At 50.6% G+C, this 57671-nt stretch carries 49 protein-coding genes (1 of these 49 running past the window's edge); 20 read left to right on the forward strand and 29 right to left on the reverse strand.

The features are described 5' to 3' along the window. Nucleotides 1-159, forward strand: the end of a protein-coding gene (locus M0L20_RS16375) for a PPC domain-containing DNA-binding protein (RefSeq protein ID WP_248477987.1). The gene continues 309 nt to the left of window position 1, outside the view; 159 of the gene's 468 nt are visible here — the last part of the coding sequence; its start codon lies off the left edge, out of view; its stop codon occupies nucleotides 157-159. Between the two features lie 62 nt (nucleotides 160-221). Here the strand turns inward: M0L20_RS16375 and M0L20_RS16380 are convergent, their stop codons facing one another. The 3 genes from M0L20_RS16380 to M0L20_RS16390 all read right to left on the reverse strand — a co-directional run bounded on the left by M0L20_RS16380 (nucleotide 222) and on the right by M0L20_RS16390 (nucleotide 2705). Beyond that, nucleotides 222-818, reverse strand: coding sequence for a bifunctional nuclease family protein (locus tag M0L20_RS16380; RefSeq protein ID WP_232561987.1), 597 nt, complete (start codon nucleotides 816-818; stop codon nucleotides 222-224). Between the two features lie 110 nt (nucleotides 819-928). Beyond that, nucleotides 929-1891 carry an electron transfer flavoprotein subunit alpha/FixB family protein gene (locus tag M0L20_RS16385; RefSeq protein WP_232561988.1) on the reverse strand — a complete coding sequence of 321 codons (963 nt, stop codon included), beginning with the start codon at nucleotides 1889-1891 and terminating at the stop codon, nucleotides 929-931. 76 nt (nucleotides 1892-1967) lie between these two features. Continuing rightward, nucleotides 1968-2705, reverse strand: a complete 738-nt coding sequence (locus M0L20_RS16390; protein WP_232561989.1) for an electron transfer flavoprotein subunit beta/FixA family protein — start codon at nucleotides 2703-2705, stop codon at nucleotides 1968-1970. A 162-nt stretch (nucleotides 2706-2867) separates the two neighbouring features. On the opposite strand from M0L20_RS16390, the gene M0L20_RS16395 reads away from it, so the two are divergent. Next, on the forward strand, nucleotides 2868-3197 hold the full coding sequence (locus M0L20_RS16395; protein WP_248477988.1) for a tetratricopeptide repeat protein: 330 nt from the start codon (nucleotides 2868-2870) through the stop codon (nucleotides 3195-3197). A gap of 48 nt (nucleotides 3198-3245) precedes the next feature. Here the strand turns inward: M0L20_RS16395 and M0L20_RS16400 are convergent, their stop codons facing one another. After that, complete coding sequence (locus tag M0L20_RS16400; RefSeq protein WP_248477989.1) at nucleotides 3246-4049, reverse strand: hypothetical protein; 804 nt, start codon at nucleotides 4047-4049, stop codon at nucleotides 3246-3248. Nucleotides 4050-4263: 214 nt separating this feature from the next. Between M0L20_RS16400 and M0L20_RS16405 the strand changes: the two genes are divergently transcribed. Next, a complete protein-coding gene (locus M0L20_RS16405; RefSeq protein ID WP_248477991.1) occupies nucleotides 4264-5283 on the forward strand; it encodes a hypothetical protein in 1020 nt (339 codons plus the stop codon). A gap of 94 nt (nucleotides 5284-5377) precedes the next feature. On the opposite strand, the gene M0L20_RS16410 is transcribed toward M0L20_RS16405, so the two are convergent. The 3 genes from M0L20_RS16410 to M0L20_RS16420 form a co-directional block, all read right to left on the reverse strand. Then, entirely contained in the window at nucleotides 5378-6568 is a 1191-nt protein-coding gene (locus M0L20_RS16410; RefSeq protein WP_248477993.1) for an Nramp family divalent metal transporter, read from the reverse strand. Between the two features lie 88 nt (nucleotides 6569-6656). Beyond that, a complete protein-coding gene (locus M0L20_RS16415) occupies nucleotides 6657-7130 on the reverse strand; it encodes a Dps family protein (RefSeq protein ID WP_232561993.1) in 474 nt (157 codons plus the stop codon). A 93-nt stretch (nucleotides 7131-7223) separates the two neighbouring features. Beyond that, a complete protein-coding gene (locus tag M0L20_RS16420) occupies nucleotides 7224-8162 on the reverse strand; it encodes a sugar phosphate isomerase/epimerase family protein (protein ID WP_248477994.1) in 939 nt (312 codons plus the stop codon). Nucleotides 8163-8506: 344 nt separating this feature from the next. On the opposite strand from M0L20_RS16420, the gene M0L20_RS16425 reads away from it, so the two are divergent. Next, the gene (locus M0L20_RS16425; protein ID WP_248477995.1) at nucleotides 8507-9655 is read left to right on the forward strand and encodes a hypothetical protein; all 1149 of its coding nucleotides are present in this window, start codon (nucleotides 8507-8509) and stop codon (nucleotides 9653-9655) included. Nucleotides 9656-9667: 12 nt separating this feature from the next. On the opposite strand, the gene M0L20_RS16430 is transcribed toward M0L20_RS16425, so the two are convergent. From M0L20_RS16430 to M0L20_RS16440, 3 genes are read right to left on the reverse strand one after another with little or no spacing between them, the layout of a single operon-like run. Further along, complete coding sequence (locus M0L20_RS16430) at nucleotides 9668-10414, reverse strand: class I SAM-dependent methyltransferase (protein WP_248477996.1); 747 nt, start codon at nucleotides 10412-10414, stop codon at nucleotides 9668-9670. A 6-nt stretch (nucleotides 10415-10420) separates the two neighbouring features. Next, a complete protein-coding gene (locus tag M0L20_RS16435; RefSeq protein WP_248477997.1) occupies nucleotides 10421-14248 on the reverse strand; it encodes a hydantoinase B/oxoprolinase family protein in 3828 nt (1275 codons plus the stop codon). 3 nt (nucleotides 14249-14251) lie between these two features. Beyond that, complete coding sequence (locus tag M0L20_RS16440) at nucleotides 14252-15004, reverse strand: DeoR/GlpR family DNA-binding transcription regulator (RefSeq protein ID WP_232561998.1); 753 nt, start codon at nucleotides 15002-15004, stop codon at nucleotides 14252-14254. A 45-nt stretch (nucleotides 15005-15049) separates the two neighbouring features. On the opposite strand from M0L20_RS16440, the gene nudK reads away from it, so the two are divergent. From nudK to M0L20_RS16455, 3 genes are all read left to right on the forward strand, one after another. After that, nucleotides 15050-15661 (forward strand): GDP-mannose pyrophosphatase NudK, encoded by a 612-nt coding sequence (nudK, locus tag M0L20_RS16445; protein WP_248477998.1) that lies wholly within the window; start codon nucleotides 15050-15052, stop codon nucleotides 15659-15661. A 1-nt stretch (nucleotide 15662) separates the two neighbouring features. Further along, nucleotides 15663-16010 carry a DUF4406 domain-containing protein gene (locus tag M0L20_RS16450; RefSeq protein WP_248478000.1) on the forward strand — a complete coding sequence of 116 codons (348 nt, stop codon included), beginning with the start codon at nucleotides 15663-15665 and terminating at the stop codon, nucleotides 16008-16010. A gap of 155 nt (nucleotides 16011-16165) precedes the next feature. Beyond that, nucleotides 16166-16702, forward strand: coding sequence for an REP-associated tyrosine transposase (locus M0L20_RS16455; RefSeq protein ID WP_248478002.1), 537 nt, complete (start codon nucleotides 16166-16168; stop codon nucleotides 16700-16702). Between the two features lie 91 nt (nucleotides 16703-16793). Here the strand turns inward: M0L20_RS16455 and M0L20_RS16460 are convergent, their stop codons facing one another. Then, the gene (locus M0L20_RS16460; RefSeq protein WP_248478003.1) at nucleotides 16794-19328 is read right to left on the reverse strand and encodes a PIG-L family deacetylase; all 2535 of its coding nucleotides are present in this window, start codon (nucleotides 19326-19328) and stop codon (nucleotides 16794-16796) included. 223 nt (nucleotides 19329-19551) lie between these two features. Between M0L20_RS16460 and M0L20_RS16465 the strand changes: the two genes are divergently transcribed. Both M0L20_RS16465 and M0L20_RS16470 read left to right on the forward strand, forming a co-directional pair. Further along, entirely contained in the window at nucleotides 19552-21432 is a 1881-nt protein-coding gene (locus M0L20_RS16465; protein WP_248478004.1) for a beta-N-acetylhexosaminidase, read from the forward strand. A gap of 448 nt (nucleotides 21433-21880) precedes the next feature. Next, nucleotides 21881-24562, forward strand: coding sequence for a sodium-translocating pyrophosphatase (locus tag M0L20_RS16470; RefSeq protein WP_248478005.1), 2682 nt, complete (start codon nucleotides 21881-21883; stop codon nucleotides 24560-24562). Between the two features lie 100 nt (nucleotides 24563-24662). On the opposite strand, the gene M0L20_RS16475 is transcribed toward M0L20_RS16470, so the two are convergent. Both M0L20_RS16475 and M0L20_RS16480 read right to left on the reverse strand, forming a co-directional pair. Beyond that, the gene (locus M0L20_RS16475; RefSeq protein WP_232562005.1) at nucleotides 24663-25232 is read right to left on the reverse strand and encodes a 50S ribosomal protein L25/general stress protein Ctc; all 570 of its coding nucleotides are present in this window, start codon (nucleotides 25230-25232) and stop codon (nucleotides 24663-24665) included. 55 nt (nucleotides 25233-25287) lie between these two features. After that, nucleotides 25288-26229, reverse strand: coding sequence for a ribose-phosphate pyrophosphokinase (locus M0L20_RS16480; protein ID WP_232562006.1), 942 nt, complete (start codon nucleotides 26227-26229; stop codon nucleotides 25288-25290). A 205-nt stretch (nucleotides 26230-26434) separates the two neighbouring features. On the opposite strand from M0L20_RS16480, the gene M0L20_RS16485 reads away from it, so the two are divergent. Genes M0L20_RS16485 through M0L20_RS16495 form a run of 3 tightly spaced genes read left to right on the forward strand, consistent with a single transcriptional unit; the run spans nucleotide 26435 to nucleotide 28963 of the window. Beyond that, complete coding sequence (locus M0L20_RS16485) at nucleotides 26435-27592, forward strand: acyl-CoA dehydrogenase family protein (RefSeq protein ID WP_248478006.1); 1158 nt, start codon at nucleotides 26435-26437, stop codon at nucleotides 27590-27592. Further along, complete coding sequence (locus M0L20_RS16490; protein ID WP_248478007.1) at nucleotides 27576-28337, forward strand: PIG-L deacetylase family protein; 762 nt, start codon at nucleotides 27576-27578, stop codon at nucleotides 28335-28337. Before M0L20_RS16485 ends, M0L20_RS16490 begins: the two co-directional genes overlap by 17 nt. A 44-nt stretch (nucleotides 28338-28381) precedes the next feature. Further along, the gene (locus tag M0L20_RS16495; RefSeq protein WP_248478008.1) at nucleotides 28382-28963 is read left to right on the forward strand and encodes a class I SAM-dependent DNA methyltransferase; all 582 of its coding nucleotides are present in this window, start codon (nucleotides 28382-28384) and stop codon (nucleotides 28961-28963) included. Between the two features lie 42 nt (nucleotides 28964-29005). Here the strand turns inward: M0L20_RS16495 and M0L20_RS16500 are convergent, their stop codons facing one another. The 6 genes from M0L20_RS16500 to M0L20_RS16525 form a co-directional block, all read right to left on the reverse strand. Continuing rightward, nucleotides 29006-30172: a glycosyltransferase family 2 protein gene (locus M0L20_RS16500; protein ID WP_248478009.1), complete on the reverse strand. Its 1167-nt coding sequence runs from the start codon at nucleotides 30170-30172 to the stop codon at nucleotides 29006-29008. Nucleotides 30173-30312: 140 nt separating this feature from the next. Then, nucleotides 30313-30888 carry a phosphatase PAP2 family protein gene (locus M0L20_RS16505; RefSeq protein ID WP_248478011.1) on the reverse strand — a complete coding sequence of 192 codons (576 nt, stop codon included), beginning with the start codon at nucleotides 30886-30888 and terminating at the stop codon, nucleotides 30313-30315. Between the two features lie 67 nt (nucleotides 30889-30955). Continuing rightward, nucleotides 30956-31870 (reverse strand): sugar phosphate isomerase/epimerase family protein, encoded by a 915-nt coding sequence (locus M0L20_RS16510; protein WP_248478013.1) that lies wholly within the window; start codon nucleotides 31868-31870, stop codon nucleotides 30956-30958. 121 nt (nucleotides 31871-31991) lie between these two features. After that, nucleotides 31992-32234 carry a response regulator transcription factor gene (locus M0L20_RS16515; RefSeq protein ID WP_232562013.1) on the reverse strand — a complete coding sequence of 81 codons (243 nt, stop codon included), beginning with the start codon at nucleotides 32232-32234 and terminating at the stop codon, nucleotides 31992-31994. A 316-nt stretch (nucleotides 32235-32550) separates the two neighbouring features. After that, nucleotides 32551-32745 carry a hypothetical protein gene (locus M0L20_RS16520; protein ID WP_232562014.1) on the reverse strand — a complete coding sequence of 65 codons (195 nt, stop codon included), beginning with the start codon at nucleotides 32743-32745 and terminating at the stop codon, nucleotides 32551-32553. A 139-nt stretch (nucleotides 32746-32884) separates the two neighbouring features. Then, nucleotides 32885-33742 carry a dienelactone hydrolase family protein gene (locus M0L20_RS16525; protein ID WP_248478015.1) on the reverse strand — a complete coding sequence of 286 codons (858 nt, stop codon included), beginning with the start codon at nucleotides 33740-33742 and terminating at the stop codon, nucleotides 32885-32887. A 321-nt stretch (nucleotides 33743-34063) separates the two neighbouring features. Between M0L20_RS16525 and fumC the strand changes: the two genes are divergently transcribed. Continuing rightward, on the forward strand, nucleotides 34064-35464 hold the full coding sequence (fumC, locus tag M0L20_RS16530) for a class II fumarate hydratase (RefSeq protein ID WP_232562016.1): 1401 nt from the start codon (nucleotides 34064-34066) through the stop codon (nucleotides 35462-35464). Nucleotides 35465-35571: 107 nt separating this feature from the next. Here fumC and M0L20_RS16535 read toward each other — a convergent pair whose 3' ends face one another. Beyond that, on the reverse strand, nucleotides 35572-37911 hold the full coding sequence (locus M0L20_RS16535) for a glycoside hydrolase family 3 protein (RefSeq protein ID WP_248478017.1): 2340 nt from the start codon (nucleotides 37909-37911) through the stop codon (nucleotides 35572-35574). 456 nt (nucleotides 37912-38367) lie between these two features. Here M0L20_RS16535 and ygiD point away from each other — a divergent pair, with 456 nt between their 5' ends. The 5 genes from ygiD to M0L20_RS16560 all read left to right on the forward strand — a co-directional run bounded on the left by ygiD (nucleotide 38368) and on the right by M0L20_RS16560 (nucleotide 44153). Further along, nucleotides 38368-39249 carry a 4,5-DOPA-extradiol-dioxygenase gene (gene ygiD / locus M0L20_RS16540; protein ID WP_248478019.1) on the forward strand — a complete coding sequence of 294 codons (882 nt, stop codon included), beginning with the start codon at nucleotides 38368-38370 and terminating at the stop codon, nucleotides 39247-39249. A 346-nt stretch (nucleotides 39250-39595) separates the two neighbouring features. After that, on the forward strand, nucleotides 39596-40033 hold the full coding sequence (locus tag M0L20_RS16545; RefSeq protein ID WP_232562019.1) for a MarR family winged helix-turn-helix transcriptional regulator: 438 nt from the start codon (nucleotides 39596-39598) through the stop codon (nucleotides 40031-40033). Further along, nucleotides 40030-41352, forward strand: coding sequence for a TolC family protein (locus M0L20_RS16550; RefSeq protein ID WP_248478021.1), 1323 nt, complete (start codon nucleotides 40030-40032; stop codon nucleotides 41350-41352). The genes M0L20_RS16545 and M0L20_RS16550 overlap by 4 nt, the downstream gene beginning before the upstream one ends. Before the next feature lie 20 nt (nucleotides 41353-41372). Further along, on the forward strand, nucleotides 41373-42482 hold the full coding sequence (locus M0L20_RS16555) for an HlyD family secretion protein (protein WP_232562021.1): 1110 nt from the start codon (nucleotides 41373-41375) through the stop codon (nucleotides 42480-42482). 114 nt (nucleotides 42483-42596) lie between these two features. Next, nucleotides 42597-44153 (forward strand): DHA2 family efflux MFS transporter permease subunit, encoded by a 1557-nt coding sequence (locus tag M0L20_RS16560; protein WP_248478023.1) that lies wholly within the window; start codon nucleotides 42597-42599, stop codon nucleotides 44151-44153. Between the two features lie 179 nt (nucleotides 44154-44332). On the opposite strand, the gene M0L20_RS16565 is transcribed toward M0L20_RS16560, so the two are convergent. Both M0L20_RS16565 and M0L20_RS16570 read right to left on the reverse strand, forming a co-directional pair. Further along, nucleotides 44333-45016, reverse strand: coding sequence for a DUF3667 domain-containing protein (locus M0L20_RS16565; RefSeq protein WP_232562023.1), 684 nt, complete (start codon nucleotides 45014-45016; stop codon nucleotides 44333-44335). Nucleotides 45017-45187: 171 nt separating this feature from the next. Further along, nucleotides 45188-45841: a hypothetical protein gene (locus M0L20_RS16570; RefSeq protein ID WP_248478025.1), complete on the reverse strand. Its 654-nt coding sequence runs from the start codon at nucleotides 45839-45841 to the stop codon at nucleotides 45188-45190. A gap of 158 nt (nucleotides 45842-45999) precedes the next feature. Here M0L20_RS16570 and M0L20_RS16575 point away from each other — a divergent pair, with 158 nt between their 5' ends. After that, nucleotides 46000-46752, forward strand: a complete 753-nt coding sequence (locus tag M0L20_RS16575) for a LytR/AlgR family response regulator transcription factor (RefSeq protein WP_248478027.1) — start codon at nucleotides 46000-46002, stop codon at nucleotides 46750-46752. A gap of 70 nt (nucleotides 46753-46822) precedes the next feature. Here the strand turns inward: M0L20_RS16575 and M0L20_RS16580 are convergent, their stop codons facing one another. From M0L20_RS16580 to M0L20_RS16590, 3 genes are all read right to left on the reverse strand, one after another. Next, on the reverse strand, nucleotides 46823-48352 hold the full coding sequence (locus M0L20_RS16580) for a malate:quinone oxidoreductase (protein WP_232562026.1): 1530 nt from the start codon (nucleotides 48350-48352) through the stop codon (nucleotides 46823-46825). A 506-nt stretch (nucleotides 48353-48858) separates the two neighbouring features. Beyond that, a complete protein-coding gene (locus tag M0L20_RS16585) occupies nucleotides 48859-50814 on the reverse strand; it encodes a heparinase II/III domain-containing protein (RefSeq protein WP_248478029.1) in 1956 nt (651 codons plus the stop codon). A gap of 117 nt (nucleotides 50815-50931) precedes the next feature. Next, a complete protein-coding gene (locus M0L20_RS16590) occupies nucleotides 50932-51081 on the reverse strand; it encodes a hypothetical protein (protein ID WP_248478031.1) in 150 nt (49 codons plus the stop codon). Between the two features lie 70 nt (nucleotides 51082-51151). Between M0L20_RS16590 and M0L20_RS16595 the strand changes: the two genes are divergently transcribed. Continuing rightward, nucleotides 51152-52225: an alginate lyase family protein gene (locus M0L20_RS16595; protein ID WP_248478033.1), complete on the forward strand. Its 1074-nt coding sequence runs from the start codon at nucleotides 51152-51154 to the stop codon at nucleotides 52223-52225. Nucleotides 52226-52257: 32 nt separating this feature from the next. Here M0L20_RS16595 and M0L20_RS16600 read toward each other — a convergent pair whose 3' ends face one another. The 4 genes from M0L20_RS16600 to M0L20_RS16615 form a co-directional block, all read right to left on the reverse strand. Then, nucleotides 52258-53562, reverse strand: a complete 1305-nt coding sequence (locus M0L20_RS16600; RefSeq protein ID WP_248478035.1) for an MFS transporter — start codon at nucleotides 53560-53562, stop codon at nucleotides 52258-52260. A 178-nt stretch (nucleotides 53563-53740) separates the two neighbouring features. Further along, entirely contained in the window at nucleotides 53741-54400 is a 660-nt protein-coding gene (locus M0L20_RS16605) for a bifunctional 4-hydroxy-2-oxoglutarate aldolase/2-dehydro-3-deoxy-phosphogluconate aldolase (RefSeq protein ID WP_435531832.1), read from the reverse strand. After that, nucleotides 54397-55404 carry a 2-dehydro-3-deoxygalactonokinase gene (locus tag M0L20_RS16610; RefSeq protein ID WP_248478037.1) on the reverse strand — a complete coding sequence of 336 codons (1008 nt, stop codon included), beginning with the start codon at nucleotides 55402-55404 and terminating at the stop codon, nucleotides 54397-54399. Before M0L20_RS16610 ends, M0L20_RS16605 begins: the two co-directional genes overlap by 4 nt. Before the next feature lie 21 nt (nucleotides 55405-55425). Further along, nucleotides 55426-57660, reverse strand: coding sequence for an outer membrane protein assembly factor BamB family protein (locus tag M0L20_RS16615; RefSeq protein ID WP_248478038.1), 2235 nt, complete (start codon nucleotides 57658-57660; stop codon nucleotides 55426-55428). Between the last annotated feature and the right edge of the window lie 11 nt (nucleotides 57661-57671).

Here is a 57671-nt window from a genome sequence, read left to right on the forward strand (position 1 = left end):
ACGGGCCGTACGCTCGGAGGGCATTTGGTGGAAGGCTGTAAGATTTATACGACTGCTGAGTTGGTAATTGGAGTTATGCCTGATCTGGATTACGTTCGGGAGCCTGATCCAACCTTTGGCTACCGTGAGTTAGTCGTTCGAAAGCGTAAACGAAAATAAGGCTGTCTATAAAAAACAAAAGCCACCCGGTAGGATGGCTTTTGGTGTATAGTAGAAATAACTTAGTTGCGCTTACTCATTTCGTCACGAATCTTGGCGGCACGCTCGTATTCTTCGTTGCCAAGCGCTTCTTCGAGCATGCGCTGTAGCTCTTCAGAAGAAGCATTTTTTAACTGATCGCCAAACGACCGGGCGGTCGAACGACTGGATGAGCGAACCAACTCTTCCTGCTCTTCTTCTTCGTCATTCGAGCTGGCCGTGATACCTGCTTCCGACAGGATCGATTCATTGGTGTAAATCGGTACATCAAAGCGAATACCTATAGCAATAGCGTCGGATGGACGAGCGTCAATAACGGATTCCCGAACACCGTCAAAGCAAACGATCTTAGCAAAGAATATACCTTCGCGCAAATCAGAAATGACGATTTCTCGTACCGTAAACTTGAATTGTTCGGCAAATTGCTTGAACAAGTCGTGCGTCATTGGCCGATTCGGTACAATCTTTTCGATCTCGATGGCAATTGCTTGAGCCTCAAACATGCCGATAATAATTGGTAGCCGACGGTTACCGTATTCTTCTCCCAATACCAGTGCAAACGAACCCGATTGCGACTGACTGGGCGATAGTCCTAATATTTCCAGTTTAATCTTGTCCACGGCGCGAATTTAGCAATTTTTAGTCGTCAGTCGTTAGTCAACAGGCGTCAGTAATCGTAAGTTTTTAATAAAAAAACGGCTTCCAACGACTATTTTCCAACGACTCCGGACTATAAAGCCTTCACCGCTTTTGTCAGACGTGGCAATACGTCGAAAACGTCGCCGACGATGCCATAATCAGCTGATTTAAAAAACGGTGCATCAGGGTCTTTGTTAATAACAACAATTACCTTCGAGGAGTTTACTCCTGCCAGATGTTGTATAGCACCAGAAATCCCACAGGCGATGTAAAGATTTGGACTAATCTTTAAGCCTGTCTGACCGACGTGTTCAGAATGGGGACGCCAATCCAAATCGGACACGGGTTTTGAGCAAGCAGTTGCCGCATGAAGTGTGTTGGCTAACTCCTCGACAATACCCCAGTTTTCCGGGCCTTTTAAACCTCTGCCCGCCGATACAACCAGATCCGCTTCGGGTAAAAGCACGTCGCCAGATGCTTTCTCGGTACTTTTCACCGAAATTACAAAATCGGCATCGCTTAGTGAAGGATTAAAAGCCTCAACAGGAGCCGTTGCCTCAGATTCTACAGGAGAAACCGTATTTTTCTTGATTGCCAGGATTTTAACGTCGGCTTTCAGGTCGTTGTACGCGAACGCTTTGCCCGTATAGATACTGCTTTTAACCCGGAACCCATTCGAAAGATCGGGTAGCTCGATTACGTTAGCGGCCAAGCCTGCTTTTAATTTACCCGCTAGTCGTGCCGTCATCGCATCAGCTAATGAGGATTTGGCCAGCACGATTACTTTTGAACCCTCCTGTTGAGCTGCCGCAGCGACGGCTGTAGCATAGGCCATTCCGTTGGGTTCGTTCAGTTTCGCATCTGCCGCATGCAGCACTTTGCCCGCACCAAAGCGGCCCGCTGACGCCAGTTCGCTGTCGTCAGCCTGACCAATGACAATTGCCGTTGCTTGCGTTCCTAGCTTTTCGGCAACTTGAGCACCGTAGAAAATAGCTTCCTGAGACGACTTTCTGATTTTGCCTTCGTCTAATTCGGCGAATATGAGAACAGACATAAATCTTGATTTTTAGTGTAAGGGTTTCGCTTTATCGACATTTTCAGTAAACCACTGGACGTCGATAAGTCGAATACTAAATTACTTTTGCTTCGTTATGGAGCAGCTGAATTAGCGTTTCGGCTTCCTCGGCCTTGATCATCTTTACAGCGCCACGGGGAGCTGGTAATTCGTAACTGGCAACGGTCGTTAGTTTGTCCGTACCCGTTGGTTCAACGAGTTTAAGGGGCTTTGTCCGGGCGGTCATAATACCACGCATATTCGGAATTTTCCATTCGGCGATGGGTTCCTGACAGCCTAATATCAACGGTAATTTAGCTTCCAGTTGCTCTTTCCCCCCTTCAATTTCGCGAGTTATTTTTGCTGTATCACCGTCTATGTCGAGTTGCATTACGGGTGATATGGAGGGGAGGCCAAGCATTTCGCCAACAATACCGTGAACCTGACCACCGTTGTAGTCGATAGACTCACGACCCATCAGGATCAAGTCGTAGCTGTTTTCTTTGGCTATGGCCGCAATCTGCTCAGCAACGAAATAAGCGTCGGTTGGTTCGGCGTTTACCCGAATGGCATCGTCAGCTCCGATCGCCAGACACTTACGAATGACAGGCTCGGCATCGGCTTCGCCTACATTGAGTACTGTTACGGAGGCTCCTGTTTTCTCTTTTAATTCGACCGCCCTAGCCAGTGCATAGTCATCGTAGGGGCCAGTAATAAATGTCACCCCTGCCTTGTTCAGCTTCGTATTATTATCCGTAAAGGCAATCTTGGTAGTGGTGTCGGGCACACTCGTCACGCACACTAAAATTTTCATGCTTATTGGGGTTTTGTTTGCGTAATCCGGTAAATCAAGGCATTTAACCTAATTGCGTATGTCAAGCGCACCACATTGATAGAAGTCAAATCCTTAACTTGGCGGCTAAATTACAAACTGTCTTAAATAAAAGTATGCAAGCATACTATTTTTTATCAGCAAATGAATAACGAACGTATCCAACAATTAATTCGATTTGTACAGGAAGAACCCAACGAGCCGTTCAATGTTTACGCGTTGGCTATGGAGTTTTTGGCTAGTCAGCCTGAGCAGGCTAGTATTTATTTTAACCAGTTACTAACTGAGCACCCGGATTATTTGCCAACGTATTATCACGCAGCAGCGCTGTACGCTAATCGTAATGAGCGTAGTAAGGCCGCCGATTTGTACGAAAAAGGCATAGAGCTGGCGCACGTGCAGAAAAATCAGAAGACGCTTCTAGAGTTGCAACGAGCTAAGCAGGCGTTCGAGGATGATGAGGATGAATGGTAGGCTCCTGCCAGCGAATCGATAGCTGGACGGTAGCCTTTGCGCAAGACGTTACCGGCGTTGTTTCTTCTGCTGGACATACTCCTGCTTAAACAGCACAGGTATAACTGCTTGTTCAGGAACGGTATAGGTCATGGCCAGATAAGTAGCGTTGGCCAGCTTGGGGACGTAGACAAAACCGCGTACGGATTCACCGGGAGCTAGCGTATTTGCGCGCAGTGCCAATTCACGCCAACGATACTCTTCATAATCGTAGCGTTGCATCCGGTCGGCGAAAGTGCTGTGATCAATAGCGCGCTTAACGGCAATACCCTGGTAAGCCAGGTAATGCGCAGCTTGTTTGTTCGCGTATTCATGGTATGAACGGCTGTTGCCTGATGAGGATACGTCGGAAGCGATAGCTGCTACCATCAGAACGGTATTGAAAATTTTCGCCCGTTTCAAGCGCTTCTCTTCCTGTTTTCGTTTCAGCTTGACACGTCCGGCTTCGTAGTTTGGATCGGCAGCGGATCGTTGTAAGGCAAGCGCCGTATTGGTAGGCTCGGATAGGGTATCTTGGCTGGCACCGAGGGCGACAAAATGAAAATCGGCTGGATTAACCTCGATGGAATGATCAGTTCGATTTTTTACCTCGATGTCCAACGTAATAAACTCCATATCTTCCCGCTCAAACGAAGCGACAACACCGATGCCATTTTGCTCGGCTTTAGTGACCGGACGACCGTCAATCGTGATCACATCACCCGTGACGGGTTCGAGTCGGTAGGAGGAAGTAACGGAAGGTGCACAACCAATCAGCGTACCTGCCAGCATACCAACAGCGAGGATCGCTTTTAGAGAGGAAAAAGATTTCATACGCACAACTATTAGCTGTCAAACCATCACGTTAACCGACGTAAAGGTAGATATTTCAATGATTCTAATCAGCTGATATACGGTTAGTTTCGTAGACGGTATTTTATTTTCTGCCATTCTCCTTTACTTTTCGAAAGGAGATAAAACTTAGGAATGCATAGAATGTTCCGAAAGTTGTATCTTTATTCGCCACATAACAAAACCATTCTAAGGTATGAAGATTTTTACAAGTAGTTTGTTGATTACGACACTAGGGTTAACGGTTAACGCCTTAGCCCAGAGCCAGATCGTTACACCGGACAATCAGGTTGTTAGCTTTCAATCGGCGAATGGAACCAACAATCTCTTCATTGGCCAAAGCACAAGCGCTATTATCGGAGGCACCTATAACACATTTATGGGTAGTCAGTCTGGCCAAAGTAATACGACGGGTTCTTATAACACCTATTTTGGCTACAAAGCGGGTTATCCGAACACAACGGGAAGCCACAATACATTTGTTGGTTACGAAGCGGGTAAACTGAATACAGATGGCGACGACAACGTTTTTATCGGATACAACGCCGGGCAGACCAACCAACGTGGCCGTCGCAATCTGATTATTGGTCCCAATGCTGGATTTGGAGCCGCTGATGGCGATGACAATACCCTTATTGGGGCTAATGCAATTGGCGGGGGCGTAGGCTTATCGAATGCAACGGCTATCGGCGCCAACGCTCGGGTACTTACCAGCAATGCGATGGTGTTAGGTAATAACGTCAATGTGGGTATTGGTACGTCAACGCCTAGCAACCGACTCGAACTGACGGCGGGCGTCGATGGGCGCAGCGGTCTGCGATTAACGAATATGACGGCTAATTCGCCAGCCTCTGAAACGAGTGTCGGTAAGTTCTTAACCGTTGATGCCAAAGGCGATGTCACATTAGCGGGACGGCTCTCGGCAGTTGCGATGCAGGTACAACCTACTTCAGAGCGTCAATGGGCGGATTACGTTTTTGCGCCCAGCTACCAGCTTCAGCCACTGGCGGAAGTGGAGCAGTATGTTCAGCGGAATAAACACTTACCGGGTATTCCAAGTGCCCAAGAGATGGTAAAACAAGGTGTTGACTTAACAACATTATTGGCTACGCTGGTGCAGAAAAACGAAGAGCTAACCCTGCACCTGATCGATCAGCAGAAGCGTATTGAGCGATTAGAAAGACAAAACCGGCAACTGCTGAAAAAGAAGAAATAAAGCGTAGTCTGTCATCAAAAACGGAAAGGGCGGTCGAAATTCACTATTGGAGAATTTCGACCGCCCTTTCCGTTTGGGGAGCATAAGAAGACAACTACTGACCGGCTTGAACCGCCAGCCAGATGTTCCAGATGCCTAGTACGGCAGTAACCAGAACAACCAGCCCCATGGCCAGATTCTGCGCCGGCGAATTACGGTGATCGCCTAATAACGACCGATTGTTAACGGCGGCAAACAAAAAGATCGTTACGAAAGGGAGTAAAATGCCGTTGATCGCCTGCACCGCTACGATTACCGGGATCGGTGTCACGTTAAGCAAGCCAAAGGTTAATCCAGTTGCCATGACAGCAATCCAGATGCCTCGGTAAGCAACCGAATTTTTACGGATTCCCAGTAAACTCTGCGCCGTTACCGAAGCCGCCAAAGGAGCCGTCAGCGATGACGCAAATCCAGCGGCAAATAAACCAAAAGCAAATAACAAGCCCGCCCAGGAGCCAAGACGGTCGGTCAAGACCTGCGCCATGTGCGGATAGGAAAAATCGTTGGGGATAAGCAGCCCCGCCAGTAGCAATACGACCGAAATAATACCACCTAATACCACCGCAACCCAAATGCCGAGCCGCATCTCACTCAATGATTGACCCGGTACAATACTGGAGCCGAAGAACAGGTTATAAGGAACAATGGTTGTGCCGATTAAGCCGTTGATCAGCAATAATGAGCCATCCGGAAGAGCGGGAGTTACTAACGCTTTAGTCAGTTCGATAGGGGTAACCGGCGTACCGAAGGCAACATATACGAAAGCGCCCCCCATGGCAAAGACAATCAAACCCAAAAAATTGGCCAGGCTCTGCGTTGATCCGATCCAAAGGAGAGCGATACAGACTAGCCCAACCACGACTGTCAGTGTCGGAATTGGGAAACCCGTAAGCAAGGCTAGCCCCGATACCGCGCCGAGAATATTACCTGCCTGATAAGCTGCACAGCCCAAAAAAATGGCTAGAAACAAAGCCCACGCGATCCGGCGACCTTTTGCGCCCGCGTAGGTTTGTGTAATGACCTGCCCCAGATCGCTACCGGTAGCAATTGTGATACGGGCGGCTGCTTCCTGCAACCAGACGGTACCTAGCGTAGCGAAAGTTAAAACCCATAGTAACTGAAGCCCGTATTTTGATCCGGCAATAGCACAGGCAGTGACGGAGCCAGGACCAATAAAAGCAGCTGAAATAACGGACCAGAACAATACGCTGCCAAGGCCAGCACGCAGGGAAAGGGATTTGGGCACGGGGGTATAAAAAGTGATGACTGCGCAAAATGCCAATTTTTTCGGCACTTTACACAGTCATCACCTGACAAAATTTGGCCGTGCCGGACTACGACAGGTATTTGCGTAGCATCCAGGCCATAGCTTCGTGGGCTTCCATCAGACCGGTCAGGAAGTCAGCAGTACCCGCGTCATTCAATTCTTCGTCGCATTTGTCTACGTCTTCACGGAGTTCGCGAACGATTTGCTCGTGGTCAGCTAGCAGATTTTTGAACATATCAGGTGTGCCGTTTGGCGTACCCGTATCTTCTTTCAGACTGGTGTTGTGGATAAATTCAGCCATCGTTGCCAACGGCTTGCCACCTAACTGACGGATACGTTCAGCTACCTCGTCGATTTCGGCTTCAATCGCTTTGTACTGCTTCTCGAAAAACTTATGGTACTCCATGAAGTTCGGGCCAGCAACATTCCAATGATATTTGCGGGTTTTGATGTACAGGACGTGTAGATCAGACAGGAAGTCGTTCAGTAATATATTGTCCTGTTTGAGGACATCTTCTTCTAAACCGATATTGGGCTGCATAATAACGTGAGTTGGTTGTGTTGTTAAGTTCGTTGCAGAATGCGTGATGCAAACTACTTAGCAGAATAACTGACAAGTAAACGGTTTGTTTTGTTATTCGAGTAAACCAGCAAACACCGCTTTGGCATGGATCAAATCCTGCTTGTGAGCGTCAAGCGCCTGCATAGTGTTGGGTGATTCTTTTTCTAAACACTGTTCCAGAACTAAATTGGGCCGAACGTTCAGCGTTTCCAAATCAGCAGCCAACCGTTGGTAATCAATGTCGCCACTACCGAACGTTTCCTGCCAGACTCCGTTTCTTGACTGCCGGATGTGTAGCTCAACAATGCGTTTCCCGTATAGCTTTACTACATCGAACAACGCTACTTGTGAGTTACCTGAGCCCCGATACACCCAATGCGCGTCCAGGCATAACGATACGTTTTTGGGATCCGATGCTAACAGCATATGGTGAAATTCGCGGGCTCCCTGGCGATGTTCGGGCGCGTGTGTATGATAAGCCAGTGTGATGCCACGCTTACGGAGTTCGGCTCCTAGTCGGTCAAGGTTTTTGGCTTGTTCGGTGAGCTGAGCATCGGTTTTGTCGTCGTTACTTCCCCACTGGATTGGGCTGGGATTGGTCACGAAAATGGTTGTGCCAGCCGATTTTGCGGCATCCGCGATAGCCAGTACGGAATCAATCGATTGCTGCGCTTCGTTCGCTTTGTGAAGGGTACTATTTACGTACAGCGAATGCATCGACAGCTTGTACTTCCGAAGCAAAGGTATCAGCCGGGTTACTTCCTCGGCTGCGTTGATGCTTGGCTCATAAGCTGTTATGCCTGATTGAGCCAACTCAGCCAGCGATGCGTCGGGGTTGGCCATCCAGTTTTTTCCCTGACGCTCGTAGAAGGTCAGCCAGCTATACGAGTTGCAGGCAATCGGAAACGATTTTACCATCGGATGGGCCTGGGTTAGCGGGTGGCCAACTAGGGTTGCGGCTCCGGAACCAGCGAGTAAAGAGCCAATAAAACGACGACGGGACGAGGGCATATTTTGAGTCAGACTTGCGATTCTATAAGTAGCCTCAAGTCTCTTTTCTACCGTTTAAAAAATAATCTATTTTGGTAGGCCTATGGTCGCGTTCTATCGTATTTCTTGCGCGAAGAATGATCCATTGGTTAGGTACCTGTTGTTGAAAAAGGTATCTGACAGAAAATTTGTTTTAGATATACATGCGAAAACGTTTACTCTTCATTTTTACCCTTCTTTCTTTCTACCAAGTCTACGCTCAATCATTTATTCCGGCTTCAATAGTATTGCTTAACGGTGATAGCCTATCGGGTTGCATACGGCCTGACTATTCAAATGATGACTTTTATTTCAGACGTGATTGTATGGCTAAGGCTATACGGTATTCTGCTGCTACTGTAAAACAGTTACGAGTGGGCAGCCTGATCTATGACCGCAGTGAGGTTGACGATAAAATGATTTTCATTCAAAAGGTCGTTGGAGGTAGTGCTACGCTGTATACGTTGGAACATAAGCCATTGGGAAAGACGCGCTATTTTCTGAAAACAGGGAATGCGTTTGAAGAACTGGTGTACACGAAGGAGGAAGTCGTAAATAACGGCCAACGGTACCAGCAAACGGATCCTAAGTTTCTGAAAACGTTCGCCAGACTTCTTTCCGACTGTAACGAATTTACCAATTCAAAATGGGAAGCAGCCTTTACGACTAAAACATTAGCCAAGATGGTAGACGCCTACAATAGGTGTAAACAGCAAGATGGATCAGGAATACAATCGGTTGTCTACCCGGTGTCGGCCAAGATACCGGCTAAGTTCTTTATTCGTTTGGGCATTAACTCAGCCTTAGTACCATCACCCGTTGTTCGCGAAACAAAAGAGCTTTATACCAGGCATATAATTGGAGACAGTAGAGTCTTTGGTACACCTACGTACGCATTTGAGGACCAAGGTAGTCGTACATCGACAAACTTAGGATGGACAGCTACTGCTGGCTTAGAGCAGAAGATACTGGGGGGTAGATATGCCTGGGGAGGTCAATTGTCATATAGTTCGTCGTACTACAAGCGTCAATTACTAACAGGTGGCACAACGGACGCTTATACCGATCAATACAACTACATGACCCCGCAAAATTATGAATTGAGCATACCTAGTCAACAGCCAGTACGCTTTGATGGAATTGTGAAGGAGCAGACATCCATAGCTGAACTCAGTATTTTCGCCAGGAAATATCTATTTACCAACCAATCAATTTGGTACCTTGGGATAGGTTTGGGGTATGGACTGGTCCAGTCAGACTATACCTCATCGATAAAACTATCTACTACCGATAAGACAGCTCCCGTTTATCTGGGAGAGATCGTTCGCTATGCTCAACCGCATACAATTCAACGTGGGCAGCTAGGAGGATTTGGCGAAATCGGCTGGCAAAAAAGCCCGAAATTTGGCGTTGTAGCCCAATTCAACTGGCTGTACACCGGCTTGTTAAATCTTCAGGTAAATCACTATTTTTAACGTCGGTCTATATTAAGTAATCGGCTTCTCACCGACAATCCCCGACGCGCATCCGAAAAAGTAGTTTGTTTGGCGGCAGATCAGACCAGCATTTTCGAAAAGTTGTAACGCCTGATTGGTGTTTTTGAACTGGGCGCAGTAAATACCAAGCATCCGATAGGTCTGCGGATTACCCAGAAACAACGCGCCTAGAATCGGAATAATCCGACGTAAGTAGAACAGGTAAAAAGCGCGTAACAAAGCGGGTTTGGGAACAGATACTTCTACACACGAAAATTGTCCGCCGGGCTTTAAGATGCGATAAATTTCTTTGGCTAACTGACTAATTTGATCATCGTTGAACGTTTTTAGCCCGAATGCGACAACCACATGGTCGGCGCATTGATCGGGTAGAGTGCTGGCTAGTACGTTCTGTTTATGAATGGTGATGGCATAGGACGCGTATTGTTTTCGCTGTCGTTTCTGATTGGCATAATGAAGCATTCCCTCGCTGAAATCAACGCCCAGTAAAGCTCCGTTCGTCTTGATTTTCGGGCAAATGTATCCCCACGTTTCGCCCATGCCCGACATTAAATCAACGACGGTCTGACCGGGCTGTATGTCGATTTCAAATACGCATTGCCGACGCCAGCGGTTCGAGAAGCCGAACGACGTGATCGTGTTCATCCGTTCGTAGGTCAAACTCATCTCGTTGAAAAGCGCCTGGACAAACTCCGGCTCGTAAATAGACTGCGTAGCTTTTGGCCGTTGAAATGCCATACATGATTACGGTTTGTCGTTAGCACCTCCACCGCCCGGCGTTTCCAGCCGTATCCGTTCGCCCGCTTCCATCGCCCGCGTAAAAATACCGGGCAGTGCTTCTTGCTGGCCGTCTGCGTAAATCAACGTTTGCCGCCCCACAGCTCCCGACGCTCCTCCGTTCAACCCATAAGGAGCCGCGACGCGATGCTGACTGACGAGTGTTGCCTGTACCGGCTCTAAAAACTCAATCTCGCGAACGATACCGTCGCCACCCTGCCGCTGTCCCAAACCGCCGGAACCCTGCCGAATCGCAAAGCGGTGCAATCGAACCGGGTAACGTCGTTCGAGTTCTTCCGGGTCAGTCAGTTTCGTGTTGGTCATGTGCTGATGCACTGCCGAACGTCCGTCAGCGCCAACCGTAGCACCCGTGCCTCCGCCAATGGTTTCGTAATACCCGAAACCACCCAGTGCGGATGATCGGCCAAATAGAAAATTGTTCATGGTACCCTGGCTACACGCGGCTAATCCCAGCGCTTTGAGCAGAGTATCCACCAATCGTTGGCTGACTTCGGTATTACCTCCGACAACGGCCGGGCACTGCGCCGGGTCATCCGGAAAGATCGGGTTGAGGAATGATTCGTCGGGTAAAATCAGATTAACAGGTATCATCAGCCCTTCATTCAGAGGAATGTCTTTCTGGCACCAGAGTCGGAGAACATACAGCACAGCGCTGTACAGGATAGAAATATTAGCGTTGAGATTATGCGGATGGACGCCTGATGTACCCGAAAAGTCGAAGGTAATCTGTCCGTCGTTTATCGCCAGATTGACCCGAATGACATGACCGTCGTCAAGGGCTTCCTCGGCGTAGAAATGCTTTCCGTCGAGTGGTCGCAAGACGGCAAGGATGGCATCGGTAGCGGACGCTTGCAGTCGGTTCATGTACTGGTGTACAGTTGGTAAACCGTGTTGCCGGACAAGGTTTTGCAGCGCTGTTTCGCCCGCTCTCAGCGAGGCAAGGGCTGCTTCGATGTCCGCCCGGTTTTCAGCCAGCGCGCGCGTTGGGTAAGGTGCTGTCGTAAAGCGTTCCTGCAATCCGTCTGGCTGGTCCCATTGGAAAACGTCTTTCCGGACAACATACTGAGGTTCCAGTACAACGCCTTCTTCAACCAACGATACCGCATCGGGAGGCATCGAACCCGGTACTTTACCGCCAATTTCGGCGTGGTGGGCTCGGTTGATTACGTAACCAATCAACTCGTCTTCATCGGTGAAAACGCCACTGAGTAACGTCACGTCCGGCAAATGCGACCCGCCGTATTTTGGGTGATTCGTAATAAGCACGTCGCCTGGTTCGAGTCGGATGTTGGCGAGAACCAGCCGCGCACAAATACCCAGGCTACCCAGATGCACCGGAATGTGGGGAGCGTTGGCGACGAGTTCGGCGTTCGCGTTCAAAAGTGCGCAGGAGAAATCGAGTCGTTCCTTAACGTTGACCGAAAAAGCCGTTCGCTGCAATTGAGCACCCATTTCTTCGGCAATTGCCCGGAACCGCTGCGTAAACAGTTCAAGCTGAATAACGTCCTGGCTTTCGGGATCAACGCCATTGGCCGATTGCAGCGGCAATGTGTCAACATCCTCAATGTAATCAACAAGTACGTTTTTGTCGGACTGCACAATTACCCGCCACCCCGGTTCGATAAAGGCCGATGAGGTCGTATTCAGTAGCAAAGCAGGGCCGCGAAACGTATCGCCTTCCTGTAGCTGTGTCCAGTCGTAAGCGGGGTATGCATCCGTTTCAAACGAAGCCACTGCGTGACGATGACTGTTGGGCGGACCACTCACGGCCGTTTCGGTAGTCTCAGTGCTGGCAATGACCCGGATGCTTTCGACTTCGATAGGGCGCGGCTGACCGTTGGAATCGGTGGGGAAGTGGCCGTATAGCTGTCTGTACCGATGTTGAAAAGCCATAGCTAAACGTTGCCTCTTGGACCAATAGTCCACTTCGACGGACGACTCCTGACCTTGCAGCCGTAGGTAGATCAATGCCGACGATATTCGAACCGGTGCTTCTGAACCAACGTCCGTTTGTAAGGCCGTAATAGCCTGTGTGCTTAGTTCGTCGAAAAGTGATGGTAGGGTGTCATTGACACCGGTAAGCGGTTTCAGCACGGATTGCGATGCTATTCGCTCGATCTGCGCCTTGCCGATTCCGTAGGCACTGAGCAGACCACCGTCGAACGGCAGGATCAGGCGCTCCATGTTGAGCAAACGGGCAATGGCGCAACCGTGTAAGCCACCCGCCCCGCCAAATACCAGCAGGCTATATTCTGTCGGATCGAAGCCACGCGCTACCGAAATCTTACGAATCGCACCGGCCATCGTTTCGTCCGCAATGCGTTCGAAGCCGCGCAGCACGTCGAGCAGATCGGGGCGGTTGCCGGTTCGAGCTTCGATTTGGCGAATGATTTCCTGTAAGGCTAGCTGCGCTTTTTCCGGAAAAACGGGAATGCCGAACTGCTTGGGGTGCAGCTTTCCCAGCAACAGGTTTACGTCAGTAATTGTGAGCAAAAGCGGTTGGTCAGGGGCACTCGCACCGTAGCATGCCGGACCGGGATTAGCTCCTGCACTTTGCGGACCAACCCGCAACTGACCGGAAGCGGTACCGTGCTCCTCGAACCAGCATACCGACCCGCCACCGGCGGCTACGGTTTCGATAGCCAGCGAGGGCAACTGCAAATCAAATGGTCCAATCCTGGTTGTGAACCGGTAATCCAGATTGTGCTGGATGCGGGCAACGTCGGTACTTGTGCCGCCCATATCAAGGGTCAATGTGCGGGCAACGGAAAGGCTATTTGCAATGCTCGCTGCCCCGATAACACCCCCCGCCGGGCCACTCAACAAACTGTCTTTGGGACCAAACAGATCAGCGCGAACCAGTCCACCTGCGCTGGTCATGATGCGGACGGTTTGCTGCGGTGCTTCACCATTTGCCAGTTGCTTCTGTACATTGTCCAGGTACGACCGCATCACCGGCGTCAGGTACGCATCGACAACCGCTGTTTGCGTACGAGGCACATAGTGCGGAGCGACCGAAACTGCCGTCGAGCGGGTGATGTACCGGAATCCTGCCGCAGTCAGCGCATCCTGTAGCTGGCGTTCGTGAATTGGATTTTGGTACGCATTCAGGAACGAGATAGCGACCGCATCGGGCTGAACCGCGCGGAGCTGTTCGATCAATTCCCTAATGGTCTGATCGGAGAGGGGAGTCAGCACCTGACCGTCGGCGGCAATGCGTTCATCGACTTCGAAAACCGAATCGTACAAGACTTCGGCGGGTGGGATTGCCAGTTGAAACAAATCCGGGCGTTGCTGCGTCCCGATAGTCAACAGGTCTTTAAAGCCTTGGGTGACCAGTAAAGCGACGCGCCCTCCCTTTCGTTCGAGCAGGGCGTTGGTGCCTTTTGTTGTGCCCAACCGCATTTCGAGTGGCGGAAAGGGCCGATGCAATGGCGTTTTGGTTAACAGACGGGCGGCTAAGACCGGGGCTTCTTCGCCGGTGAATAACTCAACAGTGGTGGTTTGTGACGGAGCAGAAATCGGGCGGTCGAGGATGAGTGTCCCGTCTACGTTTAGGCTGACAATTCGGTAGAGTTCATCCGTATCGACAACGCGTATTTGATAATCGTCAAAGATAGGTGCCGTTAGCCAGGGAGCAGTAAGTTTGTCGTCGGTTAAGAGGCCGCGCAGTCGGCTGCTGCTCAGAACTTTGGTGCGGTGAATGGTGCCGTTGAGATCCTGGGCAAGACCGTCCGTAAACGTTCCGCCCGTATCAATCCAGATTTGCCACATGAGTTAATTAATCAGCGTAATGCCTGCCTGGCGATAAGCCGTCATCATATCGGGCTTCGCTTCCTGATCGGTGATGAGCACATCAAACAGGCTTAATGGCGCAAAATAGAGGTATTTGTCGGTTTCCAGCTTCGACGAATCGCAGAGGAGGTAAACTTTTTCGGTTTGTCGGGCCATCGCGGTGGCCGTACTGGCTTCTTTTTCGCCGTTGGCGCTCAACCCGTTTTGCAACGAAATCCCATCTACGCCGATAAACGCCCGATGTGCGCGGTACCGGGCAATGTGCTCCTCGGCGATCAACCCGTGCATAGCCCGTCGCTCCTTATCGACTTCGCCACCAACCAAATTAACGGATACCGTCGAATCCATCAGTTCGGAAAGAACAGGCAGCGAATTTGTAACAACGGTGATGCGTTTGTTGCGAATGAATTGACAAAGTCTGAATACCGTACTGCCGCAGTCCATAAAAATAATGTCGCCTTCCTGAATTTCCTGAGCGGCCAACTGGCAGATGTAATCCTTGCGCTCGGCATTGACAGCGGTTTTGTTGGCAAACGTGTGCTTGTCCGTAGCCAGACTCACTTTCATGGCGCCACCGCGTGTTCGATAGATCAAACCGGAGGATGCCAACTGGACCAGATCGCGCCGAACAGTCATCTCCGAGGTTTGTAGCAACTGTGCTAATTCGCCCACATCAACAGAGCCACGTTCATCGACCGTTTGTACAATTATCCGCTTGCGGTGTTGAAAATTCATGACTTTCTTTTTATTTTGTTCAAAAATAAACAATATCGAACAATTATGAACAGTTTGCTGTCCGAACGTGTGCAAATCACGGAAGAAAAATTGCTATCCGACAACAGGTACATTCTGAAACGCTTTACGTTCAATTATTTGGGAAAGAACGGGCAGTGGTCTACCCAGCAACGCGAAGCGTACGACCGGGGGAACGGCGCTACGATTTTGCTGTATAACCCACAGACGGACAACGTGATTTTAACGCGTCAGTTTCGGTTGCCCACGTTTGTGAACGGCAACCGCGACGGTGGACCGACTTCGGGTATGCTCATCGAAGCCTGTGCGGGTCTGCTCGATAACGACGATCCCGAAACGGCTATCCGGCGCGAAACGGAAGAAGAAACGGGCTATCGGATTCAGTCGGTGCAAAAAGTGATGGAAGCGTACATGAGCCCGGGTTCAGTGACCGAAAAGCTGTTTTTCTACATCGCGGAATACACGGCAGATACTGAGCGCTATGCCGGTGGGGGCATTGACGAGGAAGAGATTGAGATTCTGGAAATCCCTTTACAACAGGCGCTGGCCATGATGGCAAGCGGTGAGATCCGGGATGGTAAGACGATCATGCTACTACAGCACCTACGACTTCAACAATTAACCCCATCCGCCAACTAACATGCTCATTCTGATTGCTGGACCATACCGTTCGGGTACCAACGATGATCCCCGGCTTATTGCGCAGAATATGCACCGGATGGAAGAGGCTGCGCTGTCCGTTTATCGTAAAGGGCATACACCCGTGTGCGGTGAGTGGCTTGCGTTGCCGCTCATCAAAGCCGCCGGTTCGACTCAACTGGGCGATGCTGTTTTTGACGGATTTTTCCATCCCGTAACGGTACAACTGATCGACCACTGCGACGGCGTTTTACGCGTAGGAGGTCCTTCTGCCGGAGCCGACGAAATGATGCGGCAAGCAAGGCTAAAAGGCAAACAAACGTTCTGGACGATGGAAGAAATGTCCTGAGAAGCGTCAGGTTGGAGAGCTAGCACTGTCCGAAATAGTTCTCTTTGTAGTGGTGTCGGTTTCTCAAAACCGACACCACTACAAAGAGAACTCCACAAGTGACATAAATGCATCCGTAGAGTCTTATACCTTCAAATCGCTGACAATCATTGGCTATGGGGCTTAGGAATCGTACGTTACTCACCGAAGAGCGGTGCTTTTTCGTTACCACCACGTGTTGGCACCATCAACCACTTCTGTTCGACAATAACTGTTACAAAATACTATTCGATAGCTTTGCCTTCTATAACCAGAAATACCATGCTCGGCTAGTGGCTTATGTATTTATGACGAATTACATTCACTTTATAATCGTCTTTCTGGAGAAGAATCATCTGATCGAGTATATGCGCGACTTTAAAAAGTTTACCTCGCTCAAACTACGGGAGTACATCCAACTCACTCGACCGCATTTTTTGGACGATATAGCTTACGCCTATCGAACTCAGCATTTCAAAATCTGGACAGATCGCTTCGATGATGTTTATCTATACTCCCGTGATGTTTGCGAAACGAAGATTGATTATATGCATACCAATCCCGTACGAGCAGGTATGGTAAACTGTGCCGCTGATTATCGGTACTCTAGTATGGCTTTCTATAACGGTCTGCGGCCGCAATCACAATTACTCCATTACCGAGAATTGTTTTAGCTCTATGTCGTAGGTGTCGGTTTTAAGAAACCGACATCACGAAGCCAGACGGTGGTGTCGGTTTCTTAAAACCGACACCACCAACTTTCTGCTACTTACCTACCGAAATCATATTGGCAAAGAGCCGGTACGCGCCCGGTACGCCAGCGGGCAATTCGCGGAAGAACACGAGGCCCGTATACATAAAGCTTCCTTTGCCGTATTTGGCGTAGATCAGGCTACCTTGTTTGGCTGCTTCGTTCTGATCGTGCGACGAGAAAATCGGTTCGTAGGCTTTGTCCCAGTCCTGGGCAAAGTAGATGCCGCGTTCCTGAATCCAGCCAGCAAAGTCGTTCTGCGTAATTTTATTCGGGTAGTTGAGCAGTCGATGCTGCGGATTGATAAACTCAACCGGCGCGTCTTCTTCGGTTACGCGCTCGTTGACCACTTTGAACGGGTAGGGGCCGAGTTGATTTACTTTCAACCCGTTCTGAAGCATACCTGAACCGCCGGGTGTCACGTACTGTACGATCATCGTCCCGCCGTTTTTCACGTAGTCCATCAAATTAGCCTGGTAGTTGGCGAGGTAATCATTGATGTTGTAGGCTCTGATACCGACTACAATAGCATCGTAGGCCGACAGGTTTCGGCTAAGTTCGGTAGGACCAAGAATCGTGACGCGACAACCCATCTGTTGTAAGGCCGCCGGAACTTCGTCGCCCGCGCCAACAATGTAACCAATATTCTTGGCGGTTACTTTTACGTCGAGTTTCACCACTTTCGCTTCGGCAGGTGGGAACAAGGTTTGCGTGGGAATGTGCTTGTAGGCAATTACGCGAAGCCCCGTGGTAAACGTACTGTTGGTCTGACCTGATCCGCTCGTCGTCATGACGGCCTGCAATTTACCGTTCTGTGCCTGAGCCGTTGGTGTAACGGTGAACGTGATGCGCTGTTCGCTGCCTTTTCGGTCCAGCGCAAACGGCTGCGACGCCGGTTCAACTCGCCAGCCAGCCGGGGCTTCCAACTTCACCGTTCCTGATACGTTGGCCCGACCCGCGCGTAGCACTAATTCCGCCGTTTTTGGCGTGTCGTCCGAGAAGGCATACACGCGCTCGGCCAGATTGGCGGTAACAGCTGGTTGAATGATAAAAGGTCGGTAAATCTCCCCGTCAACCGGGTCCGTCGATTTGTAGACGACGGGACGGGTAAACGTGAATTGTTGCCCGCTGATGTCGAACGTGTAGGTGGTCGAGATAGCCGGCGGATTTTCGGGTAAGCCAATCAACTGCTGATTATCGACCTGAAATACACCCTTGACAATCGGTTTTTCGAGCCAGTATGGCTGCGAAATCTTTTGGTTTTGTGGAATGGTAACGGGCGTGGACAGCACAACAACGTCGTTTGGTTTGAGCGGCACGTTCAGGGTTGTGTCCTTGCCAACCGAATACCGTACATTCAGCAACGTAACCGCAGCATCGGCCCGGTTAACAACGTTGGTCGTAAGCCGAATTGTTTCTCCGGGGGTAGCGGCATAGTCAACGGGATTGGTCTCAAACCACAAGCCCAGACATTGCCGGATCAGTTGCTCAACTTCCTGACGCTTGGCCTTGACGTAAATATTCGCCGTATCTAGCTTGCTGATCGCACCGTACAGTTGCACCAGCGCGGGTACGGACGCTTCCGGCTGGTCGGGTTTAAATCCGGCAATAACCTGGTTGACCTGCCCTTGCACGGCCTCGCTTTTGGGAACACGTTTCCAGCTGATATCCACACCGTCGAGTGGATCTTTTTCAACGGGGCTTCCGCCTTTCAGCAACAGATAGTCGATCCGCGCATTTCGATTAGCGGCCACGCCAAAACCCTGACTTTTATGCTGACTCCGGCTTTCGGCGGCAATTTCGCCGTACGATTTGCCGAGTAATGGATTGTATAAGCCCGTTTCAATACCAATCAGGTTGCCGGCTTCGTCGGGTTTTTTGTTGCTCATGAACGCTCCCGGAATAAAGACGTTCCAAAGAATGCGCTTTGCCTGCCAGGGTTTTACGTACGCTAACTGTTCGGGGAACTTGGTCGGATCGTTGGCGATTTTAAAGCCTTCTTCGGCCAGAAAGCCCGATGCGCTGTGGTGACCGTGACCCGCGCGCGAGTCGGGTGGGAAGCGGGTAATGATAACATCCGGCTGGTACTTACGAATCATCCAGACTACATCGGCCAGGACCTTTTCCTGACCCCAGGTCCGAACAGCTTCGTCTGTTGACTTCGAGAAGCCAAAATCGTAAGCCCGGCTGAAAAACTGGTCGGGACCATCAACGCGCCGGGCAGCCAACAATTCCTGGGTACGGATGACACCGATGTTTTCGCCCTGTTCGGGGCCGATCAGATTTTGTCCGCCGTCGCCCCGTGTCAACGACAGATACCCCGTGCGGACAAGCCGGTCTTTCGCCAGATAAGCCAGCAGCAGCGTATTCTCATCGTCGGGGTGGGCGGCTATATATAAGACCGAACCCAGAACGTTCAGCTTTTTCAGGTTTGACAAAATTTCGCCGGGGGGCGTCGGCTTGATGGGGCCGTACGGAACCTGGGCGATGAGCGTCGAGCTAAGCGAAAGAGCAAGAGTAAATGCGGGTAGAAATTTACGTAGCGACACAGTACAGAAGCGGATTATAGGCTAGTCGCCAAATTTACACCTTGTCTGCGATTTTTAAGTTGATCTATTTTAGGCTTTTGTTTCACTAATTGATGTTACGGAGGACTTGCTTCCCGTTTTGGGCTTGTCTGCGAGAAAGAGAGGTTTAACAATGTGCCAATGTTGGGATCATTGAGACCGCGTCGTAACTTGCTTTCCATTCTAATCACTAACTAGTTTCAGCATGAAAATACGTATCGCTGGTGTTCTGCTCCTGCTTACAGGCATGACCGTTGCGAATGCTCAGCAGCCCATTAACCTTATTCCGCAACCGGTTGACGTACAGCCGCAGCGGGGTACTTTTACGCTTACCAAGACGGCCACAATCGGTTACGACCAGCCCAAAGCGCAGGCTGCCGCTGATATGATGGCGCAAAAACTGAATGCACCGACGGGATTTGGCTTAAGACCGAAAGCCGGTACAAAAGCCAGTATTCAGTTTGATCTAAACGAAACGCCCAACCCGAAATTGGGCAAGGAAGGATACACGCTCGACGCATCCTCGAAGGGCGTTACAATTACGGCCAATGAGCCAGCAGGTTTATTTTACGGCATGCAGTCGCTGCTCCAGTTGCTACCGAAAGAAATCGAAAGCAAGACACCGGCCCAATCCTCGTGGACCATCCCTGCCGTTCGTATTACGGATTACCCGCGTTTTGGCTGGCGGGGTATTATGCTCGATGTGAGCCGACATTTCTTTCCAAAAGACGATGTGAAGCGTTACATCGATGAGTTAGCCCGGCTTAAGTTCAACACCTTCCACTGGCATTTGACCGACGATCAGGGCTGGCGGATTGAAATTAAATCGCTACCTAAGCTCACCGAAGTAGGGGCCTGGCGGGTACAGCGGGCCGGTCATTTCGGCAACCGACTCGATCCTAAACCCGGCGAAGCCGCTTCGTACGGTGGATTTTATACCCAGAATGACATCAAAGAAATTATCAAATACGCCCAGGACCGCAACGTCACAATTGTTCCGGAGATTGATGTGCCTGGTCACAGCATGGCAGCGCTGGCGGCTTACCCCGAACTGAGCTGTACCAAAACGCCCGTTTCCGTAGATCCGGGTACCGCGTTCTCGGAATGGTACGGCAATGGCACGTTCAAGATGCTGGTCGAAAATACGCTTAATCCCTCCGATGAGAAAGTGTATGAATTTCTGGACAAGGTTTTTACGGAGGTAGCGGCTCTTTTCCCGAATCAGTACATCCACGTCGGTGGAGACGAGTGTTACAAAGGGTATTGGGCGCAGGACCCCGGCTGTCAGGCGTTGATGAAGCAACTAAATATCCGGCACGTCGAGGATTTGCAGGGGTATTTTATGAACCGCGTCGAGAAAATCCTCAAAGCGAAAGGCAAAAAGCTGCTGGGCTGGGACGAAATCCTGGAAGGCGGTATTTCGCCGGAAGCGACTGTGATGAGCTGGCGGGGGATTAAAGGCGGTATCGAAGCGGCCCATCTGGGACATGATGTGGTGATGACGCCAACCACGTTTGCCTACCTGGATTATCAGCAGGGCGACAATGATCCGCCCATCTACGCGACTTTGCGCACTAAGAAAAGCTACAGCTTCGAACCGGTTCCGGACGGGGTTGACGCGAAGTACATCCTGGGTGGTCAGGCCAATCTCTGGACTGAGCAGATTCCTACGCTCCGCTATGCCGAATACATGACCTATCCGCGCGGTTGGGCCTTAGCCGATGTGTACTGGTCGCCGAAAGAAACGAAAAACTGGGATAAGTTTGTCCCACGGATGGAAGCCCACTTCGACCGGGCCGATATTGCGCAGGTCAATTATTCCCGTGCCGTTTATGACGCCATCGTCCGGACAAGCATGAAAAATGGCAAGCTCACGCTGACCTTGGAAAGCGAAGTACCCAATCTGGATATCTACTACAGCATCGACGACACCATGCCCGACGCGTTTTCGACGAAATACAGCCAACCGGTCGAACTGCCCGATGGCCCTATTACGCTTCGGGTGATTACGTACCGCGCTGGAAAACCAATCGGCCATTTGATCGTTCTGTCGCGGGATGCCTTGCAGAAGCGGGCAGGACGCTAGTTCGCTCACTAATCCATTATAGCGTTTAATACCTCTGAATAGAAAAAGAAGAGGCCACTGCTTAACGTCAACCGTTGTTGTCGTTGAGCAATGGCCTCTTCTTTTTATAAGCAAGTCAATCACTTTTTACCTGTCCCGTACAGCGCGCTACCCTCAACCGACAATCTGGTTTGAATCTACTTACTATCCCTAGTTCACCAACAGCAGGGAAGACCAAGGGCAGCCAGGCGGCATAAGCCCGAAAATGATTTAGTGTAATCTATAGTCTGAGTCTAGCCGTTCTGGGCGGGCTCACTACGGACAACTCCCGCTTGTTATTCGTTCGTCCTCGAATAAAACCAGAAATACTTAAAAAAAGTCAAGATTAACGATTGTTGTGTAAGGGCAAATTCTATATTTGTGCGCATTCCTATTTCTAAATCCATTCTTTAACTTATTAGCTAATCGCATGAATTACAGTGTCTATCTAGTCCCTGTGCTGGGTATCATTGGCCTTTTGCTAATGTATACCAAATTTATGTGGGTATCACGGCAGGATGCCGGCGATGCCCGGATGCAGGAAATTGCCAATTACATCGCAAATGGGGCGCTGGCCTTCCTTAAAGCCGAATGGCGAGTGCTTACCTATTTTGGTGTTATCGTCGCCATCCTGCTGGCGTATTCAGGAACATTAGTTGAAAATTCCAGTCCCCTTATCGGTTTATCGTTTGTGCTTGGGGCTTTCCTTTCCGCACTGGCTGGCTATATCGGTATGACCATCGCCACGAAGGCGAACGTTCGGACGGCCCACGCGGCTCGTACTAGTCTTACCCGTGCGCTGGAAGTGTCGTTTACGGGTGGTTCCGTGATGGGTATTGGTGTGGCAGGTCTGGCCGTGCTGGGGCTTGGCGGTTTATTCATTGTATTGTATAAGCTATATGTTGGCCCGACGGGTGATGTAAACGGCTTGCCGATGGAGAAAACCCTCGAAGTGCTGGCTGGCTTCTCGCTCGGTGCCGAATCCATTGCCTTATTTGCGCGCGTAGGCGGGGGGATTTATACAAAAGCTGCCGACGTAGGTGCCGATCTCGTCGGTAAAGTGGAAGCCGGAATTCCCGAAGATGACCCCCGCAATCCGGCTACCATTGCCGATAACGTCGGTGATAACGTGGGTGATGTCGCGGGTATGGGTGCGGATTTGTTTGGCTCGTACGTGGCTACCATTCTGGCGACGATGGTACTGGGTCGGGAAATCGAGATACCTGCCGACGCTAACATTTACGGTCATGCACCAATTGTGTTGCCAATGGTTATTGCGGGTCTTGGTCTGATCTTCTCCATCATTGCTACCTATTTTGTGCGGGTAAAAGACGATACGGGCAACGTGCAGGGGGCGCTGAACTTTGGCAACTGGGCGTCCATTGTTCTCACATTGATTGCTTCCTACTTTCTGGTGAGAAGCTACCTGCCGGACGTTACCATGGAAATTCGGGGTGTTGAGTTCACCCGGATGGATGTGTTTTACGCTATTGTCACGGGTCTGGTTGTTGGGGCATTAATGTCCATCATTACGGAGTATTACACAGCAATGGGTCGTCGTCCGGTATTGTCCATTATCCGCCAGTCCGCAACGGGAGCCGCAACGAATATTATCGGTGGCTTGTCAGTGGGAATGGAGTCGACGGTGTTACCTATTCTCGTATTGGCCGCTGGTATTTATCTGTCCTACAGCTTTGCCGGTTTGTATGGTGTGGCGATTTCGGCGGCTGGCATGATGGCTACCACCGCCATGCAGCTGGCGATTGATGCCTTTGGACCAATTGCAGACAATGCCGGTGGTATCGCCGAAATGAGTTACCTACCCGAAGAGGTTCGGGGCCGTACCGACATTCTAGATGCCGTAGGTAATACCACAGCTGCGACCGGTAAAGGCTTTGCCATTGCTTCTGCTGCCCTGACCGCGTTGGCTTTGTTTGCTGCCTTTGTGGGTATATCCGGCATTTCGACCATCGACATTTACAAGGCCAATGTACTGGCGGGTCTGTTTGTTGGCGCCATGATTCCGTTTATTTTCTCTTCGCTGGCGATTGCGGCCGTTGGACGCGCTGCGATGAAGATGGTGGAAGAAGTTCGTCGCCAATTCCGCGAAATTCCCGGTATTTTGGAAGGAACGGGCAAGCCTGAGTACGACAAATGCGTCGCTATCTCTACCCAGGCGTCCATTCGGGAGATGATATTGCCCGGCGCTATTGCCTTATCGGTTCCCGTAATCGTCGGGTTCACTTTTGGACCGGAAGTACTCGGTGGACTACTGGCAGGTGTGACGGTTTCGGGCGTGCTGATGGGTATTTTTATGAACAATGCCGGGGGAGCCTGGGACAACGCTAAAAAATCGTTCGAGAAAGGGGTTCTGATCAATGGGGAAACGTATTACAAAAAATCGGAACCGCATAAGGCGTCTGTAACGGGCGATACGGTCGGTGACCCCTTCAAAGATACCTCCGGCCCATCGATGAACATCCTGATTAAGCTTATGTCTATCGTGTCGCTGGTTATCGCTCCCTACATCGCCGTGCCAAGCAACGAGTCGGGAGAAGTCGAAGTTGATGAGGTAGACGAAGTGGTTATGACCATGCCTGATGAAGCGGACGTACCGGAAGGAATGGCCGAGTCGGACCCGACGGCGGCTAATCTGGGCGCTTTCCGAAAACAGAAACTGACCAGTGGTGTTGAACTAAACATTCCCGAAAATGGAATCGAGAATAATCTGCTGCGGTTTATCAGCAGTGAAAATCCGGTTGACAAAACAACCTGGTTCGACTTTGACCGCCTGTTGTTCGAAACCGGGAAGGCAACATTGAAGCCAGCGTCGCAGGAGCAGCTAAAAAACATCAGCGAAATTTTGAAGGCGTACCCAGCGGTGAACGTAAAATTGGGCGGCTATACCGACAACACGGGCAATGCGGCCAATAACCTGAAACTCTCACAGGACCGGGCTAATTCTGTACGGGTTGCGTTGGAGAAACTGGGCATCGACAAAGACCGGCTGGAAGCGGAAGGCTATGGTCAGGCGCATCCGGTAGCTTCCAATGAAACAAAGGAAGGACGTGCTCAGAACAGGCGCATTTCAATCCGAGTAACGAAAAAATAGTGCCGACTGAATGATAGCGAGACAAAAAAGCCCTTCCTGTTTCTCCAGGAAGGGCTTTTTGCATCTATTAGTGTACTGGTACTCGCCAATAAAGGCGGTATTATTTGGCCGAAACCTGACCACGCAGTGCACGTGGGATTTCAATGCTGGCTACTGGGTTCGATGCTTGCTCGAGCAGCTCAATATTGCTAACCGGGATCTGTCCAACACGAACCGATTTGCCCAGGTCAAGACCAGAAACGTCAACGTCAATAAAGTCAGGGATGTTTTCAACCGTACCTTTTACGCGCAGTTTCCGAACGCGGGTTACCAGTTTACCCCCTTTTTGTACACCCGGAGCCGATCCAACCAGACGAACAGGCACCGCAATTTTAACGGGCTTGCCATCGGCTACCAGCAGGAAGTCTGCGTGCAGCAGCGAATCGCTAACTGGGTGGAACTGGGCTTCCTGAAGAATAGCCCGATACTCAGCACCTTCGATATTCAGCGCTACTTCGTACACATTAGGCGTATACAGCAGGTCACGGAACAGGATAGCTGGTGCATAGAAATGCACTTGGTCCTGACCACCGTATAATACGCACGGAACATTGCCCTCGGCCCGAATCGCTTGTGATTCCGTGCGGCCGAGATTCGCTCGTTGATACCCTACAATCTCGATTTTTTTCATATCTGTAAATTAATTAAACGCATGAATGATAGATTGGGCCTTTGGCGGCTGTCTATCAATTTCTTATAAACAATGAACTAATAGATTCGTGATCCCGAATGCGACCGATTGCTTTCGCAAATAGCTCGGCGACCGATAGGACTCTGATTTTTTCGTTTGGCTGCTGCATCGGTAAGGTGTCAGCAACAACCAGTTCTTCCAGCACCGAATTAGAAATATTCTCGTGTGCTTTGCCCGACATAATGGGGTGCGTACAAATCGCCCGTACCGAAGCCGCTCCTTTATCCATGATAATCTGAGCCGCTTTGGCCATCGTTCCGCCCGTATCGATCAAATCGTCAACGAGGACTACGTTGGCCCCTTCAACGTCCCCGATTACCTGCATCGAGGCAATTTCATTCGCCCGCTTCCGGTGTTTATCGCAGAGCACGATGTCCGCGTTGAAATGCTTGGCGAACGTCCGGGCGCGGTTAGCACCACCAACGTCGGGTGAAGCAACGACCAGATTCTCTAAATTCAGACTTTTGATGTACGGAACGAATACCGAGGTTCCTTCCAGATGATCGACCGGGAAGTCAAAGAAACCTTGTATCTGTCCGGCGTGTAAATCAATGGTCATCAGCCGATCCGCGCCCGATGCTGCCAGCATGTTGGCCACCAGCTTAGCGGCAATGGCTACGCGTGGTTTGTCTTTCCGGTCCTGACGGGCGTAGCCGAAATACGGAATGACAACGGTAACGTAGTGCGCCGAGGCCCGACGGGCAGCATCAACCATCAGCAACAATTCCATCAGATTGTCGCCGGGAGGGGGTGTCGACTGAATCAAAAATACGTCGCAGCCCCGAACGGATTCTTCAAAGCTAGGCGACATTTCACCGTCGCTGAATCGCCGACACGTGTAGCCACCTAAGTCTTTACCGTAATAATGCGCGATTTTTTCGGCTAAGTAGATGGATTGGGTTCCTGAAAAAATCTTAACCGGATTGAACGAAGCCATTGGTACCTGACAAATTTCCCGCAAAGGTACGAAAAAAATACCCAGCTGGCACTGCGTTTTCTGAGTTTATTCAAATCGACTGAAAATCAGTTGTTGTGATTTATCAGAACCTGTTAATAAGTAACGGGATGTAGAAAGGTGTTTAGACAAACAATTTACGTCAAACAACGGGTTGTCGGGTGAACTCTACTACTTATCAATATATATGACTATAAACCCTGTGTTATCACAGAAGTCATGGCTGTCTGATCCGTTCAACATGAATCGGTTAATCGACCGGATTGCCGGTGATGCTGCTCATACGGACAACGAAGCCATTTTTCCGGAGAAGGCTTTCGACTGGTTATCCGAAGCTGGACTATTAGCTGTAACCGTAGCTGGTGGTGAACTGGACAATCGCTTACCCACGACCGAACGGCTCCTGAATCTATTAAAGCGGGTTGGTACGGGCAATCTGGCGGTGGGGCGAATCTACGAAGGCCATGTGAACGCCTTACAACTCATTGCCTTGTACGCCAAGCCTGATCAGGAACACCGTTGGTACAATGACGTACAAGTGCATAACCACTTGTTTAGCGTCTGGAATACACAGGCGAACGACGGTGTCCGCATTCACGCGTTGGGCAATGGTCGGTATCGTCTGGAGGGATCAAAAACGTTCTGTTCGGGTGCTGGCTGGATTCATCGACCACTGGTGACGGGTGAGTTGATTGGTGCCCAAAAGCAAGGATGGCAGATGTGTATTATACCCACCGAATCCGTCAAACCAATCGCCCAGGATAAGCGGTTCTGGCAGCCGTTAGGTATGCGTTCCTCTGTTAGTTACAAACTAGATTTTACCGGAGTCGAGATTGATGAAGCGGATTTGCTGGGGCAACCCGGTGACTACTTCCGGCAGCCGTATTTTAGTGGGGGGGCGATTCGGTTTGCCGCTGTGCAGTTGGGTGGAGCAGAGGCTCTGTTTAATGAAACACGGGCTTTTCTGGCGTCGATGAATCGGATTGACGATCCAATGCAAAAGGCCCGGCTGGCTGAAATGGCTTACTTGCTTGAATCCGGTAATCAATGGATTGCGACGGCTGGATCAAAAAACGACGAATGGTTGGGCCGAGGTGGGGAAATAGACAAAATTGTTGCCTACGCCAACATGACCCGAACAGCTATTGAAGAAATCTGTTTGCGGATGATGGCGCTGGCTGAACGATGTGTAGGAGCACGGGGGCTTATGGGGCCTCTTCCGTTCGAGCGGATTCACCGCGACCTGACGTTTTATCTTCGCCAGCCCGCTCCCGATGCTACGCTGGCTGACATTGGCCGTTACGTGCTCACCAATCAAACCAAAGCGCATGACCTCTGGCATTGATAAAGCGCATCTTTTGGAAGACCTTGCTGTCTCGATTGATCCTCAGGACCTGAGTCGTATCGGACGTACGCTGGTCATTGCCCCGCATCCCGACGACGAATCGTTAGGATGTGGTGGTACGATTGCCCTTTTGCGGGAACAGGGCTATAGCGTGCACGTGCTATTTGTGAGTGATGGAACGCTGTCGCACCCCAATTCGCCCAGCTACCCCGCTGAGCGGCTGCGTCAGTTGCGTGAATCAGAAGCACTGGAAGCCCTCCGTATTCTGAACGTGTCACCCGACAACTGTACATTCATGCGACAGAAAGACAGGCAGGTTGCGACACCGGATCGGGCAGGATTTGACGATGCCGTCCATTTTATGCATACGCTGTTGTTGGATGTTGACCCGCAAACCGTACTGGTACCCTGGCGTCGCGACCCCCATCCTGACCATCGGGCTTCCTGGCAAATTCTGACGGGGGCGATTGCCCGGATTCCGAATCGTCCGCGCGTGCTGGAATACCTGATCTGGTTGTGGGAGTTAGGCCATGACCGTGACATGCCTAAACCGGACGAAATGCAGGTGTGGCGTATGCCCATTCTGTCGGTTATGGACCAACGTAATCAGGCTATTGCGGCTCATCGCTCGCAGGTGACCCGATTGATCAACGACGATCCGACGGCTTTCTATCTGTCGCCGGAGTTGCTTACGCACTTCGAAGCACCGCGTGAGTTATTTCTGGAGGAAAAGAAAAAAGCTTAACGAACGAACTACCAATCCCTAATTCGAACCTTTCTATTACAGTCATGCAAAGTTTGCCAACTACTTATTTCGACGATGTTTACCGGGCTAACAGCGATCCCTGGGCGTTTGAGACAAGTCCTTACGAGAAGGCCAAGTACGAAGCAACCGTAGCCGCTTTACCGAACGATCGTTATAAAAATGCGTTCGAGATAGGCTGTTCCATCGGAGTCCTGAGTGCACTGCTGGCGCAGCGGTGCGAAAAACTACTTTCGGTAGATGCCAGTGAATTGCCGCTCGAAGCCGCCCGTCAGCGGTTAGCGCCTTATCCAAACATCGCCGTTCGTCAAATGAGTATACCTAACGACTTCCCGGATGGCCATTTCGATCTCATCGTGATGTCTGAAGTCGGGTATTATCTGGTGATCGACGACTTAAAACGAGCGCGGCAATTGATGGTTGATCACCTCGATACGAACGGGCATTTACTGCTTGTTCATTGGACACCTTTTGTGCATGACTATCCGCTGACGGGCGATCAGGTTCACGAGCATTTTCTCGAAATTGCGGGTGAAGGAAAACCGCTAACCCATCTGCTGGGTCAGCGGACAGACAAATACCGGCTGGATCTTTTTGTCAAGCGATGAGCTGAATGAAGGGCCGTTGATTCATCAACTGCCGAGTCATTTTTACGCATCGATATAAGGCCGAAGAAATGTGCGCAGGTCCTGAATAGCCGTTGTTATCGGGACCAGTTGCCAGCAGGCTGACCACTGCCCCTGCTGCATGTTGGCTTCTACCTTTTCCCAAAGCTGTCCAAAGAATGGGTTCATTTTTAGCTCGATCTTAAGCCACTGATCGTCAATGCATAGTTCCTGAGCAATCGGGGTCAGGTCGTTTAGCCCCGTTGCCTGACTGCGGTTATGCCAGTAAGCACGTAGTTTTTGCCGATTTCGGAATTTAAGAATAAGGGCTGCGGGTGGTTCTACCAGTTGGTCTTTGCCGGAATGATCGAGATTCGCCCAAAAGCGCAACTGCTCCGAAAAGCCTATGTCTACCCGTCCGTCCGTGCGCGTTGAGGTAAACACTTTCACGTGCGGGCTTTGTCGAACCTTGGCGTCCATCCGCAGGAGCGCTTTATAAAACGCTTCATCTTCCAAGTACGGCTTTTCGGGCAGACGACCCGCCTGGTCATACACGCGGCAGGTGACGGCAATGCTGGCTCCAAAATGCTGAAAATGCCGGGGCCACGGGTCGTTCGACGATGGATCGAGAATCGCTTCGGCTCTGGCAACCAATGTTCGGTACATCACGTTGCGCAAGTGATAGAGCCGCACCAAACTCTGTTCAGGATGGGTCAGGATGCGTCCGCCAACGGCATCGTTACCCTTGGCGATTTCCTGCATGATGTAATAAATCCAGTGCTTGTCAACGACCGTATCGCCATCCGTCGAGGCAATAATCCCGTTTGAACTTCCGGAGATTGTCAGTCTTCGGTACGCTTCATCCATCAGGAGTCGGCGAACCGTACCAATATTGGCTTTTGTGGCTGGCAGATGAATTTCGGAAATATGCAGGGGAAAGTCAGAATACGTTTGCTGGTACTGACGAGCCACTTTGTAAGAATGATCAGTGCAGTTATTAACCAGTAACAAAACTTCGTAAGTAGCCGGATCGAGCGGATTGCCCGCGCTGTCCTGTTGATTTCGAAGTGCATCCAGCGTATGGGTAAGGTGGTGTGCTTCGTTGCGAGCCGGAACAATTACACTTAGTTGCAGCCGTGTAGAAGGGGGAGCCGGGAACAAAAATGGATTTACAGACGGATCAGTCAGTACTTCGTCAACTGCGGTTTGCATAAAGTAGTGTATGCCCTAATGGCTTGTTACGTCGTCAGGGTACGGGGCAAACCGGCTGTTATATATGATTGTTGGCTTACTTAATGGATGTTTAATCGATAAGTAAAGAATCTTTTACAACGGTTCAAACGGCTGCTGTCTTAAACAGCCTTTCGATTGGCGGATCGCGCTTGTAGTGAGCGAAGTGTGGTTACGCAAAGCGTTGCTGCCAGCACGCCAATGCCCGCTCCGGCTAACACGTCGAGTGGATAATGAGCCGCTACGTAAATACGGCTGTACGAGACAAAAACCGCCCACAGAAAGACCCACTTAGCCCACGGATGCTGCTGCCCAACGAGCAGCCAGAGACCTGTTGCCAGCGCGAAGGTATTGGCGGCATGAGATGAGGCAAAGCCGTAAGGACCACCACAATCCATCACGGGGTGAATCAGTTTCTGCAACGCCGGAACGTGACAGGGTCGTAACCGAAGGGTGAGCGGTTTGAGCAGGGCCGATGCCGTTTGATCGCTGATGGCTACCGCTGCGGCTAGGGTCAACACCATCCAGAGGGCCTGTTTGCGATAACGAAATACGAGCCATCCGATGAGCAGCGCGTAGAACGGAAACCAGGTATTTCGCTCGGTAGCGAAAATCATGACCGGGTCAAGCCAGGATGCGTACAGGCTGTTGAGCCACAAAAAAAGTGCGGTATCTACTTGATTGATTGCGTCGCGCAAGGAACGAAAAATTTATAGCGTTCGGTTTACGGCTGACTTCAACAACCGTAAACCGTTACACTCGATCTTACAAAACCAAAAATTGACTCAGGTAATTGCGGGCCGTTAGAATAGCCGTGCGTACATCTTCAGCGCTACCTTCATACGCCTTGTCTTCAACCTCGATGCAAACCGGACCCCGGTAGCGTACATCAGTCAGCGCGGCAAAGAAGTTACGCCAGCGCACATCGCCCAGACCCGGCAGCTTTGGTGAATGGTATTCCAGGGGGTTTGCCATAATACCTACCCGGTCTAATTTATCGCGGTACAGCTTCACGTCTTTCAGGTGAATGTGATGCAGTCGGTCGCGGTAGTCGTAGATGGGTTTTACTTCGTCCATGATCTGCCAGATCAAGTGGCTCGGATCGTAGTTCAGTCCTAACGCGCGGGAGGGAATGATGTCAAACAGCCGATCCCAGATAGCCGGAGTCGTTGCCAGGTTTTTACCGCCCGGCCATTCGTCATCCGTAAACCACATGGGACAGTTTTCAATACCGATTTTGACGTTGTTTTCTTCGGCCACCTTGACAATAGCGGGCCAGTGCTCAGCATACAGTTTCAGGTTGTCTGCTACGCTCAATGATGGGTTGCGCCCAATAAACGTGTTGATAACGGGAATACCCAGCTTGGCGGCTGCCCGGATAATTTTCTTGATGTGTTCGCGGTAGAATTCAGCCTGCTCCGGATTCGGATCAAGGGGGTTTGGATAATAACCCAGGCCAGAAATGGAAACGCCGTGCTGCTGCGTTAGGTGGTGAACCTGCTCGACGTTCAGATGATCTACGTCAATGTGGGTCACGCCCGCGTACCGACGTGCATCAGCGTTGTCGCTTGGCCAGCACATCACTTCGACGCATTTGAAATTGTGTTCAGCGGCAAATTTCAGGACACTATTCAAATCATAATCGGCCAGAATCGCCGATACAAAACCAAGGTTGAGCATGAGAAAAGATCGTAAGGAAACAGCCGCTAAGATAGGCGATTGTCGGGATAGTAGCTGAACCTATCGTCCGACAATCGCTTCCTGAACGGCTTCGTTGTTGCTCAACCCGCATGGCTAATTCCTACAATACGACCAGTCCGGCCTTTACAGCCCACAGGGCCAGGCCAACCCGGCTTTTCACTTCCAAACGCTCGAAAAGAGCCTCCCGGTAACCGTCAACGGTGCGCGGGCTGACATGCATACGATCCGCAATCTGAACATAGGTCAACTCTGAACAGGCTAGCTGAAGAAAGTGCAGTTCACGATGGTTCATTTTGGGCAAACCGGGGTTCTTACCCGGAAAGGAAGATTGAGAAGATGTCATACAAGGGTGTGATTTGGCTGCTACTTGTATCAATGGATAACTGACTGTAAGTTAGGGTATTCGATTGCTCAGCGCAATATGAAGTGAGTTAACGGTAGTATAGATTAAACGCAATAATGGTACTTTATAGATATGTTGTCGGTTTATAAAGAAACCAGCAATAAGCGGTCCGTTCGTAACTACGAATAGCGTGCCGAAAGGACAAACTGGCTTAACCGGCGAACGGAATCATGAACGGCAAAAAGACCGATATACCGATAAAAAAAAGACCCGCTGCAAGGCGGGTCTTTTCTCAGAAATTATAGACTGGATTCAATTATTTGATTGAATCTCTTTTGGTCGTGTCAGTCGCCATCGTTGAATCACTTGACATAGTCGAAGTCGAATCCGAAGACATCGTAGACGTTGAATCCGTTACCGTTGCCGATGTAGAAGTCGTTTCGGTTTTAGTGCTCGAGCAAGCGGTAGCCAGCGTCATCAGCGAAAGCAGGAAAAATGCAGTTTTAGCCATGAGTATGATACGTTTAGACAAATTCTTTGTTTTCAGCCTATTAATCCGATTGTAAAAGAAAAGTAACCCAATCTTTTACAGAATTTTTCGACTATCTGATTCAAGTAGCCGATATACGATCAAAGGATAAACTATTTGTCTACACTAATTTGTCTTTCAGAAACTTTATCGTTCGCTCCCAGGCCAGTTTAGCCGCTGCTTCATTGTAGCGGGTAGGGGCGGTGTCATTGTTGAAAGCGTGTTGAGCACCTTCGTACACGTACAACTCATACGGTACACCCGCTTTTTTCAAAGCTTCTTCGTATGCGGGTATTCCGGCATTGATGCGTTCGTCAAGACCGCCATAATGCAGTTGTACCGCTGCCTTGATCTTGGGAACGTCCGCTGCTTCGGGCTGACGACCGTAGAAGGGCACAGCCGCTTTCAGGTCCGGGTTGTGGACAGCCAGTTGATTCGCCATAGCGCCACCCCAGCAGAACCCGACGGCGCCGAGTTTGCCCGTACTGTCTGGTCGGGATTTCAGGTAATCGAGGGCTTTGACAAAGTTTTCGCGCGTATTCTGAGCGTCCAGTTTGCCAAATAACTCCCGAACCTGTGCTTCATCGGTGGGCGTTCCTCCTGCGCCAGAAAGCGCATCGGGAGCCAGCGCGAGGAATCCGGCCAAAGCCATCCGACGCGTGACGTCTTCAATATGTGGATTTAACCCCCGGTTCTCGTGAATAACGACGACAGCCGGATACTTGCCTGCCGCAGCCGGTCGAGCGAGATACCCTTTCATGGTTGTATCGGAACCCGGAAACGTAACCGATTCTGCTTTGATGCGGTCATCCTGTCGGGTTATCGTTTCGGCATGGGCGTAGTTAATTTCCAATAGGGGTAAGGTCGCGAGAGCAGAGGCCATACTACCCGTCAGCTTGGCGAGTCGTTTGAGGAAGTCGTCACGTTTGAGAGGCTTGTGCGTGTATTCGTCGAAAAGATTGATAATCCGCTGATCCATGAGTAGTTAGTTTTGGGCTTGTGTCGTAAAGCTCACAAATGGCTCGGTAAAACACAAATTTTCGGGGGTTGGTCAACTGGATAAAAAGTAGCCGCGATAAGTGGAACATCGTTGTTTGTGGAAACGAACAGGTCGTTCATTCTTTGTTGCGCAATGGTAGCTACCGAAACCTGTTAAATGGCATGGTAAAACACCGGCCTCGTTCTACCTTTGCACGCGTGTAGAACGAGTGAACGAGTAAAATGGGCGTGAGCGAATCGATCGTTCACGGACTCAATTAGTCGTTCTCTCGTTTCCTTTTCACCCTTTCGCTTATTAACAATGGAATACCGCATCGAGAAAGACACGATGGGTCAGGTGCAAGTACCGGCCAATGTTTACTGGGGCGCGCAAACCCAGCGTTCCATCGAGAACTTCAAAATTGCCCAGGATATCAATAAAATGCCCCGCGAAATCATTCAGGCATTTGCGTATCTCAAAAAAGCAGCCGCACTGACGAATCTCGACGCGGGCGTTTTGCCGCAGGAAAAAAGCGATCTAATTGGTCAGGTGTGCGACGAAATTCTGGAAGGTAAACTGGATGATCAGTTTCCGCTGGTGGTGTGGCAAACGGGTTCGGGAACGCAGTCGAACATGAACGTCAACGAAGTGGTTGCGTACCGGGGACATGTGTTGCACGGTGGTCAGCTTACCGACGAGAAGAAATTTCTGCACCCCAACGACGATGTAAATAAGTCGCAGTCCTCGAACGACACGTTCCCGACGGCAATGCACATTGCCGCTTACAAAATCCTGCTCGATGTAACGATTCCGGGAATTACGAAACTGCGTGATACGCTGGCGGCTAAATCGAAGCAGTTCATGAACGTCGTCAAGATCGGACGGACCCACTTTATGGACGCTACGCCGTTGACGGTTGGTCAGGAATTTTCGGGCTATGTGTCGCAGCTTGACCACGGTTTGCGGGCGATCAACAACTCACTGGCTCACCTGAGCGAACTGGCGCTGGGCGGTACCGCCGTTGGTACGGGAATCAATACGCCCCCGAACTATTCGGAAAATGTGGCGAAGCACATTGCTAATGTAACCGGTCTGCCTTTCGTGACCGCCGAAAACAAATTTGAAGCGTTGGCTGCTCATGACGCGATTGTCGAAGCGCACGGTGCGCTGAAAACGGTGGCAGCCAGTCTGATGAAAATTGGTAACGATATCCGCATGCTGTCTTCGGGACCACGGGCGGGTATTGGCGAACTGCACATTCCCGACAACGAACCCGGTTCGTCGATTATGCCCGGTAAGGTGAATCCAACGCAGTGTGAGGCTATAACGATGGTAGCTGCGCAGGTGATGGGTAACGACGTGGCGATCAACTTTGGCGGTGCTCTGGGACATTTCGAACTGAACGTGTTCAAGCCCGTCATGATCTACAACTTCCTGCACTCGGCCCGGCTCATTGGTGATGCCTGCGTATCGTTTAACGACAAATGCGCCGAAGGTATCGAACCGATTGAAGCGAACATCAAAAAGCACGTTGATTCTTCGCTGATGCTGGTAACGGCGCTGAACACCAAGATCGGCTATTACAAAGCCGCCGAAATTGCGCAGACGGCTCACAAAAACGGTTCTACGCTGAAAGAAACCGCGCTGCAACTCGGCTACCTGACCGAAGACGAGTTCAACGAGTGGGTAAAACCAGAAGACATGGTCGGCGAGATCAAGTAAATAGAACAATCCAATATAACTCGGGCTGTTGGCACTGTGGTGTCGGTTGCAAATAACCGACACCACAGTGCCAACAGCCCGAACAGGTTTCAGTACCATCTTAGGATTTACTTCATGCTCAGGGCCGCTTTTTTGTACTTCGCCGTGCGGGCATCCTGAATGATCCCTTTCCAGTTCAGGCCAAAGCCGAAGTCATACGCGTGGCCGTCGGCGTCAACGTACGGCTTCATATCGCGGGGTACGTCTTCCGCTTGCGCTTCTACCGTTTTCATATCAATGGGCATCTGCATAGGCAGTAAAGCCGATGGTTCGCTGGAACCCGTTAGAATATCCATCAGCGCCTGGTCCTGAACGCCAAAATGGGCCAGTATTGCATTGGTCTGCTTTTCAAATTCGCCAACAACGGTTGGGTTTGAGACAAGGAGCGAAACGATAACCGGTTTCCCGTTCATCTTTGCGTAGGTTTCCGTAACCATCCCTAAATCCGTGCCGTTGATGGTCTTGGCCGTTTTGCCGTCGTAGGATCGGTTTGTGAATTTCTCCAGCTGATCGCCACCAGCAATACTTGGGTTGCGTGCTCCCTGGGCGGTGTAGTCACCGTATTGAAGACTCACTGGAACGTACCCTGTGCCACCGGCTTTTGCATCGGCGCTGTTGTAGCCACCGCCTGAGTCGGGGCTCTGGATAAATACCAGCGCGTAATCGGCTTCGGCTGGATTGTCGGTCACGGTAAAGTATTTTTTCACAACAGTCAGATTGACCGGATATTCCAGCTTTTCGGGTATTTCCATGCCCAAAAAGTTACGGCCTGCGGGGGTAAAGCGTTTAGGGATGTATACCGTTTTGCCCTTGGTTAGCGGTAAGGCCTTCGCTTTATTTTTCAGCATCACGACCGATTGCAGTTGAGCCTGATAACCACTCTGCATAAAATCGGCTTTGCCCACCACGTTGCGAGACGTTTGTGGTTCCAGATACGGATTTTCAAACAAACCGACCTGAAAGATATTTTTCAGCAGCCGAACCGCCGATTGCTCGAACCGCGCCCGCATGGCGGCTTCGCCTTTTTCTTTAACGCCCATCTTGTAGGCTTCGATGACCGGAGTCGCATCATTATTGCCGCCAAACTGATCGGCTCCTGCCATCAATATTTTGTAATGACGCTCGGGAAGCGATAATTTGTCAACGCCCCACGATTTGCCGGTCAGGAAAAGATCGACCGCTGTTTCATTAGCCGTAATATTCCAGTCGGTACAAACGACACCATCGTATTTGTATTTGCCCCGCAGCAAGTCGCCGATGATGTATTTGTTGTAGCTGTTGCCGACGTTCTCACCGTTTTTCTTGTCCTGATTGTACGAGATGGTGTAATAAGGCATGACCGCAGCCGCCGAACCAGTCTTGCCGTTTAGCTTGAAGGCTCCCTGCGTGAAGGGCAGAAAATGAGTTTCAAAGTTGTTGCCCGGATAAACGGCATATTTTCCGTATCCGTAGTGCGCATCGCGACCACCTTCTCCCGAGCCACCACCCGGCCAGTGCTTGACCATGGCGTTGACGCTGTTGTAGCCCCAGCCACCGGTTATTTCGGCGGCACCAGCCGACGTCTGAAAACCATCGATGTAAGCGCGGGCCATGTCGGTCGCGAGCTGCGGGTCTTCGCCGAAGGTGCCGCTCGCCCGGTTCCAGCGGGGGTCAGTGGCTAAGTCAACCTGTGGCGATAGGGCCGTAGCGATCCCCAATGCCCGGTATTCGGTAGCCGCGATTTGCCCGAAGCGTTTGACCAGCTCCGGATTGAAGGTAGCCGCTAAGCCTAACGAACTGGGCCACATCGAGATAGAGCCACCCGCGCCCGCGTTGAATTCGGCGTTGGCTCGCGTTCCGTGACGCGGGTCAGAACTGCTGTTGATCGGAATGCCCAGGCCAAGTCCTTCTACCAGTGCCTGCGCGTTGTTGTTCCACTGCGCGGCTGCTTCCGGACTTTGTACGGAGGTGATAAGTACATGCCGTAGGTTGTCTTTGGTCAGGAATTCTCGTTGCTGATCAGACAGATCCGAGGCATTCGCACCGCTTTGGGCAAAGACTTTACCATTGTACGTACCCGCAAAAGGGCCGCCTGCCCCCGCTGGAATAGGCTGGTGCTTGCTGTAAAGCATCAAGCCCGCTATCTGCTCAACGGATAGCTTTGAGGCCAGATCTTTGGCGCGAGTAGCGACGGGTAAGCGCCAATCTTCGTAAGAATCGAGTTTGCCGTTTTTGTTTAAATCTTTAAACGCCAGCCCGTTGACGGTCAGTAGTTTCACGCCCGAATTGGGGGCATAACCCAGCGTTTGGCCGCCTTTGTTAGTCACCTTAGTCCAGGAGTCGACTTTGGTCTCCGTCCAGTTTTGCCCTATGGCAGCCGAGGCTGTCAGGAGCGTAAAAAGTCCTGCGCAAGTAATCTCATTCCTCATAGATCAGTAGGTTGTCAAATAAATGTTTAGGGTTGTCAATGCAGATGCGGTGGAAGAAAACCGTGTCCATGTCAAAATAATCGCTTTTCTTCGAGAAACAGTGCAACTAGGCAATAAATAGCTGCGCTATTTCTGGCTGTGCCGTTAGTTTTTAAGAAACCTACCGGGTTAGGCTTAAGAACTCGTATTGTTTGAAATCCCTAAAATGAGTATTTATTGCTGACGCCAAAGGTCGGTTTTGTCTGTGGAGTCGGCTGAGCCGTGGTGTCGGTTTTTCGAACCGCGCGGGCGGCCCCGCCGACACCACGATTCCATACACTTTGTTGGTTAAGCTTACGTAGTTAGTGTCGGATCAACAGTACATCGAACTAATATCGCATTTTAAATGTAGATACATATAATGTAGTCGTACGCTTATGGGTAGTCGTTGAATAAGCGTATTTGTTTTTCAGAACGATGAAGCGAAACGAATTTTTAACCACCCTACTGTGTACAACCATGCTGACTAGTTTCAAACAGTTCACGAAAGACCTTACGGAACAAGGATCAGAAATGCCCGTATTATTTGTCGGACATGGTTCGCCGATGAATGGGATTGAACATAATGAATTCAACCAGTACTGGAAGCAGCTAGCGCAGGAAATCCCTGTTCCGAAAGCGGTTCTGGTTGTTTCGGCGCATTGGCTGAGTCGGGGAACGCACATTACGGCAATGGATTTTCCGAGAACGATCCATGATTTTGGCGGATTCCCTAAGGCGTTGTTCGATGTGCAGTACCCCGCACCTGGTAGCCCCGCACTCGCTAAAGAAACAGCGGGGTTGATCCATTCGACGGTTGTTGGGCTAGACCACGACTGGGGGCTGGATCATGGGACCTGGAGCGTTGTGCGGCAGATGTACCCTGATGCTACAATTCCTGTTTTGCAGCTGAGTATCGACTACACGAAGGACGCGCAGTACCATTATAACCTGGCGAGAGAGCTAAGCGCCTTACGCCGAAAAGGCGTGTTGATTCTGGGCAGTGGCAACATGGTTCATAACCTGCGCATGATTGCTTTGCCGCCATCCGGTGATTTCAACACGGCTTATGGCTACGACTGGGCCATCCAAATGAACGATACGTTTAAAGAACTGATCGCAACCGGAGACCATGCGCCACTGATTCATTACGATCGGCTAGGGCCAGAAGCCCGTCTGGCTATTCCATCGCCTGATCATTACTTACCCTTGCTGTACACGCTGGGGCTTCAAGGCAAGCAAGATTCTGTTTTCTTCTTCAACGACAAAGCCGTTGCTGGCTCGCTGACAATGACGTCGGTTAAAATCAGCAGTAACTAGGCTCATCACGAACGGTCTATTCACGATCTGTAAAGGCGCTGGTAACGTTACCGGCGCCTTTATCATAATTGGACAATAATAAGATCCGACATCGGCCCATTTTCGATTAAAATAGTATTAAAAATAAGCAGTTTACAACGAATAGTTTAAATGAAAGCCTATTGGTTGAATTACTTTTTATTAGGTAATAATCTGATAATGATTTGTAATTTGAGGTAAAATTAGTCACCCTTAGTAGACTTACTATTAGAAAAATTAAAATATGTATGCACGGCGGATTATGGTCGTTTAGACAAAACTTGTTTAAACAAATATTGGTTATACCTTTGTCGCACCTTTAGAAAACATGGAAAAGTTGTTTCGAAATGAATACCACAGATTGATTGCCAACATCCATCAAACCGACGGGTATATCTTCAATCATTTTCAGCAGAAGCTGTCGCCGTTCGATTTATCGGTACAGCAGTACATCGCTCTTCGCCGGCTCTCGGAAGTTTACCCAAACAGCTTAACCGCAGGTGAGCTGAAAGAGAAAATGACCGATATAAACTCTGATATGACCCGGCTGATGGACCGTTTGGTTGCCAAGAAATTGATTGTTCGGGAGATTGATCCTCAGAACCGTCGTCGGGTTAACCTTTCCCTCACAGAAGAGTCGTATCAGTTTGTTGAAGCTGTCGCCGTCGAGTTTAAAGATTTTGAATCGATTGTCAGTCAGTTGACTGATGAGGAAGTCCATACAATGAATACGCTCCTCGAAAAAATTAGAAAACCGTTACAATGAAAAAGTATCTTATAGGCGTTGGCGTTTGGCTGGCGGGTCTAAGTCTGGCGGTTGCTCAACCAGCTCCGACCGTGATGCCGCTGGATAAAGCCGTTCAGCTGGCGCTGCAAAATAACAAAGCAATCAAGCTTGCCGATGCCCGTACGCAGGCGGCTGAAGCGCGTTCGCAAGAGGCTAAAGATCGCAGTTTACCCCAGGCCAACGCTTCGTTGGCGTACTCGCGATACAGCCTGACGGGTCCGTTCTCGCTGGGTGCTGGTGGGGAAGCCTTAACGATTCCGGCTGGCGCGTTCAATGCGACCATTGGTGGGGTTACGATCAGTAAAGAAGTGTTTGGCGGTTTTGCCGAGAAATCAGCAGAAAAGTCGGCCGAACTGCTGGCCAAAGCTAGTCACCTGGATGCGCAACGTAATCGTTCGGAGTTGGTTTACACCGTAACCGATGCGTACTATAACATTGTCAAACTAGCCCGTTCGATTGGTGTGATCGAGCAAAATATCCGTCAATTTGAAGAACGGGAGCGGGATGCGAATAACCTGCAAAAAGAAGGAATTGTGACTGCCAACGAGGTGCTGAAGATTCAGTTGCAGAAAAATAACCTGAACCTGAGTCGTCTACAGGTAGAAAAAGCTCGTCAGACTGCCCTTTATAACTTTAACCTGCTGGTTGGTTTGCCCGACGATCAGACTATTTCCATCGACACGACGCTGGTCAACCCGGTTTCTTCGCTTGAACCGCTGAACTCGTTTCTGACCAGAGCGGTACAGGCCCGTCCCGAAGTACAAGCCAATACGCTCCGGGTTCAATCGGCTGAAGAGATGATGCGTAATACGAAAAGTGCCAAGTATCCGCACTTAGGCGTATCTACGGGGTATAATTACATCAATCCGACGGCCAATGTATTCCCTACGTCGGGTGCGTTTGTCAGTGCCTGGAATGTGGGGGCTGGATTGACGTATAACATTGGCTCGCTGTATAACCTGAAAGGTAGATTGCATACGGCGCAAAACAACATTGATCAGGCAAACCTGCAAAGTCAGCAGCAAACCGATCAAATCCGCAGTGAGGTGGTGACGGCTTACAACAACTACCAACTGGCGCTGGAACAACAGAATGTGATTCGCACGGCAGTAGGGCAGGCCGTTGAAAATTACCGCCTGACCGAGTCTCGTTTCCGCAATGGCTTAGTCGGCTCGACGGATTTGCTGGAAGCCAACAGTTTTCTGGTACAAGCTCAACTCAATGTAATTAACGCCACCGTGGACGCGCAACTGGCTTACCAACGCCTGCTCAAAGCCACTGGCAACAACCTCAATTAATCTTGTTTCGATAAGTAGTCATGGATAAGAAAACAGTATTCCGCATAGTGGGCGTCATTGTTCTGGCCGTTGCCCTCTTTTTTGGGTACAGCGAATTTCGCTACCTGCAACGGCACGAAACCACCGACGACGCCCAGATCGACGGCGACGTAAACCCGGTTATTCCTAAGGCGGGTGGTTACGTAAAAGCCATTCGTTTTAAAGACAATCAGTTTGTAAAAGAAGGTGATACGCTTGTGGTTCTCGACGATGCGGACTATCGCATTCGCGTCGCGCAGGCTGAGTCTGCCCTGCAAAGTGCCATGGCGGCCGCTGGCGTAAGCCGCTCGCAGGTGAACGTAGCGTCGGCAACGGTACAAAGCGCGCAAGCAAGCGTACAGACGGCCCGTGATCAGGTTGCTACCGCGCAGGCTAACGTGGCGGCTGCTCAGGCCCGTGCCCGCAGAGCCAATCAGGATTTTGAACGCTACAGCCGACTATTAGCCGAAAAAACGGTTCCGCAGCAGCAGTTCGACGCAGCTCAGGCCGAACGGGATGCGGCTCAGGCTCAACTACTGGCGGCTCAGGCTCAACTACGGACCGCGCAATCGCAGGTGAATGCGGTCGGAACGCAAACAGCGGTATCAAGCTCGCAGCGTCGGGCAACCGAAGGGCAGATCACGGTCGCCCAGGCTACCATCAAGCAGCGTCAGGCCGATCTGGACATGGCTAAACTGCAACTTTCGTACACGATTGTACGGGCTCCGGCTTCGGGTGTTGTGTCGAAACGGGCGGTGCAAATCGGTCAGTTGGTACAGGCTGGTCAGGCCGTCTGTTCCGTAGTCGGTAATTCGAACCTGTGGGTAACAGCTAACTTTAAAGAAACGCAGTTGCATCAAATGCAGCCTGGTCAGGCGGTCGATATCGATGTCGATGCGTTTGAAGGCGATAAACTGGTAGGCCATGTAGGGTCGTTTGCCGGGGCAACGGGCGCGAAGTTCTCCTTATTACCTCCCGACAACGCAACGGGTAACTACGTGAAAGTGGTTCAGCGGGTTCCGGTACGAATTGAACTCGATAAAAATAGTCCGCTGTACGCGAAAGTGCGCCCTGGTATGAGCGTATCCGTAGCGGTGGATTTGCAGAAATAAGCGCTTGCCCTTGGTGTCGGACGGTCGGCTCAGCCGTTCGCAAGCCCGATACCAAGGGCAGCAGAAACACGTCAGGTTCTCGAACCTGACACCACCCAATTAATTACTAACCGTATGAAGTTAGGATTTGATAAATGGATTGTTGTGATTACGGTTACAACAGCCGCCCTGCTGCAAACCATCGATTCTTCCATCGTTAACGTAACGCTGAACCAGATGATGGGTAACCTCGGCGCTTCGCTGGGGGATATCAGCTGGGTCGTGACGGGCTACGCAGCCGCCAGTGCCGTGATGATTACGATGTCGGGCTGGCTAACGGCTAAGCTGGGACGGCGTAATTACTTTGCCGCTTCGATTGTTCTTTTTACGGTCGCATCCATATTTTGCGGTACCTCAACCAACGTTTGGGAGCTTGTTTTCTTCCGGGTTGTGCAAGGAATCGGGGGAGGAGGGTTGCTGACAACAGCCCAGTCGATTCTGATTCAGACCTTCCCGAAAGAAGACTTAGGGATTGCTAATGCCATTTTCGGGGTGGGCGTTATTATCGGCCCATCCATCGGACCTACGCTTGGGGGCTACATCACCGACAACCTGTCGTGGAACTGGGTGTTCTACATCAATATCCCCTTTGGTATTGCGGCTACGGTGCTGACCTACTTGTTTATCAAAGAACCCGCCGAGAAGGTCGAAGCCGGTGGCATGGACTGGCTCGCGCTGATTCTGTTGGTAATGGGTATCGGCGGTCTGCAAATCGTTCTGGAAAAAGGTCAGGAAGAAGACTGGTTTACCTCGGAGTTTATTGTCGGCATGTCCATCACGGCAGCCGTTGGGCTGATCGGATTTATCTGGCGTCAACTAGCGGTAAAACTGCCAATCCTGGATCTAAGTCTGCTTCGTCAGCGCCGGTTTGCGGTTGGTACGCTGTTTAATTTCATTCTTGGTTTCGGGCTGTTTGCTTCCGTGTTTATCATCCCGGTTTTCTGTCAGACCATTCTGGGCTTTACGGCTAGCCAAACCGGATTGCTCCTGATGCCGGGTTCGATCATGACGGGCTTGATGATGCCTGTTGTTGGGGGGTTGCTAAGTAAAAACTACATCTCTCCGGTCTGGTACGCGGGTATCGGCTTTCTGTTGTTTTTCGGCTTTTGCTTCGATCTATCGGCAATCAGCCTTGAAGCAGGACCCGACTATTTCTTCTGGCCGCTGATCGTTCGGGGTATCGGGATGGGACTGATTTTTATTCCGCTGACCACGATCACATTAGCCGATCTGCCGGGCATCAAAATCCCGCAGGGATCAGCCCTTACGGGGATGATTCGGCAATTAGGCGGTACGTTCGGTACGGCGATCATGACCACGTACATCTCGACGCGCACGGTTCTGCATTCGTCTCGTCTGGCCGACAATATATCGATTTACAACCCGCTGTCTGCCGAGCGGATTCGGCAGTACACGAATTTGTTTTTGTCCAAAGGCGATGCCTTGATGACCGCAACGGGTAAAGCTTACGGGGTTATGCAGGGATCGTTGATCAAGCAAGCGCTGGTGATGACGTACGCGGATGCATTCCTGATCATCGGTGGTTTCTTTCTGATTTGCGTACCGCTGTTGCTGTTATTTATCGGGAAGAAAATCGAAGCCTCAGGCCACACCGAAATGGTGATGGAATAGGGAGTAGAAGGGTATATATGAAATTCTGGCTTACTGACAAAACGGAACGTCTGAATGCCAGGAGTTCGCAATTGTTTTCGCCCACCGTCAACACGCATTGACGGTGGGCGATTAACTTTTACCGAAGGCGGGTACGAAGAATGGCCATACTACCCGTTGTAGGGATCAAGACTGTTCGACTACTTTATTGCCAGATCAACCAGCGTTCCGAGTAATAGCGCTGCCAGCGAGAAGGTTATCATGCCCAGCACATATGCACCAAATGCTTTTACATAATTAACGATCTTCCGCTTATCGAAAAACTGGCCGATTGCCCACGTGCAGTACCCTATACCAACGAAACCGGCAACCCGCATTGAATTCAGGTGAGTCAGTCCCTGAAAAACGGCAAAAACGGCAAAGATCAACATCCCCATGCCCATTACGAAACACAGGAGAATCAGAATTTCGAAAAAATTATACGCGTACTTTCGAAAAAATAGCTTTGCCCAGAAAGCGATAAAGACGCCCATAATGATATTGGCATAACCGTAGTGGGCCTGAATCCACTTGAAAATGACACCCGTGCTCGTCTCTTCGGCTTCGTCAAGTTTCATGTAACCATCTCCGATATGGAAAAAGTGGTTTACGAGCGTATACGCCAAAGAAGTCACGATGATAAAAATGATAGGCTTTACGAGTCGACTTCTATTTTCCGAAATAAAATGTCTGACGTTATCGCCCGGACTTACCAACAATTCCCGGACCGTATACAGGAGGCCCCGCTCAAAATGTAAGACGTGTTCAATTTCGTGTTTGATGTAATGACCATCAATACGCTTCACGGCAACCGGCTGCCCGCAATGAGCACAGTACTTGTGCATAACTTCTTGCTGGCAATTCGAGCAACTCAATACTTGCATTTTTGGCTAGATAAAAGTAACAGGTACGGGTTCGTCAACTCCCGACTCATCGTTGATGTCGACGGTCGCATAGGTTGACGGATAAGTGCACAATATAGAAAAACTAGCTTAGTTCTCACGTTGCCACACGGGCTAAATTACCGGATATGCCGGATTGCTTCTCACACGCGCTCGTTTCCAGATGAAATAAACGATTAGGGCGAAGCCAATTGCCGAGGGAAGAATCTGGCTGTACGGCTTGAAATCGGATAATACGGCACCGCCAAAAGCCGACGCGAGACCGCTATAAGCCGATACTAATTTGTAGATGTGTTCATAGAGCCACCCTTTTTTGAGCCGTTGGAATAGCCAGATGTATTTGATCAAATCATACCCTGCCACCAGGACCAGCGCCAAAAGCGTGGGGTAAATTACGGTGGGAGACCAGTTGCCGCCCGATAGCTGCATGGATCGTACGTACAAGCCACCCGCGATCAATACAACCACGGCCAGCAACGCGTCCAGCCACGAAGCGCGTCGTTCACGAAGTCGAACAACACGGTACCCCGAATAGCCTACGTAGCCAGACAGTAGGGTCAGGATAACCAAAAAAGAGCTGGATCGAAAGAAGAGTACGCCCACAAAAGCCGTAGCCACGACGACCGCCAGTACGTACAAAAACCAGCGTCCATAACGAACGTGTTGCGGGGAGCGATTCTGGTAGAAGAGGGCTATTAAACCAATAAGTAAGCCAAGAATGCCAAAGATGATGTGGACAACGATGTTGACCGTATGAAGCGTTTGCATAGGAAAACCTCCGGGTTGTTTGCGGGCCGGCCGGTCGTAAAGTTGGGTAGGTACAGACGGGGCGGCAAGCCTTTCGTGACGAAGTAATCTGGACTGTGACGAACGTCTTTTGTCACGTAATGCATGGCTGTACAGGTTCTGGATTGTAATTTGGAGGTATGAAACGCAATCCGCTTCTGAATCATTTCGTCGTACGTAATTTGCTGGGACTGCTCGCTTTGCTGGCGGTTCACTTCCTGGCCGATATGTACGCTATGGATCAGCGGGTAGGCTTTTCGAAGCTGTCGCCTTACGTGTATTTGTTAATGCTGTACGGTTGGCTGGTGTTTCACAACCGTATCCTGTTTGAACGGCTGTTCCTGCAAGGAAAAAAAGCGGCTTATTTCGGCTGTCTGATCCTACTCATGGCGCTGGGTTCGTTCAACATGAGTTTTATACTGCAAACGCAATTTGCCATTGTGCGCCCGCTTCCGCATCTGGTCAATTTTTGGGTGTACACCGTGACGGGCCTGGGCGTATACGTTACGTACCGGTATATCCGTATGCAAGGGCAAAAAGAACGTCAACCCGTCGAAGAAACAAAGGCAGTAACCGAAATAACGGATAACTTTTCCTGTACGGTGGATGGTGTCCGTCAGGTGATCGCCCATACCGATATTCGCTATCTTGAGAGTCTGGAAAACTACGTCAAGATCTTCACGAAATCGAAAACGTACATTACGCGGATGACCTTGAAGGAAGCCGAAGATCGGTTGCCCAAACGGCTGTTTGTTCGCATCAGCCGGTCGTCCATTGTGAATACGGCGCACGTTGACACAATCGAGTCTGACACGCTTCGAATTGGAACAAAGGAGTTGCGCATTGGCAAGGTATACAAACGATATGTCGCCGAACAGTTTACCGGAGAGTAAGCAAGCGCATAAAAAAAAGCGGGGCATGATACGATTTGTACCTGCCCCGCTTTCATGCGCGTTTAGACTATTACTCGGCTTCCGGCGTGTATTCGTATACACCAAGTCCAAGCACTTCGTTGGTATGTCTCCGCAACTCCTGGCCTAGTTTTGGGTTGTTAGCCAATACTTGGCCGTAGGAAGGAATCATTTCCGTCAACTTTTGCTGCCAGGCTTCGGTGGCAAGCTGATCCGGGAAACATCGCTTGATCAGGTCAAGCATGATCGAAACGGCGGTCGATGCACCGGGCGATGCGCCCAACAAAGCGGCAATGCTTCCGTCCGCTGCGCTAACCACCTCGGTGCCAAATTCCAGAACGCCCCCTTCTTTCTCGTCTTTCTTGATTACCTGCACCCGCTGGCCGGCAACTTCCAACTCCCAGTCTTCCATCTTCGCATCGGGGTAATACTCCCGCAAAGCGGCCAGTCGATCTTCCGGCGACTGCATCACTTGCTGAATCAGGTATTTGGTCAGCGGAATATTGTGCATACCGGCCATAAGCATGGGGGCCATGTTGCTCAGCTGAATCGACTTCGGCAAGTCCAGGTAGGAACCGCTTTTGAGGAATTTCGTCGAGAAACCGGCGTAAGGACCAAACAGTAACTCGCGTTTGCCTTCGATCATGCGCGTGTCCAGGTGAGGAACCGACATCGGCGGAGCACCTACCGACGCTTTGCCGTACACTTTCGCCTGATGCCGTTCGATGACATCGGGGTTCACGCACTTGAGCCACTGACCACTAACCGGGAATCCACCAAAGCCACGGCTTTCGGGAATGTCCGATTTTTCGAGCAAGCGTAGCGAACCACCACCCGCACCGATAAAAATAAATTGCGTCTGTACGTCGCGTACCTGATTGGTCGTCACGTTTTCGACGCGGATTTTCCAACCGCCGAGCGATTTCGACCGCCACAGGTCACGAACCTCATGGGCAAAGTACAAACGAACGCCCGGCATATCGGTCAGACGCCGGAACATAGCTCGGGTGAGGGCGCCAAAGTTCACGTCCGTACCAATTTCCATGCGTGTAGCCGCTACTGGTTGCGATGGATCGCGGTCTTCCATAACCAACGGCATCCAATCGGCCAGCTGTGCCCGATCTTCGGAATACTGCATCCCGTGGAAAAGGTAATTTTTCTGAAGGGCCTCGTAGCGTTTGCGCAGATAATTAACGTTATCGTTGCCCCACACAAAACTCATGTGCGGGATGGAACGGATAAAATTGGGAGCATCATTCAGAAACCCTTTCTCAACCAGAAAGGACCAGAATTGCTTCGACTGTTCGAACGACTCGGCAATCTTTACGGCTTTCGACGCATCGATGGTACCGTCTCCTTTTTCGGGCGTGTAGTTCAATTCGCAAAAGGCCGAGTGACCCGTACCGGCATTATTCCAGGCGTCGGAACTTTCGGCGGCTGCACTATCAAGCCGCTCGTAAATTTCGATGGTCAGATCGGGTTGCAATTCTTTCAGCATTACGCCTAATGTTGCACTCATGATACCGGCACCGATCAAAATGACATCGGGACCTTTTTGTACAGCTTTATTTCGTTTCGCCATGATAAGAGGCAGAGATATATTCTTTCTAATTACAAAATTGGGGGTTTGCTTGTTCCGAAAGGTTATCCAATAGAAAATATGTATTAAACTAATTAATGTAATGACAGTGAAAATAAGCTTGACAGTCCAATTGTGTAACAAATAACTAACTGATAATTAGCAAATTAAAATGGATTCAGGTTTCTAAAAAGTTTATTTAAAATACACCTGTTTTCAGGGATAAAAATTGTGTATTTTATCTATTTGCCATTTGCTGTTTTTCCGATTTTGGCCTTTTCTTAGATAAAATTGATCTTAATCCTTTTGATGAATAAAGTATAACAGAATAATCGACTAATAGTCAGATAAAGCAGTTAGTGCCGTCAGTTTCTCAAACCTGACGGCACAATCCAGTGGTGTCGGTTTTGAGAACCGCGCGGGCGGCCCCGCCGACACCACTGGTTAGGATCAGGATTATCGGACCATCAATTGATAAAAGAGACAAGGGTAGCCTACGAGTTGAAAGATCACTTCGACAGATTGGCGATGGTAAGGCTCAGCCTGTCTGACGGTTTTGGTGTTAGCACATTGAAGTTGATTCGGTAGATGGTATCGCCCCATTTCGTAATGATCCCACGGTCTTCGGGAGCATCCAGCTTTACTTTTTCAATGGAAGGCGTCATCTGCTTGGCGTTATAGCTGACCACGAAATCGCTGGCTTGGCCTCCTTTTGGGTTGTAATGAATAATCAATTCGCCGGGTTTTCCAACTTCCGCCGGGTAGCAAGTCATCACGTGTTGGGTAATAGAGCTGGCATTTTTCAGGTTGACAACGTCGTCAATCTGAACGTTTTTTCCCCGATTCAGTCGGATGGTTCGTTGCCAGTGGTTTATGTCCGCGTCGGTTGGGTACGCCTGTGAAATGTCAACGGTAAACTGTGGCGAAGCGTTATCGGCTTTGTACGAAACATCGGTCGCTTTGAACGACATACCGGGTGGCTGGTTTTTCCCATTGATGGTCGGCAGGTTGTGGTAATCCGAACAATTGTACCAGATGTCGTAACGTTTGTTGCTGAACGTTTTGGCTGTGTACGTGCCCCGGCCAACGTCGATCAATAGCGGTTGCCCGTCGTAGTAGACCACGTACGTGCCGATGTCGTTGTGGTTATGGCTTTCGTCATTATGGCCTCCCTTGGCCGCTACGTAAAAGCCTTTCGTCGTTCCTGCCTGATCGCGGGCGGCAAACACCTGAAGGTCGGGTAGCCAGATGTTTTGGGGCAGCGGCAACCTTTGCGCGGCTTTCTGGTATTCGTCCTGCATGAACAGGGCGTAGAAGTGTCTGAAGTAATGAAATTTGCCGATGTTGCCTTCTTCGGGTTTGCGATAAAACGCGCCGAACCTCATCATATCCGGGTCGTTGATGGCTTTGCCGTAGCGGTAAATCATCGTTGCGGCCATGCCTGGTTGCGGATCGGCGTCGGCGAAATTCAGAAAGTACTTGTCGCTGATCTGAGCGCGGTAGATGAACCGGCCCATGTTGCGAAATTTCTCATCAGCGTACACGTACTGAAAGGCATCGTTACTAGCCAGATTGAGCATAGCGATGTTGTCGTACAGGGAAGCGGCAGCAGCACCCCAGTAGCTGGGTCCTTCGTCGCAACCGCCATCCTGCGGATAAGGATTCAAAAATTCGTCGAGCACGTCCAGCACTTTGGCGACCGAGGCCGTTCGCTTATCGTCGTCTTTTTCGAGCAGTAGAACGGCGTTCAGCCAGTTCGAGCAAATCCAGGGATTCCAGTTGTTCGGTGCTCGTCCGTTGGCCGTTTTCGTCATCCAGCCGTGTGGTTTTGTCATCAGCGGGTCAAAAATGCGGTACCTGGTTTCGGTGTAGATGCGCTTTCGGATTTGCGGAGAAACAGCGTCCAGCTTATCACCCAGATAATAATCGACCCAGGCCAGATAGGTGGCGGTTTCGGCGGCAAACAGATCAACGAAGGGTTTCGATACGTCCATCAGCCCCGCGTACTCCTTCGACTTGGGCAAATGGGCGGGAACGCCCCAAAACGACTCCTCGCAGATGGACCACACGCCGTCGATAATCGGATCGACAAACCGTCCTTTGTTTTCGTAGATTTCAGCGAGCAGGAGTGTACCCAGCACCTCACGTTTTTCAAAGCTCACGGCCTGAAACTGATCCCGGTCGCCAGTCCGGTCGATCAGCAGCGATTTGGTCGCCGGAATGTACGGCCATTGGTAGTTGAGGTACGATTCAGCTTTTTTGAGATACGCCTGCATCATCTTCTGATCGGCCTTGGCCCATCCAGCCCGGTCGTCGCGTTTGGGAAACGGTGTCCATTGCGCTTGTGGAACCAAGACTTTTTTTAGCTCACTGGACGAAAATTTTCCGCTTAGCAGGTCCTGCGTTTGGGCCGTTATGGAAAAGAAGAGTAAAGAAGCTGTTACCAGCATCAGGAATTTTTTCATGGATCGGGTTTATTTAAGGTAGAGGGTACAATGGTTCCTAACGAGCAATGACCAGCCTGAAAGAGGCAATCGTTTCGGTGCGGGTGGCTTTCGGGAAAAGAGAATAGTCATCCTTTTTTACTTATAAAAGGGCTGATTATCAATGGTTACGATCAGCGAAATAACCCGGTCCGGTAGGCTTTGCGAGTAAAAGTAGGGTTCGGGCTGCTTCGACTTGTTGAAATCAAAGGTCAGGCCAATGCAACGGTGGAGGATACTGGTTATCATTACCATAAGTCAGTTTTTCAGGACAGTTGCCTTCTGTCAATCCACGGAACGGAGCCCGGTTCCATCGACCTTGCAGCCGTATAATCTGGCCGAAGCGCGTTGGGCGATGCAGCAGGAGCCTATTACCGTTACGGCCCAAACCTCAGCCCGGAGCGCGGGAAACCAACATGATTTCTTTTCGGAAGGCGACTACTGGTGGCCCGACTCGGCTAATCCGCAGGGGCCGTACATCCAGCGGGACGGCCTGACCAATCCAGGCAATTTCGTTGCTCACCGGCAGGCTACGATCCGCTTTAGTCGGATCGTGGGTGCTCTCGCATCGGCCTACGTAATCACTCGTGACGAAACCTACGTCCGGCAGGCGTTTCGCCATCTTAACGCATGGTTTGTCAACCCGGCAACGCGAATGAATCCATCGTTGCTGTACGCGCAGGCGATCAAAGGACGGGCAACCGGGCGCGGCATCGGTATTATCGACACCATTCACCTGATGGAAGTCGCGCAGGGCGTTCGGGTTATGGAAAAGGTAAAAAGCGCTGACAAGCAATCAGTGGCCGCTATTCGTCGCTGGTTTGCCGATTACCTGACCTGGCTGACAACGCATCCGTATGGCAAAGACGAGATGAACGCCAAAAACAATCACGGCACCTGTTGGGTGATGCAGGTAGCGGCCTTTGCCCGGCTGACCAATAACGACACGCTACTGGCCTTCTGCCGAAACCGGTACAAAACCGTTTTATTACCCGAGCAGATGGCCGCTGGCGGAAGTTTCCCGCAGGAACTACGCCGAACCAAGCCGTACGGTTATTCGCTGTTTAACCTGGATGCGATGACAACCATCTGCCAGATTCTGTCGATTCCCTCCGATAACCTGTGGCACTACCAAACACCCGATGGGCGCACAATCCGGTGGGGTATTGATTACCTGTATCCGTTTGTGGCAAACAAACCATCCTGGCCGCTAAAGCCCGACGTCATGTACTGGGAAAACTGGCCCGTGGCTCCGCCTTTTCTCGTGTTTGGGTTCAATGCGTTCGGGCAAAACGATTGGCTGCAAACCTGGAAAAAACTCGACCATGCGCCACACGTAGACGAAGTACTGCGTAATCTGCCCATTCGCAATCCGCTTATCTGGCTGGAATAAAGCGCGTACCAAGTAGTCTTTTCTACCGAGAGTTACCGCAAACTCTCAACATCGATTTCCTTGGCATTTCGTGTGAGCAGATGAATGATTGTCCAGGCGATCAGGTACGTGAAGGCGCAAATGGTAAACAGCAGATTGTATCCACCCGTCAGATTTCCGGCGGTTTTGTACTCATCGAGCAGACTCCCGATCAGCATGGGGAAAAGAATACCGCCCAACGCGCCCGCTGTACCGGCAATACCGACAATCGAACTAACGGCCTGTTTCGGAAAGAGATCCGACGCGAGCGTAAATACGTTGGTTGCCCACGCCTGATGGACCGCCACCGCCACGCTCAGTAACCCTACGGCTACCCAAACATCAGTAACGAACTGAGCCAGCATAATTGAAATTTCGATGAGGGCAAACGCAAAGAGTACGGTCTTGCGTGCTTTTAGCGTCGGCCACCCGTTTTTAATCAATCGAGAGGATAGGTAGCCCCCACCGATGCTACCTAAGGTCGTAGCTGTGTAAATAAGCATGAGTTCGACGCTCGGCTTTTTTAGATCCAGATTGAACGTGGACGAAAAATAGGAGGGAAGCCAGAACAGGAAAAACCAGTAAATCGGATCGATCAATCCTTTGCCAGTGATCACCGCCCAGGTTTGCGGAAAGGTAAACAGCTTGAACCATTTGATGGGCCGTTTCGTGGCATCATCGTTGTCCGTTGCTTCCTGATCACTGACGATATACTGGTATTCCTCCGACGTTAAGCGAGGTTGCCGGGTCGGAATGTCGTAAAAAATGAGCCAGGCGATTAGCCAGACGAAGCCCAGCGCCCCGGTGATCCAGAACACATTTTGCCAACCATACTGCGTCAAAATCCAGGGGACGACCAGTACGGCGACGACAACGCCAATGCTGGTGCCTGCGTTGAACAAGCCCGTTGCCAGCGCTCGTTCTTTTTTCGGAAACCATTCGGCGACAGTCTTGACGGCTGCCGGATAGTTGCCCGCTTCGCCGATTCCTAAGCCAACCCGCGCCATGCTGAACCCGAACACCGACCGGGCGACAGCATGTAACATGCCGGCTATGCTCCACAGGACGATGGTAACGGAATACCCGACCTTCGTTCCTACTTTATCAATGATCCATCCGAACAGCAATAAGCCAACGGCATAGGCCGCCGTGAACGCCATAACAATCCGTGAAAAATTGGTTTCGCTCCAGTTAAATTCCTTTTCTAACGTGGGCTTCAACAAACCAATAATTTGCCGGTCTAAATAATTAATAGTAGTTGCGGTGAATAACAGGAATACAATAAACCATCGGTAGTTTTTTACTTTAAATGTTGACATAAACAACAAAAGTTAACGTAAATAATAGGTATTTTTTGTCATCCCGACGCAGGAGGGATGACAAAAAAATCGGCCCCAAATAGATTACTTATTGATTGATTATCAACAAGTAAAATTCATTGTTCACGTAAAGTTAGGGCTGCGTAAGGGAGTGGGACCGCAATGGAAAACGCACGTATTATTTTTGAACAGAATCCTGAAGGATAGCCGTAAACTTTTGAAAATGGGCTTTTAATCCTGGCCAGTCTTTTTTCTGAATAAGCGCTTTATCGAATAGGTGTCCGCCAACGCCTAAACCGTCTGATCCAGCTTTGTAGTAGGCAGCCATGTTATCTAAATTGATACCACCGGTTGGCGCTAATTTTACCTGATCTAAAGGCGCTTTTACGTCTTTGATGTAATCGGGTCCCAGCGACGTTGCCGGATACACTTTAACAATCGAAGCGCCTAACGACCAGGCCGTATAGATTTCGGATGGGGTAAAGGCACCAGGGAAAATGGGGATACCGCGCTTCACACTGGACTTGATTACTTTCTTGCTAATGATCGGTGTGACAACGAATTGCGCCCCGGCTTCCAGCGCTTTATCCAGATCGTCTTTGGTGCAGACCGTACCCGCGCCGATGTTTAAACCCGCATTCTCGTTTTCGACCGCGTACCGGATGATTTCCTCCGCGTCGGCGGTGTTCATGGTTATTTCGATCGTTGTCAGCCCGGCCTCCCGGTAAATGGGAAGAATGTGCTTGATCGTGTCAAACGATAAGCCTCGTATGATACCAATGAGTGGCGCTCTGGAAAATAGCTCCCACGAAAAAGGAGTTTGATTCAACGTAGTCATTTGTTTACGGGTAATAGCTGGCCCTGAATTACTTTAACTTGTCCGGCGATAGTGGCTTTATCATTTAAATCGGGGGGGACGGTAATGGTCCGCTCGGATAAATTCAGTTCTTCCATCGCCAGTTTGTACAGTTCATACAGATTGGTGCCGCTGCATAAGATCAATGGCCAATCCTTTTTGTCAATCAGCGATTTTAATTCAGCGCCGATAAGCAGGCCGCTTAAATAAAGTGTGTTTTGTTTTTTGGTTAGTAAGTCGAACAATTGATTGGTGCGTACGCGAAATAAACTTGTCAAGGTCGATGTGGCCATTGCCTCTTTGAGACCAAGTTTAAAACCGTCCAATTCATCTGTGGAGAGCGTAATTAAATTGGCCGGCTCTACGGAATCCTTTAAAATACTGTAGTGCGACATGAGATTGAAGACTTCCCCTGTCATAAAGGTCTGAAAGTCGGTAACCTGATGATTCTGGATGTAGATGTGCTTGGAATGCGTACCGGGAACGATGAGAATCGCATCGTCAATCCGGGTACGCGCGGTTTCGAGCAGAGCCAGAACGCCAATTAGCTGCGTTTCTTCTCCCCGCATGACATCGTGGGTGGTTCGAACCCCGGAAATCAGCGTGATGTCGTGCGGAAAACCGTTTTGCGCATCGATTCGCCGGACGCTGGCCTGACTACCGTCGACTGGAAACGGTAACGTAGCGTACGGAACCTCATCCATACCAATGGACGAAGAGGCCATGCCGGAAATGACGATTGAGATCGTGTCTAGATTGATACCGACTTTTTCGGACAGATTATCAATTTGTCGTTTCAAATGCTGTCGGAAGAAGTGTTCACGGGATATGCCACTCGTTTCGCCATGATTCTTCCAGGCATTAAACGTGCTGGCAACACCTTCTGACGATGTTACCTCGCCGACAAGGTCAAGGTTGGGTGTGTTTATCAGTCGCAACCGGAAAGACGACGTTCCCCAATCGCAACCTAACAGATAGTTTCTCATAAATGCTTTGTTTTAGTGCTTTTACGGCAACGCGAACGCCACGTAAGAACCGCCCGGTTTCAAGCCGTAGCGGGTGCCCCCGGCCGCAATGACGATGTACTGCTTACCATCGACCATATATGTTATGGGCGTGGCAAAACCACCCGCTGGTAATTTGTACTCCCACACGATTTTTCCGGTTTTCTTGTCAAAAGCGCGCAGTTTCTCGTCGTAGGTAGCGGCAATAAATACCAGGCCACCAGCCGTTACAATGGGTCCGCCGTGATTTTCGGTGCCCGTTGGCGGAACTCCTTTTTTCGTTAATTCTGGATATTCGCCCAGGGGTACCTGCCAGAGGTAGTTACCGGTGTTCAGGTCAATGGCGTTCAGTGTTCCCCAGGGTGGTTTGATAGCGGGGTAGTTATCCTGATCCCGAAACTGAGTGTTGCCATTGTTCAGATAAGGCGGAATGTATGGAAACGAAGCGCCTTCGGGAACGGGCGTCGTTACAACGGAACTGTGCTGATCCGCAGGTCCGTTGCTTGGCTTCACATCCAGCTTCAGTAAGTAGCTCACGAGTGCTTCACGATCTTCCTTCGACAAATGACCGAACGACGGCATCCGCCCGCGACCGGTTACCAGGATGGCTTCGATCTGCTCTTTGGACAGCCGCTTGCCCACTTCCGTCAGATCAGGATAGGCTTGCGCGGTTTGATTGGCCTCACTTCCTTTGCCTCCTGTACCATGACAGACCGCACAGTTTGCCGCAAACAGGGTACCGCCCTTAGTCAACGCTGCACCATTTGTTTGCGCCCGCAGATCCCGCATTTTCAGCCACCAGAGCATGGTGTTGGCATTCTGGTAGAGAATACCGTCCGGATCGGCGGCATTGCCACCCCACTCGGCTCCCCCACCAAAGCCGTAGTAAAGGCTACCTTCCAGGCTAGGCGGCATGTATTTGCTACCGTACCGACTATTCTTGTAGCGGTCCAGCACGTACGCGTGGGCTTCGGGGGTTCGGGTGGTAATTTCGGCTTCGGTTAATTCCTGCCGGACAAACGGGGCCGGTTTGGTCGGCACGGGTTGGGTAGGCCAGGGGTGTTCGCCGGGAAGAGCGGGCGAAGTCGGAACGGCGACCTCCTTGACGGGGAAAAGCGGTTTGCCCGTATCCCGATCAAAAACAAATACATAACCGTCTTTCGTGGCTTGCGCTACAGCATCGATTATCCGGCCGTTGTGCTTAACGGTGATGAGGTTTGGCGGGCACGGTAGATCACGGTCCCACAGATCGTGGTGTACGGTCTGAAAATGCCAGACGCGCTTGCCGGTCTCGGCGTTGAGGGCAATCACGCAGTTGGCAAACAAATTCTGACCCGTCCGCGCTCCGCCGTAAAAGTCAACCGATGGCGAGCCCGTGCCCGCGTAAACGATGCCCCGTTTTTCGTCGATAACCATACCGGCCCAGCAGTTGGCACCACCCAGTTTTTTGTACGAGTCTTTGGACCACGTTTCGTAGCCGTACTCACCGGGTAGGGGAATGGTATGAAAAACCCACGCCAGCTTGCCGGTCCGGACGTTGAACGCGCGGATGTAACCCGGAGGGGCATCACCTCCTTCCGAAACGGCTGACCCCGTGATTAACAGATCCTTGTAGATGACACCCGGCGTCGTAACCCGAATCGAGAAGTTAGCCGCGTCGTAGCCGAGCGTTTCTTTATCGCCCAATCCTTCGTGCAAATCAACTACCCCGTTGTTGCCAAAATCGTCGATTAGTTTGCCGGTAGTGGCATTGACGGCGTACAGAAAAGCCCCCACAGAGTATAGAATGCGCTTATCCTGAGCGTCGGTCCGGCTCCCATCTTCCCAGTAGACAACGCCCCGTACCGGGTGGAAGCGCGGCTTTTTTTCGGGATCGGCAAATGGATCAAATTGCCAGAGTTGTTTGCCCGTAGCGGCTTCAACGGCAAAGAGTTTCATGCGCGGAGTCGTTCCGTAAAGAACGCCTTTGATCACGATAGGCTGGCACTGAATGTCCATACCCCGCTGGTTTGGATTCTTATTGTCGCCGGTTTCGTAGGTCCATGCCAGACGCAGGTTCTTTACGTTTTGCGTATTGATCTGGTTTAAGGGCGAATACCGATTACCAGCGCTGTTACCGCCGTAGGTAGGCCAGTCGTTGCCGGTTTTACGCGGATCTTCGACCGGTTTTTCCTGGTACAAAGGCAGGGAGCCACCCAGGATCGATAGGCCGAACAAAAGTTTAAACGCAAAATTCATGGGTTGGTTGA

It is taken from the genome of Spirosoma liriopis, assembly GCF_023196085.1.
Lineage (GTDB): Bacteria > Bacteroidota > Bacteroidia > Cytophagales > Spirosomataceae > Spirosoma > Spirosoma oryzicola.

Excerpts from the sequence above, each read along its gene's own strand:
- M0L20_RS16385 (WP_232561988.1), bottom strand. The coding sequence starts at position 1,891 with ATGTCTGTTCTCATATTCGCCGAATTAGACGAAGGCAAAATCAGAAAG.
- M0L20_RS16390 (WP_232561989.1), bottom strand. The coding sequence starts at position 2,705 with ATGAAAATTTTAGTGTGCGTGACGAGTGTGCCCGACACCACTACCAAG.
- M0L20_RS16395 (WP_248477988.1), top strand. The coding sequence starts at position 2,868 with ATGAATAACGAACGTATCCAACAATTAATTCGATTTGTACAGGAAGAA.
- M0L20_RS16400 (WP_248477989.1), bottom strand. The coding sequence starts at position 4,049 with ATGAAATCTTTTTCCTCTCTAAAAGCGATCCTCGCTGTTGGTATGCTG.
- M0L20_RS16405 (WP_248477991.1), top strand. The coding sequence starts at position 4,264 with ATGAAGATTTTTACAAGTAGTTTGTTGATTACGACACTAGGGTTAACG.
- M0L20_RS16415 (WP_232561993.1), bottom strand. The coding sequence starts at position 7,130 with ATGCAGCCCAATATCGGTTTAGAAGAAGATGTCCTCAAACAGGACAAT.
- M0L20_RS16420 (WP_248477994.1), bottom strand. The coding sequence starts at position 8,162 with ATGCCCTCGTCCCGTCGTCGTTTTATTGGCTCTTTACTCGCTGGTTCC.
- M0L20_RS16425 (WP_248477995.1), top strand. The coding sequence starts at position 8,507 with ATGGCTAAGGCTATACGGTATTCTGCTGCTACTGTAAAACAGTTACGA.
- M0L20_RS16430 (WP_248477996.1), bottom strand. The coding sequence starts at position 10,414 with ATGGCATTTCAACGGCCAAAAGCTACGCAGTCTATTTACGAGCCGGAG.
- M0L20_RS16435 (WP_248477997.1), bottom strand. The coding sequence starts at position 14,248 with ATGTGGCAAATCTGGATTGATACGGGCGGAACGTTTACGGACGGTCTT.
- M0L20_RS16440 (WP_232561998.1), bottom strand. The coding sequence starts at position 15,004 with ATGAATTTTCAACACCGCAAGCGGATAATTGTACAAACGGTCGATGAA.
- nudK (WP_248477998.1), top strand. The coding sequence starts at position 15,050 with ATGAACAGTTTGCTGTCCGAACGTGTGCAAATCACGGAAGAAAAATTG.
- M0L20_RS16450 (WP_248478000.1), top strand. The coding sequence starts at position 15,663 with ATGCTCATTCTGATTGCTGGACCATACCGTTCGGGTACCAACGATGAT.
- M0L20_RS16455 (WP_248478002.1), top strand. The coding sequence starts at position 16,166 with ATGGGGCTTAGGAATCGTACGTTACTCACCGAAGAGCGGTGCTTTTTC.
- M0L20_RS16465 (WP_248478004.1), top strand. The coding sequence starts at position 19,552 with ATGAAAATACGTATCGCTGGTGTTCTGCTCCTGCTTACAGGCATGACC.
- M0L20_RS16470 (WP_248478005.1), top strand. The coding sequence starts at position 21,881 with ATGAATTACAGTGTCTATCTAGTCCCTGTGCTGGGTATCATTGGCCTT.
- M0L20_RS16475 (WP_232562005.1), bottom strand. The coding sequence starts at position 25,232 with ATGAAAAAAATCGAGATTGTAGGGTATCAACGAGCGAATCTCGGCCGC.
- M0L20_RS16480 (WP_232562006.1), bottom strand. The coding sequence starts at position 26,229 with ATGGCTTCGTTCAATCCGGTTAAGATTTTTTCAGGAACCCAATCCATC.
- M0L20_RS16485 (WP_248478006.1), top strand. The coding sequence starts at position 26,435 with ATGACTATAAACCCTGTGTTATCACAGAAGTCATGGCTGTCTGATCCG.
- M0L20_RS16490 (WP_248478007.1), top strand. The coding sequence starts at position 27,576 with ATGACCTCTGGCATTGATAAAGCGCATCTTTTGGAAGACCTTGCTGTC.
- M0L20_RS16495 (WP_248478008.1), top strand. The coding sequence starts at position 28,382 with ATGCAAAGTTTGCCAACTACTTATTTCGACGATGTTTACCGGGCTAAC.
- M0L20_RS16500 (WP_248478009.1), bottom strand. The coding sequence starts at position 30,172 with ATGCAAACCGCAGTTGACGAAGTACTGACTGATCCGTCTGTAAATCCA.
- M0L20_RS16510 (WP_248478013.1), bottom strand. The coding sequence starts at position 31,870 with ATGCTCAACCTTGGTTTTGTATCGGCGATTCTGGCCGATTATGATTTG.
- M0L20_RS16515 (WP_232562013.1), bottom strand. The coding sequence starts at position 32,234 with ATGACATCTTCTCAATCTTCCTTTCCGGGTAAGAACCCCGGTTTGCCC.
- M0L20_RS16520 (WP_232562014.1), bottom strand. The coding sequence starts at position 32,745 with ATGGCTAAAACTGCATTTTTCCTGCTTTCGCTGATGACGCTGGCTACC.
- M0L20_RS16525 (WP_248478015.1), bottom strand. The coding sequence starts at position 33,742 with ATGGATCAGCGGATTATCAATCTTTTCGACGAATACACGCACAAGCCT.
- fumC (WP_232562016.1), top strand. The coding sequence starts at position 34,064 with ATGGAATACCGCATCGAGAAAGACACGATGGGTCAGGTGCAAGTACCG.
- M0L20_RS16535 (WP_248478017.1), bottom strand. The coding sequence starts at position 37,911 with ATGAGGAATGAGATTACTTGCGCAGGACTTTTTACGCTCCTGACAGCC.
- ygiD (WP_248478019.1), top strand. The coding sequence starts at position 38,368 with ATGAAGCGAAACGAATTTTTAACCACCCTACTGTGTACAACCATGCTG.
- M0L20_RS16545 (WP_232562019.1), top strand. The coding sequence starts at position 39,596 with ATGGAAAAGTTGTTTCGAAATGAATACCACAGATTGATTGCCAACATC.
- M0L20_RS16550 (WP_248478021.1), top strand. The coding sequence starts at position 40,030 with ATGAAAAAGTATCTTATAGGCGTTGGCGTTTGGCTGGCGGGTCTAAGT.
- M0L20_RS16555 (WP_232562021.1), top strand. The coding sequence starts at position 41,373 with ATGGATAAGAAAACAGTATTCCGCATAGTGGGCGTCATTGTTCTGGCC.
- M0L20_RS16560 (WP_248478023.1), top strand. The coding sequence starts at position 42,597 with ATGAAGTTAGGATTTGATAAATGGATTGTTGTGATTACGGTTACAACA.
- M0L20_RS16565 (WP_232562023.1), bottom strand. The coding sequence starts at position 45,016 with ATGCACAAGTACTGTGCTCATTGCGGGCAGCCGGTTGCCGTGAAGCGT.
- M0L20_RS16570 (WP_248478025.1), bottom strand. The coding sequence starts at position 45,841 with ATGCAAACGCTTCATACGGTCAACATCGTTGTCCACATCATCTTTGGC.
- M0L20_RS16575 (WP_248478027.1), top strand. The coding sequence starts at position 46,000 with ATGAAACGCAATCCGCTTCTGAATCATTTCGTCGTACGTAATTTGCTG.
- M0L20_RS16580 (WP_232562026.1), bottom strand. The coding sequence starts at position 48,352 with ATGGCGAAACGAAATAAAGCTGTACAAAAAGGTCCCGATGTCATTTTG.
- M0L20_RS16585 (WP_248478029.1), bottom strand. The coding sequence starts at position 50,814 with ATGAAAAAATTCCTGATGCTGGTAACAGCTTCTTTACTCTTCTTTTCC.
- M0L20_RS16590 (WP_248478031.1), bottom strand. The coding sequence starts at position 51,081 with ATGATAACCAGTATCCTCCACCGTTGCATTGGCCTGACCTTTGATTTC.
- M0L20_RS16600 (WP_248478035.1), bottom strand. The coding sequence starts at position 53,562 with ATGTCAACATTTAAAGTAAAAAACTACCGATGGTTTATTGTATTCCTG.
- M0L20_RS16605 (WP_435531832.1), bottom strand. The coding sequence starts at position 54,400 with ATGACTACGTTGAATCAAACTCCTTTTTCGTGGGAGCTATTTTCCAGA.
- M0L20_RS16610 (WP_248478037.1), bottom strand. The coding sequence starts at position 55,404 with ATGAGAAACTATCTGTTAGGTTGCGATTGGGGAACGTCGTCTTTCCGG.
- M0L20_RS16615 (WP_248478038.1), bottom strand. The coding sequence starts at position 57,660 with ATGAATTTTGCGTTTAAACTTTTGTTCGGCCTATCGATCCTGGGTGGC.